Below are 51,691 nucleotides of genomic sequence, written 5' to 3'. Positions count from 1 at the left end.
GTTGAGTTCTCAAGGAACGGACGCTTCCTTCGGTGCCGTTTCACCGGCGCCCTCCGGGCTTCCCTTCGTGTTTCCGACTCTATCAGACGCTTTCGTGTCCGATTCCCAGTCAGCGGGTTTCGCCCTGTTCGCTTTCGCGCTTTCCGGCGATTCCGACTCTATCAGAACCTTTCGGGCCTGACCCCCAGTCAGCGGGGTTCGCCATCCGGGCCGTTGAGCCCTTCCGACGAGTGAAACTTTAGCGGAACTTCGGCTTCCGATCCAATCGGCTGCTTTCCGTTCCCATTCCGAAAACGCACACGAAAACAAAACGACAGCACGTCGCTCGTTCGAGTGGATGTTGTGATCGGAGTGGCTGCCTCGGGACCGACTCGCGTCGGCGTTCACCGGCGGGCAACTCGGAGAACACTACGCACGCGACCCGGCTTCGTCAACCCCATGCCAGGGAGGCCACCCGGGAGTACCCTGAGCCGCATGACGAAGCATGCGCACACCCAGCAGTGGTGGGCCGCCTGAAGGCGGCCGACCCTTGCAGCGCATGCACCCAACGGCCGCCGCTCCGGCGGCCGTTCGCGTATCTCGACCTTGACGCCCGGCCGGTGACAGCGGCGGTCACGACAAGAAGAGGACTTCGAGATGACGCGCATCTTCAGCGGAGTGACACCGTCCGGGCACCTCACCCTGGGGAACTACCTCGGGGCCATCCAGCGGTGGGTCGCGGTCGACCAGCACCGGAGCCCGCACCCGGAGGACGCTCTCTTCAGCGTCGTGGACCTGCACGCACTCACCACCGAGCACGAACCGGCACGGGTTCGACGGCTCACACGGCAGACGGCGACACTCCTGCTGGCGGCCGGGCTCGATCCAAAGGTGTGCACCGTATTCGTGCAGAGCCACGTGGACGAGCACACGCGCTTGTCCTACGTATTGGAGTGCACAGCCACCGACGGAGAACTGCGCCGGATGATCCAGTACAAGGAGAAATCCGCGAAGCAGCAAACAGTGCGCGTCTCGCTGCTCACCTATCCGGTGCTGATGGCGGCGGACATCCTGGCGTACCGGACCGACGAGGTGCCGGTCGGTGACGACCAGTCGCAGCACGTCGAGCTGACCCGCGATCTGGCCGTCCGCTTCAACCAGCGGTACGGGCACACGTTCACCGTGCCCCGTGCGGTGGTGCCGCCGGTGGCGGCGCGGGTGATGGATCTGCAGGATCCGGATTCCAAGATGAGCAAGTCCGCGACGGCGACGACCGGGACCGTCTCGCTGCTCGACGAGCCGGACGTGATCCGCCGGAAGGTCATGCGGGCGGTGACGGACAGCGGGTCCGACGTGGAGTACGACCGGGTGGAGCGGCCGGGGCTCGCGAATCTGCTGGAGATCCTGGCCGCCTGCACCGGAGGGGAGCCGGAGGCGCTGGCCGCGGAGTACGACTCGTACGGCGCGGTGAAGAAGGACGTGGCCGAGGCGGTGGTCGAGCTGCTGCGGCCGTTGCAGGAGCGTCACGCCGCGCTCTGCGCCGACCCCGGGTACCTCGAAGGGGTGCTGCGGGACGGCGCGGAGCGGGCGCGGGCCCTCGCGCGGCCGACGGTGGACGCCGCCTACCGGGCGATCGGGCTGCTGTGAGGCGAGGGGGCGGGCCCCGGCCCGCCCCCTCAGCCGCTGCCGCTGCCGCTGCCGCTGCCGACGACCCGTAGCTGATGCGAACGCCCCTCAGCCCCTAGCGGCGACCCTCAGCCGTTGCCGGACGCCAGCTCGCGGCTGCGGTCGCGGGCCGCTTCGAGGGCGGCGATCAGCGCTGCCCGCACCCCGTGGTTCTCCAGCTCGCGGATGGCGCTGATGGTGGTGCCGGCCGGTGAGGTCACCGCCTCGCGGAGCTTCACCGGGTGCTCGCCGCTGTCGCGCAGCATCACGGCGGCGCCGATCGCCGACTGGACGATCAGGTCGTGCGCCTGGGCGCGGGGCAGGCCGAGCAGGATGCCGGCGTCGGTCATGGCCTCGACCAGGTAGTAGAAGTACGCGGGCCCCGAGCCGGAGAGCGCGGTCGCGGCGTCCTGGTGCTTCTCGGGGACGCGCAGCGTCTTGCCGACCGGCTTGAAGATGTCCTCGGTGCGGATGAGGTGCGCCTCGGTGGCGTGGCTGCCCGCGGAGATCACGGACATGCCCTCGTCGACGAGCACCGGTGTGTTCGGCATGACGCGGACGACCGCGAGCCCTTCCGTGAGCCGCTCCTCGAAGAACGCGGTCGGGATGCCGGCGGCCGCGCTGATGACGAGGCGGTCGGCGTCGACGTGCGGCGCCAGCTCGTCGAGGAGGGCCCCCATGTCCTGCGGCTTCGCCGCGAGGATGAGGGTGTCGGCGGCCTTCGCCGCCTCCGCGTTGCTGACGGACTCGACGCCGTAGCGGTCGCGCAGTTCCTCCGCGCGCTCCGGGCGCCGCGCGGTGACGAGCAGGTCGGCGGGCGACCAGCCGGCCCGGATCATGCCGGAGAGGAGGGCCTCGCCGATCTTGCCGGTGCCGAGTACGGCGACTTTCTGGGTCATGGCGGCTCACCTCAAGCGATACGGGGGGCTTTCGCCGCCATCCTCGCACCAGGCCGCCCGCCCATGGCTTGCCGTCCGACTGCCGGAACGGGCGTGGCCCAGTGGCGGGCGCGCCCCAGTGGCGGGCGTGCCCGGTGCCAGGAGTGAGTGATCCGGTATCGGGCGGTCGGCGGCTCAGACCGTGCGGCGGCGGAGGGTTGCCGCTCCCAGGGCCAGGGCGAGCAGGGCGCAGGCGGCGACGACGGCCAGGTCGCGGACGAAGTCGCCGGTGACGCCGGTGTGCTGGAGCACCTGGGTCATGCCGTCGACCGCGTACGACATGGGGAGCACGTCGGAGATGGCGGAGAGCACCGGCTGCATGGTGTCGCGCGGGACGAGGAGCCCGCACATCAGCAGCTGCGGCAGGATCACGGCCGGCATGAACTGGACGGCCTGGAACTCGCTGGCCGCGAAGGCGCTGACGAAGAGGCCGAGGGCGATGCCCAGGATCGCGTCGGCGAGCGCGATGACGAGGAGCAGCCAGGGCGAGCCGACGACGTCCAGGCCCAGCCCCCAGACGGCGAGCCCGGTGGCGAGGCAGGCCTGGACGACGGCGACGCCGCCGAAGGCGAGGGCGTAGCCGGCGAGCAGATCGGCCTTGCCGAGCGGCATGGACAGCAGGCGCTCCAGCGTGCCGGAGGTGCGTTCGCGCAGGGTGGCGATCGAGGTGACCAGGAACATCAGGATGAGCGGGAAGATGCCGAGCAATGACGCTCCGACCTGGTCGACCGTGTGCTGCTTGCCGTCGTAGACCCAGCTCAGCACCGCGAGCAGCAGGCAGGGGACGACCAGCATCAGGACGATCGTGCGGGGGTCGTGGCCGAGCTGGCGCAGGACCCGGCGGGCGGTGGCGAGGGTGCGGGAGACGGAGAACGCCCGGGGGGCTCGCACGGACGGCGTCTGCGGGGTCCGGTTCGGGAGGGTGGCGGCGGGCGTCGGGTGGGCGCTCATGTGGTCTGCTCCTGGCGGCTGTCGGGGAGGGGGACGACGTTGGAGGGGTGGTCGGAGCCCGCGTTGGCCGCGTCCACGAGGTGCAGGAACGCCTCCTCGACGGTGGCGGAGCCGGTGGATTGGCGCAGCCCGTCGGGGGTGTCGTCGGCGAGGATCTCGCCCTCGCGCATCAGCAGCAGGCGGTGGCAGCGTTCGGCCTCGTCCATGACGTGCGAGGAGATCAGGACGGTGGCGCCGCGCTCGTCGGCGAGGCGGTGGAACAGGCTCCACAGGTCGCGGCGGAGGACGGGGTCGAGGCCGACGGTGGGTTCGTCGAGGACGAGGAGTTCGGGCTCGCCGAGCAGGGCGACCGCGAGCGAGACGCGGCCGAGTTGTCCGCCGGAGAGGTTGCCGGCGAGCTGGTCGGCGTGCGGGACGAGGTCGACGTCGGTCAGGGCGCGCGCCACGTGTTCGCGGCGGGCGGCGCGGGTCAGGCCGAGGACGGACGCGTAGTAGTCGAGGTTCTGGCGCGCGGTGAGGTCGGTGTAGACGGACGGCGCCTGCGTGACGTAGCCGACGGTGGAGCGGAGCCGGGGGTGGCCGGCGGGGAGGCCGAGGACGTCGAGGGTGCCGGTGACGTGCGCCTGGGTTCCGACGATGGCGCGCATGAGGGTGGATTTGCCGCAGCCGCTGGGGCCCAGCAGACCGGTGACCTGACCGCGCGGGACGGTGAACCCGATGCCGTTCAGGACGGTGCGGGTGCCGCGGACGACGGTGAGGCCGTCGGCGCGTACCGCGGGTTCAAATTTATTCATCATGTGATGAATATGCTCCGCGGAAGGGCGGTCGTCAAGCGTCGGCGCGCTGCGGGCGCGGCCCGGCGCGTCCGGGTCGTCCGGGTCGGTCGGGGTCTGTTCAGGGTCATCCCCTATGGCGTTCACGCGGCGGCGGCAGGACCGTGGCGGTATGAGGCGTTCATCCCGCGACATCGATGTGACCAGGTCCGAGAAGCGGCAGTTGGCCGTGGCCTCGGCGACGCTCGGGCCCTGGCGGCCCGCTGCGGCCGTGGGAGCGCTGGGCGGCGGAGTGTCGCTCGCGCTCCATGCCATCGGGGGTGACTTCGGACTGGGCATGGTCGTCAGCGCCCTGTCCGTGGCCCTGATGCTCTTCTTCCTCGTCGGCGGCGCGGGCGCGGTGCTGGGCACCAGCGCCAAGGCCGACCGCCGCATCCGCCGGTGGGCGCGCGCGCACCCGTGGCAGGTGGCGGTGGTCCCGGCCGCGCTGCTCTTCGTCTCCGACTTCGTGATGCGCCAGATCCTGAGCAGCGAGGGCTTCTTCGGCAGCCTGTGGGACGGCCTGTGGCGCGGCGCGATCGTGGCGGCGGTCGTGGGCTCGGTGGGCGCGGTGGCGGCTTCGCGCCGCGGGTGACCCTCCCGGCGGGTTGGGGGGGTCCCGTCCGCGCGGGACGGGGCTGCCGTCCGCCTGCGGCGGGCGGGAAGCGGGGGCGCTAGCTGTATTGCCTCGCAGGGCTGGCCGGGGGCGGTCTCGTGGACGGCGGCCCAGCCGTCATGGCAGGGCGGAAGCAAAGGCACGGAACTCTCGACCTGGCCAGGCGGGGCGGGGCTAGCCGGGACGGTCGGTCTCGTCCGGAGCCAGACGGGGCCACTCCGCCTGCGGCGGGGCGGGGCCGGCCGGGGCGGTCCGTCTCGTCCGGACCCAGACGGGGGCTGTCCGCCTGCGGCGGAGCTGGGACGAACAGGGCCCGGCGTTCTCGACCTCGCCGGGCGGCGGCGCTACCGCCTGCGGCGGGGCCGGGTCGGAGAGATCCGGAGCTTCGCCCCGGCCGGGCAGCGGCGCTGCCGCCTCCGGCGGGGGCGGGGCCACCCGGGGCGGTCGGTCTTGTCCGGACCCGGCCCGGGGCCTGTCCGCCTGCGGCAGGGCTGGGAGGCCCGGAGCTCTTGACCTGGGCGGGCGGTGGGCTTGGGGGTTCGGCCGAACCCGGACGGGGGCCGGGCCCGTAGGGCTCGGGGTGGCGGCAGGGGGTCGCTCTTAGCCGCGCTTGCGCTTCTTCGTGGCTGCTCGGGCGGCCGGGTTGCCGGTGCGGGTGGTGCGGCGGCGGGTGTGGAGGGTGCGGGCGCGCTCGTACTCGGTGCGGTGGAGCTTCTCGCCCGGCGCCTCGATGAGGGCACGGACCGCGTAGGCGAGCAGGGTGCCGATGAAGCCGATCAGCAGGATTCCCTGCGTCGAGCTCGCCGCCGCGTCGGAGCGCGGCTCGGGGCGGCGGACGAAGCCCTCCCACGTCCTGCGGAAGGCCAGCGCGCTACAGACGGCGAACGCGACGACGACGAGCAGTCCGACGAAGCTGCCGACCTTCGCGATGCTCAGGCCCTGGAAGCCGAAGCGGAGCACGAACGCGCCCGCCGCGGCCGCCGCCAGCGCGCCGACCGCGACGCCGGCGCGGCGCAGGGCGTAGCCGCCGTCGTGGTTCACCCAGGTCGTGCCGAAGAAGCGCAGGGGCTCGGGCTGGGGGCCGTCTGAGGTCTGGGGGTCGTCGTCCACGGTTCGATTATCGCCGCACAGCGCCGCGGTCGAAGACCGTGACGGGGCCGCGGCGGGTGATTCGAGAATTCCGTCCACCGGAGCGCGGCACGCGCACCCGGCACAGCGCAGCCGCCGGAGACCGCTGCACGCGCCCCGGGCCACGCCCATCGCCACTCCCGGCGACCGCCGCACCCGCACCCGCACGGGCCCCGGCACGCCGCTGCCCCGTCCGGTCGACGAGTCGACCGGACGGGGCAGCGGGCAGCAGGCAACAAGCAGTGGCGTCAGCGGTCGAGCTTGCTGACGTCGCGGACCGCGCCGGTGTCCGCGCTCGTCACCATTGCCGCGTAGGCGCGCAGCGCCGGGGAGACCTTGCGCACGCGGTCCTTGGGGGCGTAGACGCCGCCCAGGGCCTCGCGGCGGGCCGCGAGTTCCGCGTCGGGGACCAGGAGGTTGACGCCCCGGTTCGGGATGTCGATGCGGATCAGGTCGCCGTCCTCGACGAGGGCGATCGTGCCGCCGGACGCCGCCTCCGGCGAGCAGTGGCCGATCGACAGCCCCGAGGTGCCACCGGAGAAGCGGCCGTCGGTGATGAGCGCGCAGGCCTTGCCCAGACCGCGGCCCTTGAGGAACGAGGTCGGGTAGAGCATCTCCTGCATGCCGGGGCCGCCCTTGGGGCCCTCGTAGCGGATGACGACGACGTCGCCCTCCTTGACGCGCTTGGTGAGGATCGCGTCGACCGCCGCCTCCTGGGACTCCACCACGACGGCGGGGCCCTCGAAGGTCCAGATCGACTCGTCGACCCCCGCGGTCTTCACGACGCAGCCGTCAGCGGCGAGGTTGCCGTACAGGATCGCCAGGCCGCCCTCGGTGGAGTAGGCGTGCGCGACGTCGCGGATGCAGCCGCCCGCGGCGTCCGTGTCGAGGGTGTCCCAGCGCTCGGACTGCGAGAAGGCGGAAGCGGAGCGGACGCAGCCGGGGGCGGCGTGGAAGAGCTCGACGGCCTCGGGCGACGGGGAGCCGCCGCGGATGTCCCAGCTCTTCAGCCAGTCGGCGAGCGAGGGCGAGTGCACGGTGTGCACGTCCTCGTTGAGCAGGCCGCCGCGGTACAGCTCGCCGAGGATGGCGGGGATGCCGCCGGCCCGGTGCACGTCCTCCATGTAGTAGTCGCCGTTGGGGGCGACCTTCGACAGGCAGGGCAGCCGGCGCGAGAGCGCGTCGATGTCCGCCATGGAGAAGTCGACCTCGGCCTCCTGGGCGGCGGCCATCAGGTGCAGGATCGTGTTGGTCGAGCCGCCCATGGCGATGTCGAGCGCCACGGCGTTCTCGAAGGCCGCCCGGGTCGCGATGTTGCGCGGCAGGACGGTCTCGTCGTTCTGCTCGTAGTAGCGCTTGGTGATGTCGACGATCGTCCGGCCGGCGTTCTCGTACAGCGCCTTGCGGGCGGTGTGGGTGGCCAGCACGGAGCCGTTGCCGGGCAGGGCCAGGCCGATCGCCTCGGCGAGGCAGTTCATCGAGTTGGCGGTGAACATGCCGGAACACGAGCCGCAGGTCGGGCAGGCGTTCTCCTCGATGCGGAGGATGTCCTCGTCCGAGACGTTCTCGTTGACCGCGTCGGAGATCGCGTTGACCAGGTCGAGCTTGCGGACGGTGCCGTCGACCAGGGTGGCCTTGCCGGCCTCCATCGGGCCGCCGGAGACGAAGACGACCGGGATGTTGAGGCGCAGCGCGGCCATCAGCATGCCCGGCGTGATCTTGTCGCAGTTGGAGATGCAGATCAGCGCGTCCGCGCAGTGCGCCTCGACCATGTACTCGACGGAGTCGGCGATCAGGTCGCGGGAGGGCAGCGAGTAGAGCATGCCGCCGTGGCCCATCGCGATGCCGTCGTCGACCGCGATGGTGTTGAACTCGCGCGGGACGGCGCCCGCCGCCAGGATCGCCTCGGAGACGATCCGGCCGACCGGCTGGAGGTGGGTGTGGCCCGGTACGAACTCGGTGAAGCTGTTGGCGACAGCGATGATCGGCTTGCCGATGTCGGCGCTGGCCACGCCGGAGGCGCGCATCAGGGCGCGGGCCCCCGCCATGTTCCTGCCGTGGGTGACCGTTCGTGACCTCAGATCGGGCACGGTAGCTCCACTCCCTCAAGTTCGTCCTCGGATCCTTCCGACAGTACGCCGAGGTTCCACGCCCTGGACAGTCTGTCCGGAATGCGGGACGAATGGCTCATATCCCGGTCACGGAGCAGGCCCCAGACCCGCACTACGCCCCGGCCCGGCGCTACGCCTCGGTCAGGTACCGCTGCAGCGTGGGCGCGACCAGCGCGACGATGTCCTCGACGTCGGCCGAGGCCAGCGGCTCCACCTTGATCACGTAGCGCAGGATCGCGATGCCGACCATCTGGGACGCGGCCAGCTCGGCCCGCAGCTTCGGGTTCGGCACCCGCAGGTCCTCCGCGATCCGCTCCAGCAGTCGCCGCAGCAGGAACTTGCGCAGCACGGCCGCCGCCGTCTCGTGCGTCAGCGCGGACCGGACCACGGCCAGCAGCGGGCCGCGCGACGCCGGGTTCTCCCAGACGCCGAGGAAGTAGCGGGCGAGCCGTTCGCCGATGCCGTCGGGGCCGGGGCCCACCACGTCGGGGATGTGCAGCGCTGGCTCGAAGGTCAGCTCGATCGCCGACGCGAAGACCTGCTCCTTGGTGCCGAAGTAGTGGTGCACCAGTGCCGCGTCCACCCCCGCCGCCTTCGCGACCGAACGGACCGACGTCTTGTCGTAGCCGTGCGCGGAGAACTCGGCCCGTGCCGCGGACAGGATGCGCTCCCGCGAGTCGGACGTCCCGGCCCGGGTCCCGCTGGGACGCCCCCGGCGGCGCGGCCCGCCCGCCGCCGCGTCCGGCGCTTCCGCCGTCACGCGCCGGGGACCCTGGCCGCCGTGGCCAGGTGGAGCCGGGTGAAGGCCAGCGCCTCGGCGAGGTCGGCCTCGCGTTCCGCGGCGGACATCGCCCGCCGGGTGTTGACCTCGACGACGACATGGCCGCTGAAGCCGCTCAGCGCGAGGCGCTCCAGGAGCTCGGCGCAGGGCTGCCCGCCCCGGCCGGGCACCAGGTGCTCGTCCTTGGCCGAGCCGTTGCCGTCGGCGAGGTGGACGTGCGCGAGCCGGTCGCCCATCCGGTCGACCATCTCCAGGGCCGCGCTGCGGGACGTGGAGGCGTGCGACAGGTCCACCGTGAAGTGCCGGTAGTCGTCCTTGGTGACGTCCCAGTCGGGCGCGTACGCGAGCATCTCGCGGTCGCGGTACCGCCACGGGTACATGTTCTCGACGGCGAAGCGGACGTCCGTCTCGTCCGCCATCCGCCAGATGCCCCGCACGAAGTCGCGCGCGTAGTTGCGCTGCCACCGGAACGGCGGATGGACGACGACGGTCGACGCGCCCAGCGTCTCGGCCGCCGCGCGCGCCCGCTGCAGCTTGATCCACGGGTCCGTGGACCACACCCGCTGGGTGATCAGCAGGCACGGCGCGTGCACCGCGAGGATCGGGACCCGGTGGTAGTCGGAGAGCCGGCGCAGCGCCTCTATGTCCTGGCTGACCGGGTCGGTCCACACCATGACCTCGACGCCGTCGTAACCGAGCCGCGACGCGATCTCGAACGCGGTCGCCGTCGACTCCGGATAGACCGAGGCCGTGGACAGCGCGACCTTGGCGTCCGGCACGCGCACCACGCCTCCGGGCGCGGAAACGACCCCGGGCACGGGAACGCCCCCGGGCGCGGGCACGCCTCCGGGCGCGGGGATCCCGAACGCCGGTCGGTCCGCGTGCGCCTCATGGTCCGCTGGTTCAGCCACGGGAGACAGCGTACGGCGACCGGTCAGCCGAACGTCACTCTCATCTGCGCCGACGTGACACGGTCAACATGGAGCCGCGTTCGTTCCCCATCAGGTCGAGTTTGCGCAGAATCACACCTTCGCGAAGGGCCCAGGGACATATCTCCAGCTCCGCCACGCCGAAGAGGTCCATCGCCGCCTCCGCCACGAGGGCGCCCGCCAGCAGCTGTCCGGCGCGGCCCTCGGAGACGCCCGGCAGCTGCGTACGGTCGGCCCTGCTCATCGCCGACAGCCGGGGCACCCACTCCTCCAGCGACTTCCGGGTCAGCGACCGCTGGGTGTACACGCCCTCCGCGCTGCGGGCGGCGCCCGCGATCCGGGCCAGCTGCTTGAACGTCTTCGACGTGCCCACCGTGTGGTCCGGGCGGCCGAGCCGGGAGAACTCCGCGACCGTACGGGCGATCTCGGCCCGCACGTGCTTGCGCAGCGCGCGCACGTCCTCGGTGGCGGGCGGATCGCCCGGCAACCAGCCGCTGGTCAGCCGGCCCGCGCCGAGCGGCAGCGAGACCGCCGCGTCCGGGTCCTCGTCCATGCCGTAGCCGACCTCGAGGGAGCCGCCGCCGATGTCCAGGACCAGCAGCCGGCCCGCCGACCAGCCGAACCAGCGGCGCACCGCAAGGAACGTCAGCCGGGCCTCGTCCTCGCCGGACAGCACCGTGAGCGTCACCCCGGTCTCGGCGGCGACCCGCGCCAGCACCGCCTCGCCGTTGGCCGCCTCGCGGACCGCCGACGTGGCGAACGCCAGCACGTCCTCCGCGCCCTTGTCCTCGGCGACCCGCAGCGCCTGCGCGATCGTCGCGACGAGCCGGTCGACGCCCTCCGAGCTGATCGCCCCCTGCTCGTCGAGCAGCTCCGCCAGCCGCAGCTCGGCCTTGTGGGAGTAGGCCGGCAGCGGGCGCGCGCCCGGGTGCGCGTCCATCACCAGCAGGTGAACGGTGTTGGAACCCACGTCGAGCACTCCGAGTCGCATGGGACAGACGCTAGCGCCCATTCGCGCCGCACATGGTGCGGGGGCCGCAGCGGACCGTGTCCGGGCCCGCGGCGATCTACCCTGGCGGCGTGGCGAAGAACGTGGCAAAGAAGCTCAAGCAGTCGAAAACGCCCTCGCGGCGCCCCGCATCCGTCCCCGTACCGGACTCCGTGCCGGACGAGGTCGGTCCCGACTTCGCCCGCGCCTGGGTCGAGTTCCCCGACCCGGCCGACGACGAGCAGCTGTTCCGCTGCGACCTCACCTGGCTCACCTCCCGCTGGACGTGCATCTTCGGCCAGGGCTGCCAGGGCATCGTCGCCGGCCGCGCGGCCGACGGCTGCTGCTCGCTGGGCGCGCACTTCTCCGACGAGGAGGACGAGCAGCGCGTCGCCGGCCACGCCGCCCGGCTCACACCGGAGACCTGGCAGTTCCACGCCCTGGGCACCAAGAAGGCCGGTGCCTGGGCCATGGTCAACGAGGACGGCGAACGGCAGACCCGCGTCGTCGACGGTGCCTGCATCTTCAGCAACCGGGCCGGTTTCGCCGGAGGGCAGGGCTGCGCCCTGCACGCGCTGGCGCTGCGGGAGGGCAAGGAGCCGCTGGAGACGAAGCCGGACGTGTGCTGGCAGCTGCCGATCCGCCGCACGTACGACTGGGTGGACCGGCCCGACGAGACGCGCGTCCTGGTCGTGTCGATCGCGGAGTACGACCGGCGGGGGTGGGGTCCGGGAGGGCACGACCTGCACTGGTGGTGCACGAGCGCGACGTCCGCGCACGGGGCGGGCGATCCGGTCTACGTGTCGTACCGGCCGGAACTGACGGAGCTCATGGGGCCGGCGGGGTACGGGCGGCTGGTGGAGCTGTGCGAGGCACGGCTGGCCTCGCTGCTGCCGATGGCACCGCACCCGGCGGATCCGGTGTCCCCGGCCTAGGGAGGGGCGGAGGGCGCGGGGTGGGCGGGGGCCGGGCCCCCGGCACCCCGCGCGCTCAGCTCGTCGCCGGGGCCGACGACGTCGACTCGCTCGGGGTCGGGGTCGGTGACGGCGTCGTGGGGGCCGGCGTCGGGGTCGGCGACGGCGTGGTGCGGGTGGGCGTCGGGGTCGGCGTGTGGGTGGGGCGGCTCGGCGTGCCCTGGACGGTGACCGCCGCTCCCGCGGGGCTCAGGGTGATGTTGGCGGTCCAGGGGTTCGGCGGCTCGGCCGCGTGGATGACCGTCACGGTGATCGAGACCGACTCCCCCGGGTTCAGGTCGCCCGCCGTGGCGCTGAGGTGGAGCCAGTGCGCCGGGGTGGACGCCGTCCAGTGGACGGGGCCGTCGCCGCTCGCCACGAGGGTGATGACGGTGGTGCCGCCGCGGGACGCGGCCGTGACGGTGAGCCGGCCGGTGCCGGGTGCCACGGAGGGCGTCGGGCCGGCGGAGCCGGACGAGGGGGACGGGCCGACGCTGACGGTCGTCCTCGGCGACGGGCCGGCCGCGGGCCGCCGGCCGTCGTCGGTGCCGGTGCTGCCGGCCTTCTCGTACGGGTGGCCGTCGATGCCGTCCGCGCCGTCCACGTCCCGTTCGCTGGCGGAGACGCCGCCCGGCTGGTCGGCGCCGATCGGCGCCCCGCGGTAGGCGGCCCACAGGGCGAGCACCGGGGCCGCGACGACGGCGGCGACGACCGTGGTGGTGACGGCGCGGTGCCGCAGCTGGGCGAGGCGGGCGGCGCGGTCGCGGTGGTCGAGGGGGAAGCCGCGCCGGTCGAAGCGCGGGGTGCCCTCGCGGCTGCGGCCGGCGCCCTCGCGCAGGGAGTGCATCAGGGCGGCGTACGCGGCGGACCGCGGCGCTTCGAGCATGGTGAGCACGGCGGTCGTCGCCGTGGGGGCGGCGGCGCCCGGCCAGGACGCGCCGACGACGGCGCGCTCGGCGGTGAGCCGGCACTGCGGGCACTCGTCCACGTGCCGGACGAGTTCGCGGCGCAGGGCCGTCCCGAGCAGCACCTGGGTGTCGCCCGCGAGCCGCGCGACGACGGCACACGTGCCGACCTCGACGACGGCGAGCGCGGCGCGGGTGCGTTCGACCTCGCAGGCGGCGCGGGCGAGGAGGGAGCGCGCCGCGTCCGGCTCGATGCCGAGGACGTGGCCGACCTCGTGCGGCGGGAGCTGGTGGCGGACGGCGAGTTCGAGCGCCTCGCGCTGCTCGGGGGTGGTGCCGGCGGCCTCCGGCCAGGCGAGGGCGGACAGCTGGCCGCGGCGCTCGTCCGCGACCGCCTCCGACATGCGGGGCAGCTCGGGCCGGCCCTCCGCGAGGCGGCGCCGGCAGGACCAGCGGGCGAGGGCGTAGAGCCAGGGACGGCGCAGCCCGGCGTCGCGGAGCCGGCCGCGCTGGCGCTCGGCGAGGGCCAGCACGTCGCCGAGCGCGGCCGCGGCGGCGTCGTGCTCGCAGAGGACGGAGAGGCAGTAGGTGAACAGCCCGTCGAGATAGGGCTCGTAGTGGGCCGGGGGCTGCATCGGCAGTGTGCCGTTCGGGCGTCGGTCCTTGCGGTCACGCTGTTCCGGACGCGCTTCGGGGCGCGTCCGCGAGGCCGCCCGGTGCTTGCGGTGGGTGCCGGTGCGAGTGCCGGCACCGGCGTCCTGGGGATGGATCTCCTGCCTGCTCATCACCTGGCGACGGTAGGGCGGCGGGGGCACCGGTCTCAGGCGTCCTGCGGGCCGTTAACCCGTATGGGTGGTGATGCCGCTCAAAAGGGGACACCCCGTTAGCTCGGACGAGTGCGGTGGGGAACGGCGGTACGGGTGCCGGCGGCGTCACGCCGACGCATCGGGACGCGTTGTCGGACCCTGCCGCTACGGTGAACCCCATGCCTCCCCGCAAGACCGCCACGAAGGACCGCCCGTCCTACCGCTGCACCGAGTGCGGCTGGACCACTGTGAAGTGGCTCGGCCGCTGCGGGGAGTGCCAGGCCTGGGGCACCGTCGAGGAGTTCGGCGGCGCGCCCGCCGTCCGGACCACGGCGGCCGGCCGGGTGACGACGGCGGCCAAGCCGATCGGCCAGGTGGACGTCAGCCAGGCGACGGCCCGCTCGACGGGTGTGCCCGAGCTGGACCGGGTGCTCGGCGGCGGGCTGGTGCCCGGCGCGGTCGTGCTGGTCGCGGGCGAGCCGGGCGTCGGCAAGTCGACGCTGCTGCTGGACGTGGCGGCGAAGGCGGCCAGCGCGCAGGGCCCGACGCTCTACATCACCGCCGAGGAGTCGGCGTCCCAGGTCCGGCTGCGCGCCGACCGGATCGGCGCGCTCTCCGACCACCTGTACCTGGCGGCGGAGACGGACCTGTCGGCGGTCCTGGGCCATCTGGACGACATCAAGCCTGCGCTGCTGATCCTGGACTCGGTGCAGACGGTGGCGTCCCCGGAGATCGACGGCGCGCCCGGCGGCATGGCGCAGGTCCGCGAGGTCGCGGGGGCGCTGATCCGGGCCTCCAAGGAGCGCGGCATGTCGACGCTCCTGGTCGGCCACGTCACCAAGGACGGCGCCATCGCGGGCCCCCGGCTGCTGGAGCACCTGGTCGACGTGGTGCTGAGCTTCGAGGGCGACCGACACGCCCGGCTGCGACTGATCCGCGGCGTCAAGAACCGGTACGGGGCGACGGACGAGGTCGGCTGCTTCGAGCTGCACGACGAGGGCATCACCGGTCTGGCCGATCCGTCCGGGCTCTTCCTGACCCGCCGCGACGAACCGGTCCCGGGCACGTGCCTGACGGTCACGCTGGAGGGCAAGCGGCCGCTGGTGGTCGAGGTCCAGGGGCTCACCGTGGACACCCAGATCCCGTCCCCGCGCCGCACGACCTCGGGTCTGGAGACCTCCCGGGTCTCGATGATGCTCGCCGTCCTCGAACAGCGCGGCCGGATCCAGGCGATCGGAAAGCGCGACATCTACACGGCGACGGTGGGCGGTGTGAAGCTCACCGAGCCCGCCGCGGACCTGGCCGTGGCCCTCGCGCTGGCCAGTGCGGCGATCGACACACCGCTGCCGAAGAACCTGGTCGCGATCGGCGAGGTCGGCCTCGCGGGCGAGGTCAGACGGGTCACCGGGGTGCAGCGCAGGCTGTCGGAGGCCGCCCGGCTGGGGTTCACCCACGCCCTGGTTCCGCCGGATCCCGGGAAAATCCCGGCGGGCATGAAAGTGGTCGAGGTGGCCGACATCTCGGACGCTCTGCGGGCGCTTCCGAGGCGGGGTTCCAAGGGCTAGAGAGGGTCCGAACAGCGGTCGCTGGCCCATTGCGGAGAGAACGTCAGTAAACTTTGCCCTGGTCTCGCCCTTTGGGCATCCGTAGCGACCGGAGGATTGCAGTGGCAGCCAACGACCGGGCAGCAGCTCCCGGCAAGTCCGGCGGGAGTTCCGCTGCTGATGCCCTGATGCGCGCTTCGCTCAGTGCGGTAGCTCCCGGCACCGGCCTGCGGGACGGACTCGAACGCATTCTGCGGGGCAACACGGGCGGGTTGCTCGTCCTCGGCATGGACAAGACCGTCGAGTCGCTCTGTACCGGCGGCTTCGTCCTCGACGTGGAATTCACCGCGACCCGGCTGCGCGAACTGTGCAAGCTCGACGGCGCGCTGATCCTCGACAAGGACCTGACGAAGATCCTGCGGGCCGGCGTGCAGCTGGTCCCCGACTCCAACATCCCGACCGAGGAGACCGGCACCCGGCACCGCACCGCGGACCGGGTCAGCAAGCAGGTCAACTTCCCGGTCGTCTCCGTCAGCCAGTCGATGCGGCTGATCGCCCTGTACGTCGACGGGCAGCGCCGGGTCCTGGAGGACTCCGCCGCGATCCTGTCGCGGGCCAACCAGGCGCTGGCGACCCTGGAGCGCTACAAGCTGCGCCTGGACGAGGTGGCGGGCACGCTCTCCGCACTGGAGATCGAGGACCTGGTCACGGTCCGGGACGTCAGCGCGGTCTCGCAGCGGCTGGAGATGGTCCGCCGGATCGCCACCGAGATCGCCGAGTACGTGGTCGAGCTGGGCACCGACGGCCGGCTGCTCTCCCTGCAGCTGGACGAGCTGATCGCGGGCGTCGAGCCGGAGCGCGAGCTCGTCGTCAAGGACTACGTGCCCGAGCCGACCGCGAAGCGGAACCGGACGGTGCCCGAGGCGCTCGTCGAGCTGGACGCGCTGCCCCACGCGGAGCTGCTCGAACTCACCACCGTGGCCCGCGCCCTGGGCTACACCGGCTCCCCCGAGACGCTGGACTCCGCGGTCTCGCCGCGCGGCTACCGGCTGCTGGCGAAGGTGCCGCGGCTGCCGAACACGGTCATCGACCGGCTCGTCGAGCACTTCGGCGGCCTGCAGAAGCTGCTGGCCGCGAGCGTGGACGACCTGCAGACGGTGGACGGGGTCGGCGAGGCGCGGGCGCGGTCGGTGCGTGAGGGCCTGTCCAGGCTGGCGGAGTCGTCGATCCTGGAGCGTTACGTCTAGTACGACGCCTGTGGAGCACGCGAGGGGGGTCGGGGCAGCTGCCCCGACCCCCCTCCGCACACTCCACGAGCGTTCTAGTCGGCCTTGAGGACGAAGGACGCCTGCTTCGGCGCGAAGCCCGGGAGCCTCGCCTCGACGAGGTACGTCGTCCCGACCGCCGCCGGCTGGTTCTTGGGAGTGGCGCAGGCCGGGGAGCTGGTCTGGCGGTTCCACTCGACGGCGTAGGTCGTCGCGCTGCGCGCCGGGACCTGCAGCAGGTAGGAGCCGCGGGCCGCCGGGCAGTCGTCCGTGGACCACACGTGCTTGTTGCCGGTGGTGTCGGTGATGGTGATGACGGCCGCCGTCGAGCCGAAGTCGAGCTTGCAGGCCGTCGCGCCGGAGTTGGCCGCGGTCAGCTCGAACTTCGGCTTCTCGCCGGGCGCGTAGGAGTTCCGCGTGCTGCGCAGCGTCAACTGCACGTCCGAGACGGCGCAGTCGGCCAGGGTCGAGCCGGCCGGGAGCTGGTTGCCGGAGCCGCCGGCTGCCGCTCCGCCGTTCGGGGAGCCGGAGGACGAGCCGGATGTCGCACCGTTCGAACCGCCGCCGGACGCACCGGTGTCGGTGCCGCCGGTGGACGACCCGGAGGAGCCGCCGGACGAGGTGCCGTCCGAGGAGCCGCCACCGCTGGTGTCGCGCCCGCCCGGGCGTCCGGGGAGGTGCGAACCGCTGGGGGTGGGGCCGGGCGTGATGGAGGTGGCCGGGGTGCGTCCGTCAGGTCCCTTCGCGCCGGAGCCGCCGCCGGAGCCGCCCGAGGTGAAGGCCCACACCGCCAGCACGACGATCAGGGCGACCATGCAGAGCACAACAGCCCGCCGTCGCCAGTAGATGGACGACGGAAGAGGTCCGATCGGATTGCGCACAGAGCCCACACGCGAACTCTAGGGGAGATCGACCGCGCACTGACGCAACACCCGCCGCACCGGGCGTGGTCTTTCCCGATCATCACGTTTTCCCGCCGGGTCGGTCACTGACAGTGGCATGTGCGAGGATCGATGACGCTATGAGCACTGACACCCACGCCACCGCGTACGACGATCTGCACGCTCCGGTCATCGACTGGTTCGACGAGCACGCCAGGGACCTCCCGTGGCGCCGCCCGGAGGCCGGGGCGTGGGGTGTGATGGTCAGCGAGTTCATGCTGCAGCAGACCCCCGTCAGCCGCGTCCTGCCGGTGTACGAGCAGTGGCTGGCGCGCTGGCCGCGCCCGGCGGACCTGGCGACGGAGCCGGCGGGCGAGGCCGTCCGCGCCTGGGGGCGGCTCGGCTACCCGCGCCGCGCGCTGCGGCTGCACGCCGCGGCGACCGCGATAGCGCTCGGCCATGGCGGTGAAGTCCCGCGCGACCACGCCAAGTTGCTCGCGCTGCCCGGGGTCGGCGAGTACACCGCGGCGGCCATCGCCTCGTTCGCGTACGGGCAGCGGCACGCGGTGCTGGACACCAACGTCCGCCGGGTCTTCGCGCGGGCCGTCACCGGCATCCAGTACCCGCCGACGGCGACCACCGCCGCCGAGCGCCGTACCGCCCTGACACTGCTGCCCGACGACCGGGCGACGGCCGCCCGCTGGGCGGCGGCGACGATGGAGCTGGGCGCGCTGGTCTGCACCGCGCGCACCCCCGACTGCGTCCGCTGCCCGATCGCGGCGAGCTGCGCCTGGCGGCTGGCCGGCTCCCCCGCCCATACCGGCCCGCCGCGCCGCGGCCAGACGTACGCGGGCACCGACCGCCAGGTGCGCGGGAAGCTGCTCGCCGTGCTGCGGGACGCGGTCGGACCCGTGCCGCAGTCCGCGCTGGACGCGGTGTGGCACGAGCCGGTGCAGCGGGCCCGTGCGCTGGACGGGCTGGTGGAGGACGGTCTCGTCGAGCCGCTCGCCGACGGCGTCTACCGGCTGCCCGGCTGAACACGGGGCCCGTCTCCCCAGGCTGCCCGGCTGAACCCGGGGTCCGCGCCCACCGGCTGCGCCTGGCCGAACCCGGTCCCGGTCCCGTCCGGTGCCCGTTTAAACCTCCTTCGGGACGTTGGTCCTGAGGCTGTTACATAACCGACGGCTTCCTGTGAGCCCCCTGTGCGCCCACGGTGGCAAAAGCCCAACATCCCCTCCGTAGCGTCGTTCTCGTCGGAACGGTTGGCACATCAGCGCAACAGTCGACAGGGCGGGACAGCACGGGACGGAGGGCTACCCATGGCGGCGAACGGCACGGTTCTGGAGTTCGAGGAGTACGTGAGGACGCGGCAGGACGCACTGCTGCGCAGCGCACGGCGGCTCGTGCCCGATCCGATCGACGCCCAGGACCTCGTCCAGACCGCGCTGGTGCGCACCTACCCCCGCTGGGACGGCATCGCGGACAAGGCGCTCGCGGACGCCTACATGCGCCGCGTCATGATCAACACGCGCACCGAGTGGTGGCGCAACCGCAAGCTCGACGAGATCCCCACGCAGGAGCTGCCGGACGCCAGCGTCGACGACGGCGCCGACCAGCGCGCCGACCGCGAGATGCTCCGCGACGCGCTGCAGGTCCTCGCGCCCAAGCAGCGCCAGGTCGTGATGTTGCGCCACTACGGCCAGCTGTCCACGGAGGAGACCGCCCGCGCCCTGGGCATGTCGACCGGTACGGTGAAGAGCACTCTGCACCGTGCGCTCGCCCGGTTGCGCCATGAGCTGGAGCACGGCCGCTACGGCTACTCACGGATGGAGGGCGTGTGCGCCGCCTAGCAGCGCTGATCGCGGTGGCAGTGGCCATGTGCCTGCTGACCACGCTCGCAGGCTGCAGGACCGGCACCGGGGCACGCCGTGAGGGCCCCGCACCCCTCCAGACCCTGAAGGCGGAGCCCAGCCCCGCGCCGTCCATCGCCGGCGACCCGGCGGCACTGGCGAAGCTGGTGAAGAAGGACACCCGGAACGTCAGCGCGGAGGTGCGCGAGGACCTCGCGCCCTGCGCGGGCGACGAGTACCCGGTGGACACCTCGTCCGGTGATCTCACCAGCGGCGAGGGACCCGATCTGATCGTGAATGTCGCCACCTGCGGCGACGGCATGGGGATTGCGAGCTATGTGTACCGGATGATCGACGGGCAGTACCAGAACGTCTTCGCCGACGAGCAGCCGCCGGTCTTCGGCAGCGCCGAGAACGGGAGACTGGAGATCATCCGCCAGGTGTACAAGGGCGACGACCAGGTCTGCTGCCCCACCGGGCAGGAGGCCCTGACGTACGTCTGGAAGGACAACCGGTTCGTGCAGGTGGAGCGGACGTACACCGATTACGGGGACGCGCTCCCCACTCCTATGCCGGAAAAGAAGAGGAATGGCTGAGACACACGTCCTGTTCGTCGAGGACGACGACGTCATCCGCGAGGCGACCACGCTCGCGCTGGAGCGTGACGGCTTCAAGGTGACGGCGGTCGCCGACGGGCTGGCCGGGCTGGAGGCGTTCCGCGCCCAGCAGCCCGATCTCGCGCTGCTCGACGTGATGGTGCCGGGTCTCGACGGCGTCAGCCTGTGCCGGCGGATCCGCGACGAGTCGACCGTGCCGGTGATCATGCTGTCCGCGCGCGCCGACTCCATCGACATCGTGCTCGGCCTGGAGGCCGGCGCCGACGACTACGTGACGAAGCCCTTCGACGGGGCGGTGCTGGTCGCCCGGATCCGGGCGGTCCTGCGCCGTTTCGGCCACGCCTCCTCCGGTGACGAGCCGGCGGAGGCCGCCCTGCTGTCCTTCGGCGACATCGAGATCGACCCGGAGGGCCTGGAGGTCACCCGCGGCGGCGAACGCCTCGCCCTGACCCCCACCGAGATGCGGCTGCTGCTGGAGTTCTCCTCCGCGCCCGGCGCGGTGCTCTCCCGCGACCGGCTGCTGGAGCGGGTCTGGGACTATGAGTGGGGTGGCGACACCCGGGTCGTGGACGTCCACGTCCAGCGGCTGCGCGTCAAGATCGGCCAGGACCGGATCGAGACGGTGCGCGGCTTCGGTTACAAGCTCAGGGCCTGACACACCATGCCGTTGTTCCCCCGCTCCAGTCTGCGCTGGAAGCTCAGCGCCGCCATCGCCTGCGTCTCGGTGCTCGTCGCCGTGGCGCTGAGCCTCGTGGTGCACAACGCCGCCCGCGTCAGCATGATCGACAACTCCCGTGACGTGCAGGACGAGCGGGTGCAGTCCGCGCTGCGGATCTACGAGGTCACCGGCAAGAAGGTCTTCTCCGCCCAGCTCGACGACCCGGCCCTGCCGAAGCCGCTCAAGGAGTTCGCGGCCAGGGGCGAGCGGGCGACATACGTCCAGGACAGCGGCGGCGCGCCGATCGTGTGGGCCGAGACGCCCACCAACGACGGCCGCATCCTGTCGCTGCGCACCACGTTCAAGGACCGCTACTCGGTCCTCGTCGACCTCGACCAGGCCCTGATCGTCGGCTCGCTCGCGGTGGTCGTGGGCGGCACCGCGCTCGGCGTGCTGATCGGTGGCCGGATGTCCCGGCGGCTGCGCAAGGCGGCCGTGGCCGCCCGCAAGGTCGCCGACGGCAACCCCGAGGTGCGGGTGCGCGACGCGATCGGCCGCCGGGTGCGCGACGAGACCGACGAGCTGGCGTCCGCCGTCGACGCGATGGCCGACGCGCTGCAGGACCGGCTGGAGGCGGAGCGGCGGGTCACCGCCGACATCGCGCACGAGCTGCGCACCCCGGTGACCGGGCTGGTCACCGCGGCGGAGCTGCTGCCGCCCGGCCGCCCGGCCGAGCTGGTGCGCAACCGCGCCCAGGCGCTGCGCACCCTGGTCGAGGACGTGCTGGAGGTGGCGCGGCTGGACGGGGCGGCCGAGCAGGCCGACCTCCAGGAGGTCGCGCTCGGCGACTTCGTCCGCCGGCGGGTGCTGGCGATCGATCCGGACGCCGAGGTGACCGTGATCGAGGACGCGGTGGTGCACACCGATCCGCGCCGGCTGGAGCGTATCCTCGGCAACCTGCTGGCCAACGCCGCCCGGCACGGCAAGCCGCTGACCGAGGTGAGCATCAACGGGCCGTTCCTGCGGATCCGCGACCACGGTCCCGGCTTCCCCGACGACCTGCTGCGCGAGGGCCCCAGCCGCTTCCGTACCGGCAGCTCCGACCGGGCGGGCGGCGACCACGGCCTTGGCCTCACCATCGCCGCGGGCCAGGCCCGCGTGCTGCGCGCCCGGCTCACGTTCCGCAACGCCCCGGCCTCCGACGGCGGCGGCGCGGTCGCGCAGCTGCTGCTGCCGCGCTGAGGCGCGTGCTCCGTGCACGACGGCGGCCCCCGGCGGGGTTCTCACCGCGCCGGGGGCCGTCGTCGTACGTTCAGGATGTGCGTTCGGGGTGTGCGTTCAGCGGCCGCGTCAGATCGCGTCGACCGGGTGCAGCGCCGCGTCCGCGGGAGCGGCGTCCTTGTCGGCGTCGCCGGGGGCCTGCGGAGCGCCGCGCAGCGGGATCTCCTTGACGAACCAGGCCGCCACGAAGCCGACGATGCTGATCACCGCGCCCCACAGGAAGACGGTGTGGGTGCCGCTGGAGACCGCGTGCAGGTAGGCGTCGCGGATCTGCGCCGGCAGGTGGGCGATGCTCTTCGGGTCCAGCTGGGCCGAGCCCTCCATCGCCTTGCTGCCGGCGGCGCCGCCCAGCTCGGTCATGGTGTCCTGCACGTGGTGCGTGAAGAGCGCGCCGAAGAGCGAGACACCGAACGAGCCGCCGATGGTGCGGAAGAGCGTCGCGGACGAGCTGCCGACGCCCAGGTCCTTCATCTCGACGCTGTTCTGCGCGACGAGCATGGTGATCTGCATCAGGAAGCCCATGCCCGCGCCGAGCACGGCCATGAAGACGCCGGACCAGAAGCGGGTCGTGCCGGTGTCCATCGTGGACAGCAGGTACAGCCCGACGGTGATCAGGCCGCCGCCGAGGATCGGGAAGATCTTGTAGCGGCCGGTCTGGGTGGTGACCCGGCCGGCGATCAGCGAGACGACCATCATCGACAGCAGCATCGGCAGGAGCAGCAGGCCGGAGTTGGTGGCCGAGGCGCCCTGGACGGTCTGCTGGTAGAGCGGCAGGAACGTCATCGCGCCGAACATCACGAAACCGACGAGGAAGCCGATCAGGGAGATCAGCGAGAAGTTGCGGTTGCGGAAGATGTGCAGCGGCATGACGGGCTCTTTGGCCTTCGTCTCGGCCCAGATGAAGGCCGCGATCGCGACGACGCCGAGGACGAGGAGACCGATGATCTGCGGGGAGGCCCAGTCGTACTGGGTGCCGCCCCAGGTGGTGAGGAGCACCAGCGCGGTGATGCCGACGGTGAGCAGTCCGGCGCCGAGGTAGTCGATCCGGGCCTGGACGCGCTTCTTCGGCAGGTGCAGGACGATGTAGATCATCCCGAGCGCCACCGCGCCGAGCGGCAGGTTGATGTAGAAGCTCCAGCGCCAGCCCCAGTTGTCGGTGATGGTGCCGCCGACGAGCGGGCCGCCGATCATCGCCAGCGCCATGACGCCGGCCATCATGCCCTGGTACTTGCCGCGTTCCCGCGGCGGTATGAGGTCACCGATGATCGCCATCACACCAACGATCAGGCCGCCGGCGCCGAGGCCCTGGACCGCGCGGAAGGCGATCAGCTGGTCCATCGTCTGGGAGAGGCCGGAGAGCGCCGAACCGGCGAGGAAGAGCACGATCGACGTCATGAAGATGCCCTTGCGACCGTACATGTCGCCGAGCTTTCCCCAGATGGGCGTCGAGGCGGCGGTCGCGAGCGTGTAGGCGGTGACCACCCAGGAGAGGTGGTTGAGGCCGCCCAGCTCCCCCACGATCGTCGGCATCGCGGTACCGATGATCATGTTGTCGAGCATCGCGAGCAACATCGCGATCATGAGCCCGAGCAGAACCACACGCACACTGCGCTGAGGAGCCGCTTCGGGTGGCGTTTCTGCGGTCTGGGACATGACCGGTGCCTCCCCTGGAAGGGCGGCCCGCTCGCGCTTTTGGTACTTACTTGCCGCCCGGCTAGTTTATTACGATACTGAAGGTAAGCCGTCACTAGCCGGTCGTCAAGTAAGTAGATTAGGTTTGACGAAAGCCATACCGGAGCCATGGCCGGCTACCGGTCACACGGGCGTTCAACGCAGGAGAGCGGTAGTCATGGGCACTTCGCAGGCACGTCGCGGGGACACCCGCCACCGCATCCAAGACGTCGCGCTCGAGCTCTTCGCGGAGCAGGGGTACGAGAAGACGTCGCTGCGGGAGATCGCCGAGCACCTCGACGTGACGAAAGCCGCGCTCTATTACCACTTCAAGACCAAGGAAGACATCCTCACCAGCATCGTCGAGGACATCGGCCGGCCGGTGGACGAGCTGATCACCTGGGCCGAGGCGCAGCCGCGCACGCTGGAGAACAAGCAGGAGATGCTGCGCCGCTACAGCGCCGCCCTGTGGGGCGCGTCGGCGCTCTTCCGGTTCATCCAGGAGAACCAGGCCACGGTGCGGGAGCTGAGCATCGGCGAGCAGTTCAAGAGCAAGATGCTCGCCCTGAACGGCCTGCTCAAGGAGCCCGGGTTCTCGATGGCGAGCCAGGTGCGCTGCATCACGGCGCTCTTCGCGATGCACGCCGGGATGTTCGCCGTGCAGAACATCGAGGGCGACCCCGAGGAAAAGCGCGAAGCTATCCTCGAAGTCGCCCTCGATCTCATCGCCCAGGCCCATCAGGACCTGGACTGACCCGTATGTCTGCGCGGGTCACCTGCCGAAGCAGGTCACATGCTGGCCGCAGGTCACATGTTGACGCCGTGCTGGTGCAGGAAGGCCAGCGGCTCCTCGCCCGAACCGTAGACCGGGCTGGTGCGGGCCTCGAAGTGCAGGTGCGGGCCGGTCGAGTTCCCCGTGCTGCCGGACTTGCCGATCTCCTGGCTGGTGCTGACGGTCTGGCCGACCGAGACCTCGAGCTTCGACAGGTGGCCGTACTGGGTGTACGTGCCGTTCCCGTGCTTGATCACGATGTTGTTGCCGTAGGCGCCGCCCCAGCCGGCCTCGACCACGGTGCCGCCGTGCACGGCCTTGACCTTGGTGCCGGTCGGCACCACGAAGTCCTGGCCGGAGTGCTTGTGCGCCCAGTGGGAGCCGGCCTGCGCGAACGACGCGCCGATCGTGTAGCCGTCCACGGGCTTCACCCAGCCGTTCAGGCGCGTCTTGCGGTCGGCGGCGGACTTCACGGCCGCACGCTTCTTGGCGTCGGCCTTCGCCTTCGCGGCCTTCGCGCTCGCCGCCGCGGCCTTCTTCTGACCGTCGGCCTGCGTCTTCATCGCGCCCGCGATGCTGCCCGCCGACCCGGTCCCGAACAGACCGGCGTCCTGCGAGTCGGCGGCCATGGCCGCCGTAGAGCCCAGCGCGAGTGCCACGCACACTCCGCCCGCCACCACGGCCGCACGACCACGAAGGGCGGACTTCGGGGCGTGGTTCTTCGTCGAGTTCTTCAGCATGCAGGGTTACCTCACTGAATGGGGGGTAGGACACCGAAGCGACCGTGGGCCGCTCTGGCCATTCAGTGGTAACCCGCCGCGCTGCGCCGACACAAGGCGCCCGGCTACTATCCGCGGCAGTAGCAAAGGTGAGGACGAAAAGCCTCTTGCCAACGCGGCGCCGAGTATCCGATAGCATCCCAGCACCCGCCCCCACCAGGCAAAACGGTACGGGAAAGCCTCCAGGCCGCCGGCCCCAGGATTCGACGCCGAGCCGCCTTCCACAGCAGCCAATCATCGACTATTCCGGCTAGTAATCGCGAAATGGCCCGTGTGCCATGTCACCGGCCCATAAGATCCACTTTCTTTCCTTCGGGACCTCTCACCATTCCCCCGGGCCTAAAGTCCTGTGACCCCCGCCACTCAATTCCCCGAAAAGCAGGGCGGAGCCCGCGCCCGCTGCCCTACCGTGGCCCCATCGAGAGGGCGGGGGCACACACGGTGGCAGCGGACGAGTACCTGAACGACATCGAGCTGGCGGACGCGGTGGAGGCGGTGCGCGAGGGCCTGGCGACCGCTGCCGCGCGCGGCAGCGGCAAGAACGTCCGGTTCGAGGTCGGCGACATCCACATGGAGTTCTCGGTGGAGATCCGCCGCGACGTGACGGGCAAGGCCGGCGTCAAGGCCTGGGTCGTGGACGCCGGCGCGGAGACCACACGCTCCCGCGGCCGCACCCACACCGTCTCCTTCACCCTCAAGCCGAAGAACGCGGCCACCGGCGGCCACCTGGACGTCCACATGGACGACGAGGGCTCCAGCAGCCACTTCACCGACGCCGGCACCTGACGGCGATGCCCATCGGTCCCCGCCGCGAACGCATCGCGGCGGTCTTCTCCGGCGGGCGGCAGGGCAGCGGCTACCTGCTGACCGCCCGCCTCGTCCTGACCGCGGACCACGTGGTCGCGGATCCGGACGACATCCGCGTCATCACGCCGGGCGGGCGGGGGGAGGTGCGGTGCAGGCGCGTGTGGTCCGGGCGCGTGGAGATCCAGGGCGAGCCGTTCGGCACGGACGTCGCCCTGCTGTCCGCGGCCACGGACATCGCCCCCCTCCCGGACGCCGAGTCGGAGCACTATTGGGGCGCTGTCACGACGCTCACGCCGATCCGCGGCTGCGAGGCGTTCGGCTTCCCCCTGGTCCAGCGGGACGCGGCCGGCCGGCTGGAGAGCGAACAGCTCACCGGGACGCTGAAGCCCGGCACCGGCTTCCTCGGCGGCGACGGCACGCTGACCCTGGACGACACACCGCCCGCGGCCCGTCCGGACGGCGCCTCCCCCTGGGCGGGCATGTCCGGGGCGCCGGTCTTCCGGGACGACACGCTGCTGGGCGTCGTCTCCGGAGATCCGAAGGGCTGGCAGCACAGCCGGCTGACCGTGGTCATGGTGGCGCCGCTGCTCTCGGGGCAGGAGTTCACCGACACCCTGCGCGCGGACGAGCTCTTCGCCGTGACGTCCGGCCCGGTGCTGATCAGCGAGGACGACGCGTTCGAGACCCGGTACGCGGCCTTCCTCGCCGAGCGCCACAGCCGGCTCACCATCTTCGGCATCGACCTCAGCAGCCGTTCCCGCGCCAGTTGGCCGCTCGACGCCGCCTACGTCAGCCTGGAGACGACCAGCCCCGACCGGCTCGCGCAGGAGGAGGGAATCCCGGTCCCCACCGGCCCCCGCCCCGCCGACCAGGCACTCGCGGGGCACGATCGCGTGCTGCTGCGCGGCGTCGCCGGATCCGGCAAGACGACGCTCGTGCAGTGGCTCACCGTCCGGGCCCTCCGCGACGACGGGCCGGCCCGCGTCCCCTTCGTGCTCCCGCTGCGCACCCTCATCCGCCGCGACGCGCTCCCGCTCCCCGCCGACTTCCTCGCCGCCGTCCGCGCCCCGATCTCCCCGCCGCCGGGCTGGGTGGAGCGCGTGCTCACCGCCGGTCGCGGCCTGCTGCTCGTCGACGGCATCGACGAGGTCGGCGAACGCGACCGCGAGCGGGTACGCGACTGGCTGGGCGACCTGCTGATCGCCTTCCCCGGCAACCAGTGGCTGGTCACCACCCGGCCGTCCGCCGTCGAGGAGTCCTGGCTCGCGCGGGAGGGCTTCGCCGACTTCACGCTGGCGCCGATGAACCGCGCCGATGTGGGTTCCTTCGTCCAGCGCTGGCACAACGCCGCCCGGGCGACGGAGACGGACACCGAGGAACTGACGCGCCTGGACGCCTACCGGGCCTCCCTCCAGCAGGCGCTGCGCACCAAACAGGACCTCGCCCGCCTCGCCACCAACCCCCTGATGTGCAGCCTGATCTGCGCCCTGCACCGCGACCGGCACGGCTACCTCCCGCAGGGCCGCAAGGAGTTGTACGACGCCGCGCTCTCCATGCTGCTGGCCCGCCGGGACCGTGAACGCGACCTGCCCGTCCAGCTCACCGAGGAGCCGCAGATCCAGCTCCTCCAGAAGCTCGCGTACTGGATGATCCGCAACGGCCAGGCGGAAATGGACCAGTCCGACGCCATCGGCCTCATCGACGCGGCCCTCCCGTCCATGCCCGCCGTCGGCGCCGCACTGGGCGACGCCCGGCAGGTCTTCCGCTACCTGCTGGAACGCAGCGGTCTGCTGCGCGAGCCGGCGGAGGGGGCCGTCGACTTCGTCCACCGGACGTTCCAGGACTACCTGGGCGCGAAAGCGGCCGTCGAGGAGCGGGACTTCGACCTGATGGTGCGCAACGCGCACCACGACCAGTGGTCCGACGTCATCCGCATGGCCACCGCCCACGCCCGCCCCACCGAACGCGCCCGCCTGCTCCGCAAACTGACCGCCCGCGGCGACCGCACCCCGACCTACCGCGCCCGCCTCCACCTCCTCGCCATGGCCTGCCTGGAACACGCCCCAGAACTGGACCCGGCGGTCCGCACGGACGTGAACGCCCGCGCGAGCGCCTTCATCCCCCCGCGCACGGACGGGGAGGCGGACGCGCTGGCGGGCATCGGCCCGGTCGTCCTGGAACTGCTTCCGGGCCCGGAGGGCTTGGAGGACGACGAGGCGGAAGCCGTCGTCCGGACGGCGATGACCATCGGCACCGAGGCCGCCATTCCGCTGCTGGCCCGGTTCCGCGACCATCGGAACCCTCGTGTCCACGACCGCCTGGCATGGCGGTGGACCAGGTTCGACGACTCGGAACGCTATGCGGCCGAGATTCTCTCGCACCTGCCCAGAGACAAGACCCTGTACCACGCCGAATCGCCGGCAGAGCTGGCCATGCTCGGCCGATTGGGCAGGGTCGAGCGGCTTTTCACGACAGGCCCCATGACGGCGAAGGATCTCACCACCGCGCTTGATCCCGACAGCGTGCGGGACCTCACCCTGTGCCAGAACCCCCTGGTGAGCGACCTTGGATTTCTCTCCGCCTTGCCGCGGCTGAGAGGTCTGCAGATCAATGACTGCCAGAACATACGTGAACTGTCCTCGCTGGGGCGGTTGGCGCTGAGGCAGGTGTTCCTCGTCTATCTGCCACACGTCGATCTGGCCGACCTGGCATCGAGCACAGCGATCGAATTGCTGTCCGTCGGACGTGGCGTGCCGTGGGGCGGCGTCCGCACGATCCCCCGCACGCTCCCGTTGCAGTGGCTCTACGTGGCTGACCCGGCCCCGCGGCTGACGGGCATCGGGGACTTCCCCGCGCTGCGGCATCTGGGGCTCTCGGGCGGGGGATTCCTGCCGTCGCCAGAGGACTGGGACTGCATGTCCGTCCATCCCGGGCTCAACTCGATGTCCGTCTCCTTCGGCGAGCACGAAGCACTGCCGCGCCGCCTGAAGATGCCTGGCATCGAGACGCTGGGAGTCAGCGGTCCATCGGGCGTGGAGCGGCTGCAGGAGGTCGTGCGCTGTTTTCCCCTGCTGCGCGAACTGGTCGTCTACGGAGACCCGGCCGGTCACAGCGCCATCGACCTGGCACCGCTCGCTGAACTCCCCCACCTCATGAGCGTGTACGTCTTCAACGCCGCCGCCGTCCTTCATGCCGACGCGATCCCCACAGCCGAGGTCACCCCCCGCCCCCGCCCCCGTGACTGGCCCCCCGCCGCCCCAGCGTGAACCACACGCCGGTACCCGGCCGGGCCGCCGTGACCCCGCACCCGTCGGCGAGCGCGGTCACGAGGAACAACCCGCGCCCGCCGAGGTCCCCCACCGCGGCCCGCCGCGGCACCGGCCGCCCCGGAGCGCCGCCGCCGTCGTACACGGCAACCCGCACCTGCTCCCGCTCCACGGCAAGCCGCACATGCACCTCGCCACCAACATGCAGATGCACGTTGGTCACCAACTCCGACGTACAGATCGCCGCGGTATCCGCGAGCCACCCCAGCCCCTCCGCCCCCAGCGCGGACCGAACGAAGTCCCGACAGACCTTGGGGGCGGTCGCCGTACCGGGAGTGAACAGGGTGTACGTGTGCGGCAGTTGCTCGTCATCGGGCGGCTTGTGATCCACGGGGGGCTCCCTTGCGCTGGCTGAGTCGAATCCGCAGTGGCATGCCGGTCGCCACGGCCGTGACGCTTCGGTGCGCTTCCGCGTGGGACGCGGGTATGGCGACGACCTGCCACCAACTCCGCTCTGTGAGCGCTACGCGACTCAAGGTAGCGGATAGGGGATGACATGTTCAACCTTCTGGCCGGATCAGGTGGACCCCCTCTCCCGGCGAAGGCAGACTGTGAGCCAGAACCTGAGGAGAGACCGCGTGGCACTGCGAACCACCATTACCGAACGACAGCGTCGACTCGGCGTTGAGCTTCGGAAATTGCGGGAGCAAGCGGAATTGACCCTGAACGAGGCAGGGGCGTTCATCGACATGGGGCGGGTGCACCTCACCCACGTCGAGGGCGGCCGAACCGCGATCGCTCCCGATCGAATCCGCTCGCTCTGTCGCGGCTACGGGTGCACTAGTTCAACTCTCGTCGCCGCCTTGGTCGGCATGGCCGAGAACACCGGCAAGGGCTGGTGGAGCGCCTACAAGGGCAAGCTCCCGCTCCCTTCCCTTGATTTGGCCGAGCTTGAATCGCAAGCGCTCGGATTGCACTCGTACGAATCGCTGTTCATCCCCGGCATGTTCCAGCTACCCGACTACACGCGTGCCGTCTTCGAGGCCAGCGACGCGGTGACCACACCTGCTGGTGTCGAGACAGCCGTCAGTTTCCGGATGGAGCGCCAGGCGATCCTCACCGGCGATGCCGCACCCGAGGTTCACGCAGTGATTCACGAGGCCGCCCTGCACATGCGGTTCGGCGGATCGGAGGTCATGCGCCGACAACTGCTGCAGCTCGTGGAGCTCGCCAAGCTTCCGAACGTGACCATCCAGGTGGTGCCATTCACAGCGACCGGTGTCTCGGGGTTGAACACCCCGTTCTGCTCGCTCACCTCGCACGGTGGCGCTCTCGAAACGGTGCTGCTGGATCATCCGGCCGAGTCGCTCTTCGTGCACGCACCGGAGTCGGTTGCCAAGTACCGGCGGCTATTCGACCGGCTGTGCAACGAAGCGCTCGCCCCGATCGACGCCGACGTTGCGCCGGCGAGCCACGACACCCGGGACTCGCTGGGTCTCATCCAGTACGTCCTCTACACCCTCTAGGAGCGATCATGCCCCAGCTCGGCTGGCAGAAATCCTCGTTCAGCACGGACCAGGCCAACTGCCTGGAACTCGCCATATCCCCCGCCGACGGAACGATCCGCCTCCGCGAAAGCGACGCCCCCGGCGTCATCCTCACCACCACCCGCACCCGCCTCGCGGACCTGCTCGCCCGCATCAAGGCCGACGCAGTCAGCCTCGTGCCCTGACTTGCACGGTTCGACGGAACTGCGGCGCATTCGCGCTCAGCGCGCGACGCCCTGCGTCGTGCAGGACTGGCACAGCGGACTGCTGAGCGAATCGCACGCACTTGGGCCGGGAATTTGTGCAGCAGCCTGCCGCACAAATGCAGCAGGCCAGGAAGGCGTCAGGCCCGGATCGGGCCGGAGCCAATAGTCCAACAGTCTGTTGGACTATTGCGGGGGTGCACCACGACCCGACCCGGGCCGTCAGAACGCATACGGCTCCGGCTCCGCGGCCCGCGGACGCCGAAGGGGCGGGCCCGGAACCTTGGAAGGTTCCGGGCCCGCCCCTCAACGCATCAGCCGAGCGGCAGGCGCTTACGCGTCCTTGGAGAGGTTCGGGGCGGAGCCGCCCGAACCCGCTGCCTCGATCGGCGGGGTGTCCGCGACCGTGACCTTGTCCTCGCCGCGGAAGGTGAACTTCTTCTCGTCACCCTCGCCCTCGGTGTCGACGACCACGATGTGGCCGGGGCGCAGCTCTCCGAAGAGGATCTTCTCGGAGAGGATGTCCTCGACCTCCCGCTGGATCGTCCGGCGCAGCGGCCGGGCGCCCAGGACGGGGTCGTAGCCCTTCTTGCCGAGCAGCTTCTTGGCCTCGACGCTGAGCTCCAGGCCCATGTCGCGGTCCTTGAGGCGCTCGTCCACCTTGGCGACCATGAGGTCGACGATCTGCATGATGTCTTCCTCCGTCAGCTGGTGGAAGACCACGACGTCGTCGACACGGTTGAGGAACTCGGGACGGAAGTGCTGCTTGAGCTCCTCGCCGACCTTCGCCTTCATCCGCTCGTACCCGGTCTTGGCGTCACCCGTGGCCGCGAAGCCCAGGTTGAAGCCCTTGGAGATGTCCCGGGTGCCGAGGTTGGTCGTCATGATGATGACCGTGTTCTTGAAGTCCACGACCCGGCCCTGGGAGTCGGTCAGGCGACCGTCCTCCAGGATCTGCAACAGGGAGTTGAAGATGTCGGGGTGGGCCTTCTCGACCTCGTCGAAGAGGACGACGGAGAACGGCTTGCGGCGCACCTTCTCGGTGAGCTGGCCGCCCTCCTCGTAGCCGACGTAGCCGGGAGGCGAGCCGAAGAGACGCGAGACGGTGTGCTTCTCGCTGAACTCCGACATGTCGAGCTGGATGAGCGCGTCCTCGTCGCCGAAGAGGAACTCGGCGAGCGTCTTGGACAGCTCGGTCTTACCGACGCCGGACGGGCCGGCGAAGATGAACGAGCCACCGGGACGCTTCGGGTCCTTGAGGCCGGCGCGGGTGCGTCGGATCGCCTGGGAGAGCGCCTTGATGGCGTCCTTCTGGCCGATGACGCGCTTGTGGAGCTCGTCCTCCATGCGCAGCAGGCGCGAGGACTCCTCCTCGGTGAGCTTGAAGACCGGGATGCCGGTGGCCGTGGCCAGGACCTCCGCGATCAGCTCCTCGTCCACCTCGGCGACGACGTCCATGTCGCCGGCCTTCCACTCCTTCTCGCGCTTGCCCTTGGCGGCGAGGAGCTGCTTCTCCTTGTCGCGGAGCGAGGCGGCCTTCTCGAAGTCCTGCGAGTCGATCGCGGACTCCTTCTCACGGCGCACGTCGGCGATCTTCTCGTCGAACTCGCGGAGGTCCGGCGGTGCGGTCATCCGGCGAATGCGCATCCGGGAGCCGGCCTCGTCGATCAGGTCGATCGCCTTGTCCGGGAGGAAGCGGTCCGAGATGTAGCGGTCGGCCAGGGTGGCGGCGGCGACCAGGGCGGCGTCGGTGATCGACACACGGTGGTGTGCCTCGTACCGGTCGCGCAGACCCTTGAGGATCTCGATGGTGTGGGGCAGCGACGGCTCGGCCACCTGGATGGGCTGGAAGCGGCGCTCGAGGGCCGCGTCCTTCTCCAGGTGCTTGCGGTACTCGTCGAGCGTCGTGGCACCGATGGTCTGCAGCTCACCACGGGCGAGCATCGGCTTCAGGATCGAAGCCGCGTCGATCGCGCCCTCGGCGGCACCCGCACCCACGAGGGTGTGGAGCTCGTCGATGAACAGGATGATGTCGCCGCGGGTGCGGATCTCCTTGAGGACCTTCTTCAGGCGCTCCTCGAAGTCACCGCGGTACCGGGAGCCGGCGACGAGGGCGCCGAGGTCCAGGGTGTAGAGCTGCTTGTCCTTGAGCGTCTCGGGAACCTCGCCCTTGACGATCGCCTGGGCGAGGCCCTCGACGACGGCGGTCTTGCCGACGCCGGGCTCGCCGATGAGGACGGGGTTGTTCTTGGTGCGGCGGGACAGCACCTGCATGACCCGCTCGATCTCCTTCTCGCGCCCGATGACCGGGTCGAGCTTGGTCTCACGAGCGGCCTGCGTCAGGTTGCGGCCGAACTGGTCCAGGACCAGCGAGGTCGAGGGCGTGCCCTCGGCCGGGCCGCCGGCGCCCGCCGACTCCTTGCCGCCGCCGGAGTAGCCGGACAGCAGCTGGATGACCTGCTGCCGGACCCGGTTCAGGTCGGCGCCGAGCTTCACGAGGACCTGGGCGGCGACGCCCTCGCCCTCGCGGATGAGGCCGAGCAGGATGTGCTCGGTCCCGATGTAGTTGTGTCCGAGCTGAAGGGCCTCGCGGAGCGACAGCTCCAGGACCTTCTTGGCACGGGGGGTGAAGGGGATGTGCCCGGACGGGGCCTGCTGGCCCTGACCGATGATCTCCTCCACCTGCTGGCGGACCGCCTCGAGCGAAATCCCGAGGCTCTCCAGGGCCTTAGCGGCGACACCCTCACCCTCGTGGATCAGGCCCAGGAGGATGTGCTCGGTGCCGATGTAGTTGTGGTTGAGCATCCGGGCTTCTTCCTGAGCCAGGACGACAACCCGCCGCGCGCGGTCGGTGAACCTCTCGAACATCGTTAATCGCTCCTCAGAGCGGTCGGGCAGTTAGGGGGCGGTCCCCTCCCTGTCCTTCCGCATGCTAGTCCCGACAGCGGGGCAGCTCACTTCAACCGTAGACACCCACCTGGGCCCTTTAGTCCCACGCAGCCGACAACAGCTCCAACCTGATGGTGCGAGACGATGTTCCCGCAGGCCAGGTGAATAGACCTTTATCGAGTACGCCGATGGCGAACGCGCGCCCATCCGCCGCGGCCGTCGCCCCGTCCCACTAGGTCTTTCTTACCCGCTGGCACCGACATTCCATGCGGCGCGCGCACATCGGGGTGCGCTACGGGCGAACAACCTCGCCCCCCTTGACCCCCCGGCACTCCCCCCTGGCGGGTACGGAACGTGTCCGCACCACCACATCTCGTAACCCTTGCGCTCCGGGGGAGTTGCATACGGCATGGGCTGGTACGAGCACGAGCTGGGTTGGCCGATCGCCGGTACGACGCCTCCGCACCTGGTCACCGGTGTGCGCTTCGACGCGCTGCGGGTCCCCGACAAGGTGGGCTTCGCCGCCCTGACGCGCTTCCCGCGGCCCGGCGAGCTGGGTCCCGTCGCGCTGGACGGGCGGCACGTCCTGCTGCTGGTGGCGGCGGGGACGGCGGAAGAACTGCCGGGGCTGCTGGAATGGCTGGAATGGAGCGGAATCCCGCTCGATCTGACCGCCCTGGGCACGGGCGATCTGATGCGGGCGCCGGCCCATCCCGAGTGGGGACGCCGGGAGGCCGCCTACGACCGGACCGCTCCGGTCTGGCTGCGGCCCCCCCAACCGGGCTGCGAGGTGGAACCCACGTTGCCCGCGATGTGTTTCACGGGACGTGCCGGTGCCGGTACCGATGGCGCGGCAGAGCCCATCGGCCTGGTGGCGCTGGTCTCCGCTCTCGCGACGGCCTGCCACCGGCTCCGGCTGGTGGAGAATCAGCCGTGTTCCTTCTCGTACGCCTCGCGAATGGACGCGGGAACGCGGCCGCGGTCGTTGACCTCGTAGCCCTTGTCCTTGGCCCAGGCGCGGATCTTCGCGGTGTCCTGGCTCGCCGAACCGCCGCGCGCGACCTTGGGACCGCGGCCGCGGCCGACCCGTCCACCGGTCCTGCGACCGCTGTCCAGGTACGGGGTGAGCAGCCCGCGGAGCTTGTCCGCATTGGCAGTGGTGAGGTCGATCTCGTACGTCACTCCATCGAGTGCGAACGTGACGGTCTCATCCGCCTCGCCGCCGTCGAGGTCGTCAACAAGAAGGACCTGAACCTTCTGTGCCACCGGCTTCCCTTTCATCGAAAACGGATTAACGGTAAAAGCAAAGCGCCTTTTAGGGAAAAACACAAACCCCTTGCGCGATGCGGTACAGGACCTCGGTGCGCGTACCGGACATACCGGGTCCCTCAGAGTTGCAGCAGCATGCGGCTGTTGCCCAAGGTGTTCGGTTTCACCCGCTCCAGGTCGAGGAACTCGGCCACTCCCTCGTCATTGGAACGCAGCAGCTCGCCGAAGACATCACCGTCGACCGGTGTCTCACCGATCTCGACGAAGCCGTGCTTCGCGAAGAAGTCGACTTCGAAGGTGAGACAGAAAATCCTGCGGACTCCGAGCCAGCGGGCGGTCTGCAAGAGCTTGGCCAGTACCTGATGCCCTACGCCCTTCCCCCGCTGACCGGGATGAACCGCCAGCGTGCGGACCTCCGCGAGGTCCTCCCACATCACGTGAAGTGCGCCGCAGGCCACGACGGCGGCGTCCTCGTCGCGTTCGGCCACCCAGAACTCCTGGATGTCCTCATAAAGAGTCACCGTGGGCTTGTCCAGCAGGATCCGGTCGCGGACATATGAGTCCAGCAGACCGCGGACAGCCGGCACATCACTGGTCCTGGCCCGGCGGATGGTGACGTCATTTGATACGAGGGGCATGGCCGGACGCTATCGCTCGTCCGGCTCGGGAGCCGCAGAGGGGTCCACTGAGCGGACCACGCGCATTGCGTCCCGGAGTGCTTCCCGCTGTTCCGGCGACATCATGCCGAAGAAGTGCACGAGGGCGGCGGCGGGGTTGTCGCTCGCCGCCCATGCTTCGTTCATCAGTGCGGCCGAGTAAGCGGCTCTCGTGGATACCGCTTCATAGCGATAGGCGCGGCCTTCCGCCTCGCGGCGGAGCCAGCCCTTCTGATGCAGGTTGTCCATTACGGTCATGACCGTCGTGTACGCGATGGAACGGTCCTGCTGCAGGTCTTCGAGCACTTCGCGAACGGTGACCGGGCGATTCCACTGCCACACCCTGGTCATCACTGCGTCTTCGAGGTCTCCCAATGGTCGGGGCACTCTCGAATACTAGTGACATTTGCCTGAAATGCCGCTTATTTAGCGAGCCTCGTCGGTTCCGGTCTGCCGGACCCCCTCGGCCTTGGCGAACGCGGCGTCGACCGCCGCGTCCTCCTTGGCCTTGTTGGCCCCGCCCTGGTTCTTGATGATCGTCACGACGAGGCCGATGAAGAAGACCGCCATGACGAACGGCGGCACGAGCGCGGATACGTAGTCCATACCGCCCAGCGTAGTCAGGCCGTCCGCGGTTCCCCCTCCGGGGGCGCGGCCCGGTGTCCGGGCGGGAACACCTCGGCGGGCGTGGGCACCCGGCGGCCGGGGTCGGGGGCCGAGGGGCCCCTGGACGGCGCGGGGGCCGGAGCGGGCACCTGGGAGGGCCGCGCGGGCTTGTCCGACGGCTTCCCGGTCGTCGCGTTCCCGGGCGTGTTCCCGGGCGTGTCCGCCCCGCTGGGGCCGGAACTGACCAGAACGACCGGCGCGGGCGATTCCCTGCGGCCGCCGGGCAGCGCGAGCAGGTGTCCGCGGTCCGCGATCGTGGAGCGTCGGCGCGACGTGGGCATGTGGGCCTCCAGGCGGGCTCGTAGATCATTTTCGGCCAGGTCCTCGCAGCGCCGCAGCAGCACGGTGCGGCGCCGGTGCTCGACCGCACCGCAGGGGTGGGCGCGCAGCCGCCGCAGGGCGGCGAGGTCGTCGGGGCCCGGCCGGTAGCCGGTGTCGAGGGCGTCCCGCAGCCGCGAGAGGTAGCCGGCGGCGCCGCCCGGGAGGGACTCCCGGTAGCGGGCCAGTTCGGCGAGGAGGAACGCCCGGAGCCGCCCGCCCTCGCTGACGGCCTCGTCCAGGGCGTCGGCGAGCCGGAGGTACTCCTGGAGGTCGTCGGGGACGGGTGTCGTGGTGGCGGGTCGGAGGGCCGCTGCGAGGGCGCGCCGGAACACACGCAGTTCGTCCGCGCTGAACGCCATGCCGCCCCTGGAGCCGTGTGGCGTGGGCATGGGACGACTTTAAGTGCTAAACGGACAAAATTCCCGTAACGACATGTCTTGTTTCCGGCCCCCCACAGACGGCGGGATCCGCCCCTGCGAACGCACAGGGGCGGATCCCGTCGGCTGCCGGCGCGCCGGCCGGCCGGTTTTTCAGTTCGTCGAGACGTTCCGCTCGTAGACCAGCCGCAGCCCGATCAGCGTCAGCCACGGCTCGTGCACGTCGATGATCGACGCCTCGCCGAGGACGAGCGGCGCGAGGCCACCGGTGGCGATCACCGTGACGTCGTCCGGGTCGTCGGCCAGTTCGCGGGCCATCCGCTCCGCGACCCCGTCGACCTGCCCGGCGAAGCCGTACAGGATGCCGGACTGCATCGCCTCGATGGTGTTCTTGCCGATGACGCTGCGCGGGCGGGCCAGCTCGATCTTGCGCAGCTGCGCGCCGCGCACCCCGAGGGCGTCCACCGAGATCTCGATGCCGGGCGCGATGGCGCCGCCCATGTACTCACCGCGCTTGGAGACCGCGTCGAAGGTCGTCGCCGTACCGAAGTCCACGACGATGCACGGCCCGTTGTACAGGTGCATGGCCGCGAGCGAGTTGACGATCCGGTCGGAACCGACCTCCTTGGGGTGGTCGACCAGGATCGGCACCCCCGTCTTGATGCCCGGCTCGACCAGGACCGACGGGACGTCGCCGTAGTAGCGCCGGGTCACCTCGCGCAGCTCGTGCAGGACGGCGGGCACCGTCGAGCAGATCGCGATGCCGTCGATGCCGTCACCCAGCTCCATGCCGAGCAGCGGGTGCATGCCCATCAGGCCCTGCAGCAGGACCGCCCACTCGTCGGCGGTGCGCCGCGAGTCGGTGGAGATCCGCCAGTGCTCGACGATCTCCTCCGCGTCGAAGAGGCCCAGGACGGTGTGCGTGTTGCCTACGTCGATGGTGAGGAGCATGCGGGTCTCAGACCCCCGCGCGCAGGTCGAGCCCGATGTCCAGGATCGGCGACGAGTGCGTGAGGGCGCCCACCGCCAGGTAGTCGACACCGGTCTCGGCGTAGGCGCGGGCGGTGTCGAGGGAGAGCCTGCCCGAGGACTCCAGGACGGCGCGGCCGGCGACGTACGCGACGGCCTCGGCGGTCTGCTCCGGGGTGAAGTTGTCGAGCAGGATCAGGTCGGCGCCCGCCTCCAGGACCTCGCGCACCTGGTCCATCGTGTCGACCTCGACCTCGATGGCCAGGTCCGGGAACTCGTCGCGGACCAGCTTGAAGGCCTGCGCGACGCCGCCGGCCGCGACCACGTGGTTGTCCTTGACCAGCGCCGCGTCCGACAGCGACATCCGGTGGTTGACGCCGCCGCCGCAGCGCACCGCGTACTTCTCCAGGGCGCGCAGCCCCGGCGTGGTCTTGCGGGTGTCGCGGACCTCGGCCTTGGTGCCCTCCAGCACGTCCGACCAGGCGCGGGTCGCCGTCGCGATGCCGGAGAGCCGGCACAGCAGGTTGAGCGCGCTGCGCTCGCCCGTCAGCAGGTCGCGGGCGCGGGTGCGGACCGTCAGCAGCACCTGGCCCGGCTCGACGCGGTCGCCGTCCTCGACGTGCCGCTCGACCTCGAACTCGTCGGTGCAGACGACGGACAGGACCGCCTCGGCGATCCGCAGGCCCGCGACGGTGCCGGACTCGCGGGCCGTGAAGTCGCCGGTCGCGAAGGCGTCCTCGGGGACGGTCGCGACGGTGGTGACGTCCACGCCCTGGTCGAGGTCCTCCTCGATCGCCATGTGCGCGATGTCCTCGACCTGGACGGGGTCCAGGCCCGCGTCGACCAGCAGCTGCGCCAGGTCGGCGTCGAGGCCGCACTCCAGCGGATCGAGCTCGTACGCCTCCTCGCCACCGCCGCAGCCGCACGCGTCGCCGCAGCCGCCCGCCTCCTCACCGGACGGGCCGGTGGGCAGGCCGAACTGCGGCAGCGGGAGAAGGACGGGCTGGGGGCGGTCCGGGGTACTCACGAGGGCTCCTTGTGGGCTGCGAGGGTCGTCCCCCGCGGGGTTTCTGCGGTCGCCGGCAGGTCGCCCCGCGGTGCCGCGTCACTGCGCACCGGCGGGAAGTCCGCCGTGTCGGTGGTGTGCACGGCCAGGGTGCCGCCGGGCGTCAGGCGGACGATCAGGTGCCGGCGCCACTGGGCATCGTCCCGGTCCGGCCGGTCCTCGCGCCAGTGGCAGCCACGAGTCTCCTCCCGGCGGCGGGCCGCCGCGACCAGGACCCGGGCGACCAGGCTCAAATTCGACGCCTCCCACGTCTCGACGCAGGGCTCGGCGGTCTTGCCGTCGCGCTCCAGGTCCTCGACGGAGGCGGCGTGGATGCCCTCCAGGGCGGTGGCCGCGCCCGCCAGGCTGGCGGCGCTGCGCAGCACGCCGGCACCCGCCGTCATGATCCGCTGGATCTCGGAGCGGGTCTCGGAGGCCAGCAGCGGGGTGCGGGCCGGTGCGGGGACGACGGGGGCGCCCGGCGCGGTCGGGTCGGCGATGATGTCGGCCGCGATGCGCTCGGCGAAGACCAGGCCCTCCAGCAGCGAGTTGGAGGCGAGCCGGTTGGCGCCGTGCACGCCCGTGCAGGCCACCTCACCGCACGCGTACAGGCCCGGCACGGTCGTCCGGCCCAGCAGGTCCGTCCGGACGCCGCCGCTCGCGTAGTGGGCCGCCGGGGAGACCGGGATCGGCTCGGTGACGGGGTCGATGCCGTGCGAACGGCAGGCGGCGAGGATCGTCGGGAAGCGCTCGGCCCACATCGTCGCGCCGAAGTGCCGGGCGTCCAGGAACATGTGTTCGGCGCCGGTCTCCTGCATGCGCCGGGTGATGCCCTTGGCGACGATGTCGCGCGGCGCCAGCTCGGCCAGCTCGTGCTGCCCGAGCATGAAGCGGACGCCCTCGGCGTCGACCAGGTACGCGCCCTCGCCGCGGACCGCCTCGGAGACCAGCGGCTGCTGGCCCTCGGCGTCCGGGCCCAGCCACAGCACGGTCGGGTGGAACTGCACGAACTCCAGGTCGCTGACCTCGGCGCCGGCCCGCAGCGCGAGCGCCACGCCGTCGCCGGTCGACACGGCCGGGTTGGTCGTCGCGGAGAAGACCTGGCCCATGCCGCCGGTGGCGAGGACCACGGCCTTGGCGTGCACGGCGCCGACGCCGTCGCGCTGGCCCTCACCCATGACGTGCAGCGTCACGCCCGCCGTGCGGCCCGCCTCATCGGTGAGCAGGTCCAGGACGAGCGCGTTCTCCACGGTCTCGATACCGGCGTCGCGGACCGCGTCCACCAGCGCGCGGGAGATCTCCGCGCCGGTCGCGTCGCCGCCGGCATGCGCGATCCGGCGGCGGTGGTGGCCGCCCTCACGGGTCAGCAGGATCTCGCCGGTCTCCTCCGACGTGTCGAACCGCGCGCCGGTGGAGATCAGCCGGCGCACCGCGTCCGGGCCCTCGGTGACCAGCGCCCGCACGGCCGGCTCGTCGCACAGCCCGGCGCCCGCGACCAGCGTGTCGTCCAGGTGCTGCTCCGGGGTGTCGCCCTCGCCGAGGGCCGCGGCGATGCCGCCCTGCGCCCAGCGCGTGGAGCCGTTGTCCATCTGCGCCTTCGTCACGACGACGACCTTCGCGCCGGCGGCGGCGCAGCGCAGCGCGGTCGTCAGGCCGGCGACGCCGGACCCGACGACGATCACATCGGCGGCGATCGCCCAGCCGGGGGCGGGGGCGGCCAGCCGTATGCCGGTTCCGTTCATCGGGCGGCTCCGAATTCCAGGGGGATGTTGTCGATCAGACGGGTCGTGCCGACCTTCGCGGCGACGGCGAGGATCGCCGGTCCGGTGTGGCCGGGCGGTGCCTCGGTGAAGTCCACCGGGTCGACGAGGGCCAGGTAGTCGACGGCCGGGCCGTCGTCCCCCGCCTGCTCCAGTACCTTGCGCGCCGCCGCTCGCACGGCGTCGGGGCCCGCCTGGACCGCGTCCCGGCCCGCGAACAGGGCGCGGGACAGGGCGAGCGCCGCGGGGCGGTCGGCGGCGGAGAGGTAGCGGTTGCGGCTGGACAGCGCCAGCCCGTCGCCCTCGCGGACGGTGGGGACGCCGACGATCTCCGCCGGGAAGTTGAGGTCGGTGGCCATCCGGCGGATCAGCGCGAGCTGCTGGGCGTCCTTCTGCCCGAAGAACGCGACGTCCGGGGCGGTGAGGTGGAGCAGCTTCGCGACGACGGTGAGCATCCCGTCGAAGTGGCCGGGGCGCGACGCGCCCTCGTAGCGCTCCCCCATCGGGCCCGCCGTGATCCGCACCTGGGGTGCGCCGCCGGGGTAGACCTCGTCGGCGGCGGGCGCGAACACGTGGTCCGATCCGGCCTCGGCCGCGATCCGCACGTCGGCGTCCAGGGTGCGCGGGTAGCGGTCGAGGTCCTCGCCGGGGCCGAACTGCAGCGGGTTGACGAAGACGGTGACGACCACCTCGCCGTCCGCCCCCACGTGCTCGCGCGCGGTGCGCACGAGCGTGGCGTGCCCCTCGTGCAGGGCGCCCATCGTCATCACGACGGCGCGCTTGCGGCCGTCGCGGGCGGCCGCGCGCAGCTCGGCGGCCGTCCTCAGCAGGTGCGTGGTCATCGGGGTCCCCCGTCCGCGAGGACCTCCAGCAGCGCCTCGGCGAGTTCCGGCTTGAGCATTCCGTTGGCGATCGCGCGGTCCGCGGTGGCCCGCGCCATCGCCAGGTACGAGGCGACGGCCTGCGGGGAGTGCTTGCGCAGCTCCGCCAGGTGGGCGGTGACGGTGCCCGCGTCGCCGCGCGCGACCGGGCCGGTCAGGGCGCCGTCACCGGAGCGCAGGGCGTTGTCGAGGGCCGCGCCGAGCAGCGGGCCGAGCATCCGGCCGGGCTCCGTAACGCCCGCCGCGCTCAGCAGCTCCATGGACTGGGCGACCAGGGTGACGAGGTGGTTCGCGCCGATCGCGAGGCCCGCGTGGTAGAGCGGGCGGGCCTCCTCGTCGATCCACTCGGGCTCGCCGCCCATCTCGATGACGAGCGCCTCGGCGGCCATCCGCAGCTGCCCGGGGGCGGTGACGCCGAAGGAGCAGCCGGCCAGCCGCTGCACGTCCACGGCGGTGCCGGTGAAGGTCATCGCGGGGTGCAGCGCGAGCGGCAGGGCGCCGGCCCGCAGCGCCGGGTCGAGCACGCCGGTGCCGTAGCGGCCGGACGTGTGCACGATCAGCTGGCCCGGCCGTACGGCGCCGGTCTCGGCGAGTCCGGCGACCAGGCCGGGCAGCGCGTCGTCGGGGACCGTCAGCAGGACGAGGTCCGCGCGGGCGAGCACTTCCTCCGGCTCGACCAGCGGTACGTCGGGCAGCAGGGCGGCCGCGCGGCGGCGGGAGAGTTCCGAGACTCCCGAGGCGGCGACCGGGCGGTGGCCCGCGAGCTTGAGGGCGGCGGCGAGCGCCGGTCCGACCCGGCCCGCGCCGACGACGCCGACGGTGAGGCGGGCGGGACGCGCCTCCGCCTCGGAGGGCATGGGGCCCGGGGTGTGCGATGCGTTCACGCTGCGCTGGCCTTCCCTTCCAGTCCTGAGCGGTACCGGAGTTCTCGTCAATGCTACGCGAATGCGTCCCCGCGTCCCCGGGGGTCCGCCGTACGGACGCCCGGGGCGCCGCGCGATCCCGTTCGGCCCGCCGGGGTATCCCCTCGGCAGATGGCACCCCCGTGGGGCAGGATCGGTGCCATGGACACTCCGATCGAGGACGAGAAGGCAGCGCGCCAGGCGGCTGTACGGGCGTGTGACCGGGTGCTGTCCAGCGGCAAGCGGCCGCTGATGCGCGAACGGCTGGAGCGCCTGGTCGCCGAGGGCGCGGCGGCGTACGACCTGGACGTCCCGCCGGACGTGTACGGCGACGGGGTCGTCGCCGCTCTGGAGGAGCGGGTGGCGGCGCTGCTGGGTCTGGAGGCCGGGGCGTTCTTCCCGACCGGGACGATGGCGCAGCAGGTGGCCCTGCGGTGCTGGGCGGGCCGGACGGGCAACCCGGCGGTCGCCCTGCACCCGCTGGCCCATCCGGAGGTGCACGAGCGCGATGCCCTCTCGGTGGTGAGCGGGCTGCGCACCGTCCATCCGACGACCGCGCCCCGGCTGCCGAGCGCGCAGGAGATCCGCGAGCTCGACGAGCCGTTCGGCACGCTGATGCTGGAGCTGCCGCTGCGCGACGCGGGCTTCCAGCTGCCCACGTGGGAGGAGCTGACCGCGACGGTGGCGGCGGCGCGCGACCGGGACGCCGTCGTGCACTTCGACGGGGCCCGGCTGTGGGAGTGCACGCCGCACTTCGGCCGTTCCCTCGCCGAGATCGCGGACCTCGCGGACAGCGTCTACGTGTCGTTCTACAAGTCGCTCGACGGCATCTCGGGCGCGGTGCTCGCCGGCCCGGCCGACCTGATCGCCGAGGCGAAGGCCTGGCGGCACCGGTACGGCGGGCTGCCGTTCGCCCAGTTCCCGACGGTGCTGGCCGCGCTGGCCGGGCTGGAGAACGAGCTGCCGCGGCTGCCCTCGTACGTGGCGCACGCCAAGGACGTCGTGGAGGGGCTGCGGGACGGGCTGGAGGGCGCGGTGCCGTTCTTCCGCATCAACCCGCCGGTGCCCTTCACCCACCAGTTCCAGGTGTGGTTGCCGTACTCGGCGCCGGTGCTGAACGAGGCCGGGCTGCGGCAGGCGCTGGAGACGAAGTCCGCCGTGTTCGGCACCTGGTTCGACAGCGAGGTGCCGGGGATGTCGGTGACCGAGGTGACGGTGGCCGCGTCGGCGCTGGAGTGGACGGTGGACGACGTCGCGGAGGCGGTGCGCGCGTTCCTGGAGCGGCTGCCGCAGGACGACTGACGCAGGCGGTGCGGGCGTTCCCGGCAGCGGGCCCCGGGGGCGGTCAGCGGCCGCCGTTGGTGCCGGCTCGCACCAGGCCCGTCTCGTAGGCCAGCACGACCGCCTGGACGCGGTCGCGCAGGTCGAGCTTGGTGAGGATCCGGCCGACGTGCGTCTTCACCGTCGCCTCGGACAGCACCAGCTTCCGTGCGATCTCGCCGTTCGACAGCCCCTGGGCCACCAGCAGCAGCACCTCGCGCTCCCGCTCGGTCAGCCGGTTGACCGCCGTGTTGTCCGGCGCGCCCGAGCTGGGCAGCATCGGCGTGAAGCGGTCCAGCAGGCGGCGCGTGGTGCTCGGGGCGACGACCGCGTCCCCGCTGTGCACGGAGCGGATCGCGGCCAGCAGCTCGTCCGGCGGCACGTCCTTGAGCATGAAGCCGCTGGCCCCCGCCTTGAGCGCCGAGAAGGCGTACTCGTCCAGGTCGAAGGTGGTGAGGATCAGCACTCGCGGGCCGCCGTCGTCCGGCTTGCGGTCCGGGCCGCCGCAGATCTGGCGGGTCGCCTCGACACCGTCAAGGCGCGGCATGCGGACGTCCATCAGCACCACGTCCACCTTCGTGGAGCGCAGCACCTCGACCGCCTCCGCGCCGTCGCCCGCCTCCGCGACGACCTCCATGTCGGGCTGGGCCTGCAGCACCATGCGGAAACCGGTGCGCAGCAGCACCTGGTCGTCGACGAGCATCACGCGGATCGCCATCGTGTTCTGGTCCTCTTCTGCTGGGGAAATCGTGGTCCGGAGGTCCGCCGGGGGGTCAGCGTCCCGTCTTGAGGGGCAGCACGGCGCTGATCCGGAAGCCGCCGCCGGGTCGTGGTCCGGCCTCCAGGGTGCCGCCGATCATGCCGATGCGCTCGCGCATCCCGATCAGGCCCTGCCCGAGCCCGTCCCGCCCGCCGTCGTCGTACAGCTCGTGCTGGGAGCCCCGCCCGTCGTCCTCGATGAGCAGGTCCAGTTCGGCGTCCGCGAAGACCAGCTGGACGGTGGCGGTCGCGTCGATGCCGCCGTGCTTGCGGGTGTTCGTCAGCGCCTCCTGGACGATGCGGTAGGCGGTCAGCTCGACGCCGCTGGAGAGCGGGCGGGCGTCCCCCTTCACCTCGAAGCGCACCGGCAGCCCCGCCCCGCGCACCTGCTCGACCAGCTCGGCCAGCTGGTCGACGCCGGGCTGCGGCACGTACTCGCCGCCGCTGTCGTCACCCGCCCGCAGCAGGCCGAGCAGCCGGCGCATCTCGGCGAGCGCCTGGCGGCCGGTGCTGGAGATCGTCGACAGCGCCTGCTTGGCCTGCTCGGGCGACGCGTCCAGCACGTAGGCGGCGCCGTCCGCCTGCACCACCATCACCGACACGTTGTGCGCCACCACGTCGTGTAGCTCGCGGGCGATACGGGCCCGCTCGGCGGCGACCGCGGCCTTGGACTGCGCCTCGCGCTCCCGCTGGAGGCGGGCGGCACGCTCCTCCAGCTGGAGGTAGTAGGCCCGGCGGGTGCGGAGGCTGTCGCCGATGACCCAGGCGAGCGCGAAGGGCACGGACACGAAGATCACCTGGGCGATGCCGACCCAGACGCTGGTGTACGGATTGTCCTCCGGCCAGCGCAGGGACGAGATCGGCGAGGCGCTCAGCCCGCCGACCAGCGCGAGCCGCGAGGACCAGCGGCTGCCGTTGGCGGCGGCGGTGTAGACGGCGACCAGCATCGCGAAGTCACCGGGATTGACCCGGACGTCCAGCAGGAGCTGGGCGATGCCGAGGGCGATGACCAGCAGCAGCGTCTTCTCCGGCGACCGGCGGCGCAGGGCGATGACGACGCTGAGGCCGATGCAGATCGGGATCGCCGCCAGGTGGAAGTACGGCCCGTGCCGGCTGTCCTCCAGCACCCACAGCGCGCTGAACCCGAGCAGGACGAGAGCCCAGAAGCTGTCGACCCCTGTCGGGTGTCTGCGGAGGAAGGAGTAGAGGCGCTGCACATTACCCAGCGTATGCAGGGGAATGGCGGTGCGGGGTCAACCGGCAGATCGATCTCGCGTACTCCGCAAGGTGGAGGGAACCCCCTTCAACCCGGCATTGGTCCCGTTGCGGCCCGGCTTTGGTCCCGTTCCGCCCGCATATCGCCCCTCAGCGGGGTCAGGGGGATGACGGAGGACACGATCCGAACACAGGGGGAACACCCGCTCCCACCCCTGCACTTCGGCCCGAGCTCGCCGCAGCCCGAGCTCCTCAGGCCGGGGTGCGCCTCAGGCCGGGGTGCGCCTCAGGCCGGGGTGCGCCTCAGCCCGCGCGGCGGTGGTTGCGCGTGCGCGAGCGCTTCTCGATGTACATGCGCTGGTCGGCGGAGTGCAGGATCTCGTCGGCGGTCATGCCGCATCCGGCCCAGCCGATGCCGAAGCTGGCGCCGACCCGCACCGCCCGCCCGTCGACCCGGATGGGCGGGATGATCGCGTTGCGCAGCCGCACCGAGAGGTCCTGCGCGTCGGCCGGGCCCAGGCCGTCGGCGAGGACGACGAACTCGTCGCCGCCGAGCCGGGCCACGGTGTCGCCGTCGCGGACCACGCTGGCCAGCCGGCGGGCCACCTCGATCAGTACGGCATCCCCCGTGTGGTGGCCGAACCGGTCGTTGATCGACTTGAAGCCGTCCAGGTCGCAGAAGAGCACGGCCAGGCCCTTGCTGCCGGAGTCGTCGTTCTCGTCCGGCGCGATGGTGTGGGTGTGCAGGTCGTAGCCGCCGACCGCCCCCATGGGGCTGGCCATGTCGTCGGGGCCGAAGCCGTAGCTGAACGCGAACTCGTCGGGTGCGGCGTCGGACACCGCGTCGTCGGGGCGTTGACACAGGCGGCTGGAGAGCCGGGCGCGCAGCTCCGCGCTGTTCGGCAGGCCGGTCAGCGAGTCGTGGCTGGCGCGGTGCGCGAGCTGCATCTCGCGGCCCTTGCGCTCCTCGATGTCCTCGACGTGGGTCAGCAGGAAGCGCGGCCCGTCCGCGGTGTCCGCGACGACGGAGTTGCGCAGCGAGACCCACACGTAGCTGCCGTCGCGGCGGGCGAGGCGCAGCTCGGCCCGGCCGCCCTCGGCGGAGGTCCGCAGCAGCAGCCCGACGTCCTCGGGGTGGACGAGGTCGGAGAAGGAGTAGCGGCGCATCACGGAGGCGGGGCGGCCCAGCAGCCGGCACAGGGCGTCGTTGGCGCGCAGCAGCTTGCCGTGCTGGTCGCCGCCCATCTCGGCGATGGCCATCCCGCTCGGCGCGTACTCGAACGCCTGCCGGAAGCTCTCCTCGCTGGCGCGCAGCGCCTGCTGGTCGCGCTCCAGCCGGACCAGTGCCCGCTGCATGTTGGCCCGCAGCCGGGCGTTGCTGATGGCGATGGCGGCCTGGAAGGCGTACATCTGCAGCGCCTCGCACCCCCACGGGCCGGGGTGCCGGCCGTTGGTGGGCTTGTCGACGGAGATGACGCCGATCAGCTCGCCGCCGATGTTCGCGGAGGCGTACATGGGGGCGTAGAGCCGGTCGTTGGGGTGCCACTCGTCGGGGAAGCGGGGCGGCGGGCCGTCGGTGTGCCACTGCGGGACGTCGTCGTCGACCAGGACCCAGCCCTCGGTGTGCGGTATGAACCGCAGCATCCCCCAGCGCTCGCCCATGTTCAGCCGGCGCTCCCACGAGGCGCGGGATCCGACGCGGCCGGAGAGCAGTGACTCGGCGGCGACACTCCCCGCGAAGGCGGCGACGACCAGGTCGCCGTCCGGGCGCACCAGGTTCACGGCGCAGAGTTCATAGCCCAGCCCATTGACCACCCCGTCGGCCACGGCCTGCAGAGTGTCGGCGAGACTTCGTGCCGTATTGAGGTCTGCGACGACCTGGTGCAGCTGACGCAGGGTCGCGAGACGGACATACGGCTCCGACTCGGTGTCCATGCCTCTCTCCGAGCCCTCGACAGCAACTCCTGGTATTTCTTGTCGTCCGATTGCCACGGCAACTGAATCACAGGGAGCAGTTCGCCCGGTACACAGGGTCAACAATTCCTGCCCCTTGTGACTCAAGTCACAGGAGTTTGTCCCGGCTTGACCACGGAGCGTATGGCTTTGGGCCGAGGCTCCGGCCCGTACCGGCCCGACTCCCGTGCGTGAGGGACCGCCGGGGATCCGGCTCCCGTTCCGGCGGCCTAGGTCCTGCCGCCCGGGTCCTGGTCCTGAAGCCCGATGCGGCGGGCAAGGGCGGCGACGTACCGTCCTTGGTGTGCTGCAGACATCCGCTGTCCCCCATCCTGGGATCATGGCCCACCCCGACGACTTCCGTGCCGCGATGGCCCGCCTCGCGGCAGGCGTCGTTCTCGTCACCGCCCACGACCCGGAGGACGGTCCCAGGGGCGAGGACGTCGGCATGACGGCCACCGCGTTCCTGTCCGTCTCGCTCGAACCGCCGATGGTACTGGTGAGCGTCCGCGCGGACTCGCGAATGGACGATCTGCTGGAGCGGCAGCCGCTGTGGGCGGCCTCCGTGCTCAGCGAGAGCCAGCGGCACATCGCGGGGCGCTTCGCGATGCGCGGGCGGATCAGCGACCGGCTGCTCTTCGAGGACGTGTCCTACTACCGCGGCCCGAAATCCGGCGCCCCCATACTCGGCGGCGCCCTCTCGGTGCTGGAGTGCGCGACGGAGCAGCGGGTCACGGCCGGGGACCACACCCTCGTCATCGGGCGGGTGCTCGCCGCGAAGACGCCGAGCGCCGACGGCTCGCCGCTCGTCTACTTCAAGGGGCGCTACCGGCAGCTCGACTAGCCGGGCCCCGCGGCGGGGGCGCCGGCTGTCCGGGCCATCGGCCCGGATCAGTCCCAGGAGCGCTGGTCGCGACCGCGCTTGGTCTCGCCGCGCTGCTTCTTGTGCCGCAGCCGCCGCTCGTTGATCCCGCGCGGGATCTTCGTCGGCCGGCGCGGCTTGGGCGGCGGGGCGGTGGCCGTGGCCAGCACCGATGCCAGCCGGGCGAGCGCCGTCTCCCGGTTGCGCCACTGCGAGCGGTGCTCGGAGGCCTTGACCGTCAGGACGCCCGAGACGAGCTTGCCCGCGAGCCGCTCCAGCGCCCGGTCCTTCCAGACCTCGGGCAGGCACTCCGTGGAGGCGAGGTCGAAGCGCAGCTCGACCTGGCTGTCGCTGGTGTTCACATGCTGGCCGCCCGGCCCCGACGACCTGGAGAAACGCCACAGGAGCTCGGCCTCCGGAACGGAGACGGAGCCGCGAATGACAAGGGGACCGGACATGCGTCCTATGATCCCGCGTTCCAGCGGCTTCCGACACAGGGTTTTCCACGGCGTTCCGGCCGCCGGCGCCGATCCGGAATCCGCCGAAGGGAACCAGACCGTCCTCTGACGGCGTTGTGACGGGTGACGGTAGCTTCGTCGGCAACAACCCATCTCCATGGAGGGGACTCCCAATGGCTGTAAGCCTGTCCAAGGGCGGCAACGTCTCGCTGACCAAAGAGGCGCCGGGCCTGACGGCTGTCACGGTCGGCCTCGGCTGGGACGTCCGTACCACTACCGGTACCGACTTCGACCTCGACGCGAGTGCCATCGCCGTGAACGCCACCGGCAAGGTCTACTCGGACGGCCACTTCGTCTTCTTCAACAACAAGGCGACGCCGGATCAGTCCATCGTCCACACGGGCGACAACAAGACCGGTGAGGGCGAGGGCGACGACGAGCAGATCAAGGTCAACCTGGCGGCGCTCCCGGCCGACATCGACAAGATCGTCTTCCCGGTCTCGATCTACGACGCCGAGACCCGCAGCCAGAACTTCGGCCAGGTCCGCAACGCGTACATCCGCATCGTCAACCAGGCCGGCGAGGCGGAGATCGCCCGCTACGACCTGAGCGAGGACTCGGCCACCGAGACCGCGATGGTCTTCGGCGAGCTGTACCGCAACGGCGCGGAGTGGAAGTTCCGCGCCGTGGGCCAGGGCTACGCCTCCGGTCTCGTGGGCATCGCCACGGACTTCGGCGTCAACCTCTGACACGCCTCCCGACGGCCCCCGGATCCTTCGCGATCCGGGGGCCGTCGGCGCGTCCGCACCGGCCGGACGGTGTCCGTAGGGGCCTGCCGGCCGCCTGCGGGGTCACTTCCCGAGGGCTGCCACCCCGGCCCGCGCGAACTGCTCGTCCAGGTCGCCGCTGGGCGCGCCGGCGACACCGATGGCCGCGATCGGCGCGGACCCGGCGGTGACGGGGGCGGCGCCCGCCAGGAAGAGCGTGCCGGGGATGTCCTTGAGGTTCGGGGCCTGGGCGAGCCGCTTGGCCAGCTCCGAGGTGGGGGCGTTCCAGGAGACCGCGGTGTACGCCTTGCGCTCGGCCGACTCGTAGGACTGCGGGCCGGCGCCGTCGCCGCGCAGGGTGACGATGGTGTTCCCGTCCCGGTCGACAACCGCGACGGTGACGTGCTGGCCCGCCTTCTCAGCGGCGTCCAGGGCGGCCTGCGCGCCCTTCGCGGCCGCGTCGATCGTCAGGTGCGTCGTCCGTACGGTCTGCGCCGGCCGGACGTCGGCGGTCTGCGCGGCGGGCGCCGGGGCGGCGGACGCCGAGACGCTGCCGAAGACGCCTGCGCCGAGCGCGGCGGTGGCGAGGGACCCGGCCAGAACACGAGCGGAAATCTTCACGGTCACTCCTCATCGGTGGAACAGGACCCGTTCGGGCCCGCCCTTCGATCCTGGTCCCGCCCGGTGCCGACCGGGGTCGACGGTCCAGCCCCTCCCCGCGGGCATGATGGAGGACGGGGTTGTCGACCGATCGGATGATGCGCGGGCGGCGATGCCGGGCGATAAAGGGAGACGGGGACACCGGAACCCGGCCGGGGGGCCGCAGCTGACGAGGAGAATCACGTGCGCACCACCCCGCGGCAGGCGGCGGCCGAGGCCGCCGACCCCGACGCGGGGCGGCTCACCCTCGTCATGCACCTCGCGTTCGTCCTCCTGCTGGGCGCCTCGCTGACGCGCTTCGTGGTGCACCACCCGGGCGCCGCCAGGGTGCCGTGGGTGATCGGCCTGAGCGTCGCGCTCGCCGCCCTGTACGCGCTCGGCCCGGCCGCCCGCGCCGCCGACGGGTGGACCGTGCGCCGGCACCGGCTGTGGCTGGCGGCCGTGGTCGTCGCCTGGGTGGTGGTCGTGCTGCTCGCGCCGAGCTTCGCCTGGTGCGCGATCCCGCTGTTCTACACCGGGCTGCGGACCCTGCCGGAACGGGCCGCGATCACCCTCGTGGCGGCGCTCACCGTCCTCGTCGTCATCTCCCAGCTCCGGCTGGCCGACGGCTTCGACCCCAACCTCCTGCTGCTGCCGATCGCCGTCGCGGGCCTGGCCACCGCCGTCTTCCTGCACATGCAGCGGCAGGCCGTCCGCCAGCACGCGCTCATCGACGACCTCGTGCGCACCCGGCGCGAACTCGCGGCCACCGAGCGCCGCGCGGGCGCGCTGGCCGAGCGGCAGCGCCTGGCGATGGAGATCCACGACAGCCTGGCGCAGGGCCTGTCCAGCCAGCAGATGCTGCTGCAGGCCGCCGCCCGCACCTGGGACACCGACCCGGCCACCGCCAGGACGCACGTCACCACCGCCACCTCGATCGTCGCCCGCAACCTCGCCGAGGCGCGTGCCTTCGTGCACGACCTCGCGCCCGCCGACCTCGCCGACGGCGGCACCCTGCACGACGCGCTGCGGGCGCTGGCCGACCGCGAGTCGGCGGAGAGCGGCCTGCCGGTCCGCTTCCACCTGGACGGGAGCCCCGGCGGGCTGCCGCCCGCGGCCCGGGCCGCCCTCATGCGGATCGCGCAGGGCGCCCTGGCCAACGTCCGCGAGCACGCCGGCGCCTCGGCCGCCGTGATCACCCTGTCGTACCTGGGCGACCAGGCCGTCCTCGACATCGCGGACGACGGCCGGGGCTTCGACCAGGCAGCCGGGACGGACCG

Annotated in this window: 49 protein-coding genes (1 of these 49 cut by a window edge); 20 read left to right on the top strand and 29 right to left on the bottom strand. The window is 71.7% G+C overall.

From position 1 onward, the window contains the following. Positions 1-636 precede the first annotated feature (636 nt). A complete protein-coding gene (trpS, locus tag ABZ721_RS17555; RefSeq protein ID WP_358789495.1) occupies positions 637-1,626 on the top strand; it encodes a tryptophan--tRNA ligase in 990 nt (329 codons plus the stop codon). Positions 1,627-1,733: 107 nt separating this feature from the next. Here the strand turns inward: trpS and proC are convergent, their stop codons facing one another. The 3 genes from proC to ABZ721_RS17540 form a co-directional block, all read right to left on the bottom strand. Beyond that, positions 1,734-2,543, bottom strand: coding sequence for a pyrroline-5-carboxylate reductase (gene proC / locus ABZ721_RS17550; protein WP_358789494.1), 810 nt, complete (start codon positions 2,541-2,543; stop codon positions 1,734-1,736). Positions 2,544-2,717: 174 nt separating this feature from the next. Next, on the bottom strand, positions 2,718-3,533 hold the full coding sequence (locus ABZ721_RS17545; RefSeq protein ID WP_358789493.1) for an ABC transporter permease: 816 nt from the start codon (positions 3,531-3,533) through the stop codon (positions 2,718-2,720). Beyond that, positions 3,530-4,327, bottom strand: coding sequence for an ABC transporter ATP-binding protein (locus ABZ721_RS17540; protein WP_358789511.1), 798 nt, complete (start codon positions 4,325-4,327; stop codon positions 3,530-3,532). Before ABZ721_RS17540 ends, ABZ721_RS17545 begins: the two co-directional genes overlap by 4 nt. A 151-nt stretch (positions 4,328-4,478) precedes the next feature. Between ABZ721_RS17540 and ABZ721_RS17535 the strand changes: the two genes are divergently transcribed. Continuing rightward, positions 4,479-4,940: a hypothetical protein gene (locus ABZ721_RS17535; protein ID WP_358789492.1), complete on the top strand. Its 462-nt coding sequence runs from the start codon at positions 4,479-4,481 to the stop codon at positions 4,938-4,940. Between the two features lie 621 nt (positions 4,941-5,561). Here ABZ721_RS17535 and ABZ721_RS17530 read toward each other — a convergent pair. The 5 genes from ABZ721_RS17530 to ABZ721_RS17510 form a co-directional block, all read right to left on the bottom strand. After that, positions 5,562-6,071, bottom strand: a complete 510-nt coding sequence (locus ABZ721_RS17530) for a hypothetical protein (RefSeq protein ID WP_358789491.1) — start codon at positions 6,069-6,071, stop codon at positions 5,562-5,564. 266 nt (positions 6,072-6,337) lie between these two features. Further along, positions 6,338-8,179, bottom strand: coding sequence for a dihydroxy-acid dehydratase (gene ilvD / locus ABZ721_RS17525; RefSeq protein WP_358789490.1), 1,842 nt, complete (start codon positions 8,177-8,179; stop codon positions 6,338-6,340). Positions 8,180-8,330: 151 nt separating this feature from the next. Next, positions 8,331-8,960, bottom strand: coding sequence for a TetR family transcriptional regulator (locus ABZ721_RS17520; RefSeq protein ID WP_358789489.1), 630 nt, complete (start codon positions 8,958-8,960; stop codon positions 8,331-8,333). Next, positions 8,957-9,769 carry a sugar phosphate isomerase/epimerase gene (locus ABZ721_RS17515; RefSeq protein WP_358789510.1) on the bottom strand — a complete coding sequence of 271 codons (813 nt, stop codon included), beginning with the start codon at positions 9,767-9,769 and terminating at the stop codon, positions 8,957-8,959. Before ABZ721_RS17515 ends, ABZ721_RS17520 begins: the two co-directional genes overlap by 4 nt. 163 nt (positions 9,770-9,932) lie before the next feature. Then, positions 9,933-10,901, bottom strand: a complete 969-nt coding sequence (locus tag ABZ721_RS17510; RefSeq protein ID WP_358789488.1) for a Ppx/GppA phosphatase family protein — start codon at positions 10,899-10,901, stop codon at positions 9,933-9,935. Between the two features lie 170 nt (positions 10,902-11,071). Here ABZ721_RS17510 and ABZ721_RS17505 point away from each other — a divergent pair, with 170 nt between their 5' ends. After that, the gene (locus ABZ721_RS17505; protein ID WP_358789509.1) at positions 11,072-11,833 is read left to right on the top strand and encodes a hypothetical protein; all 762 of its coding nucleotides are present in this window, start codon (positions 11,072-11,074) and stop codon (positions 11,831-11,833) included. A 55-nt stretch (positions 11,834-11,888) separates the two neighbouring features. Here the strand turns inward: ABZ721_RS17505 and ABZ721_RS17500 are convergent, their stop codons facing one another. Further along, positions 11,889-13,541: a hypothetical protein gene (locus ABZ721_RS17500; protein WP_358789508.1), complete on the bottom strand. Its 1,653-nt coding sequence runs from the start codon at positions 13,539-13,541 to the stop codon at positions 11,889-11,891. Between the two features lie 200 nt (positions 13,542-13,741). Between ABZ721_RS17500 and radA the strand changes: the two genes are divergently transcribed. Together radA and disA are read left to right on the top strand one after the other, a co-directional pair. Continuing rightward, positions 13,742-15,127 (top strand): DNA repair protein RadA, encoded by a 1,386-nt coding sequence (radA, locus tag ABZ721_RS17495; protein ID WP_358789487.1) that lies wholly within the window; start codon positions 13,742-13,744, stop codon positions 15,125-15,127. A 101-nt stretch (positions 15,128-15,228) separates the two neighbouring features. Beyond that, positions 15,229-16,353, top strand: coding sequence for a DNA integrity scanning diadenylate cyclase DisA (disA, locus tag ABZ721_RS17490; protein ID WP_269271917.1), 1,125 nt, complete (start codon positions 15,229-15,231; stop codon positions 16,351-16,353). A gap of 74 nt (positions 16,354-16,427) precedes the next feature. On the opposite strand, the gene ABZ721_RS17485 is transcribed toward disA, so the two are convergent. Beyond that, a complete protein-coding gene (locus ABZ721_RS17485; RefSeq protein WP_358789486.1) occupies positions 16,428-17,186 on the bottom strand; it encodes a hypothetical protein in 759 nt (252 codons plus the stop codon). A 206-nt stretch (positions 17,187-17,392) separates the two neighbouring features. On the opposite strand from ABZ721_RS17485, the gene ABZ721_RS17480 reads away from it, so the two are divergent. The 5 genes from ABZ721_RS17480 to ABZ721_RS17460 all read left to right on the top strand — a co-directional run bounded on the left by ABZ721_RS17480 (position 17,393) and on the right by ABZ721_RS17460 (position 21,619). Further along, positions 17,393-18,289 (top strand): A/G-specific adenine glycosylase, encoded by an 897-nt coding sequence (locus ABZ721_RS17480; protein WP_358789485.1) that lies wholly within the window; start codon positions 17,393-17,395, stop codon positions 18,287-18,289. 282 nt (positions 18,290-18,571) lie between these two features. Then, on the top strand, positions 18,572-19,102 hold the full coding sequence (locus ABZ721_RS17475) for a SigE family RNA polymerase sigma factor (protein ID WP_358789484.1): 531 nt from the start codon (positions 18,572-18,574) through the stop codon (positions 19,100-19,102). After that, the gene (locus ABZ721_RS17470; RefSeq protein ID WP_358789483.1) at positions 19,090-19,698 is read left to right on the top strand and encodes a hypothetical protein; all 609 of its coding nucleotides are present in this window, start codon (positions 19,090-19,092) and stop codon (positions 19,696-19,698) included. Before ABZ721_RS17475 ends, ABZ721_RS17470 begins: the two co-directional genes overlap by 13 nt. Continuing rightward, positions 19,691-20,374: a two-component system response regulator CseB gene (cseB, locus tag ABZ721_RS17465; protein WP_358789482.1), complete on the top strand. Its 684-nt coding sequence runs from the start codon at positions 19,691-19,693 to the stop codon at positions 20,372-20,374. Before ABZ721_RS17470 ends, cseB begins: the two co-directional genes overlap by 8 nt. Before the next feature lie 6 nt (positions 20,375-20,380). Further along, complete coding sequence (locus ABZ721_RS17460) at positions 20,381-21,619, top strand: HAMP domain-containing sensor histidine kinase (protein WP_358789481.1); 1,239 nt, start codon at positions 20,381-20,383, stop codon at positions 21,617-21,619. A 108-nt stretch (positions 21,620-21,727) separates the two neighbouring features. Here the strand turns inward: ABZ721_RS17460 and ABZ721_RS17455 are convergent, their stop codons facing one another. Next, the gene (locus ABZ721_RS17455) at positions 21,728-23,311 is read right to left on the bottom strand and encodes an MDR family MFS transporter (protein ID WP_358789480.1); all 1,584 of its coding nucleotides are present in this window, start codon (positions 23,309-23,311) and stop codon (positions 21,728-21,730) included. A gap of 196 nt (positions 23,312-23,507) precedes the next feature. On the opposite strand from ABZ721_RS17455, the gene ABZ721_RS17450 reads away from it, so the two are divergent. Further along, complete coding sequence (locus tag ABZ721_RS17450) at positions 23,508-24,083, top strand: helix-turn-helix domain-containing protein (RefSeq protein ID WP_358789479.1); 576 nt, start codon at positions 23,508-23,510, stop codon at positions 24,081-24,083. A gap of 53 nt (positions 24,084-24,136) precedes the next feature. On the opposite strand, the gene ABZ721_RS17445 is transcribed toward ABZ721_RS17450, so the two are convergent. After that, positions 24,137-24,841: a M23 family metallopeptidase gene (locus tag ABZ721_RS17445; RefSeq protein WP_358789478.1), complete on the bottom strand. Its 705-nt coding sequence runs from the start codon at positions 24,839-24,841 to the stop codon at positions 24,137-24,139. A gap of 480 nt (positions 24,842-25,321) precedes the next feature. On the opposite strand from ABZ721_RS17445, the gene ABZ721_RS17440 reads away from it, so the two are divergent. Next, the gene (locus ABZ721_RS17440; RefSeq protein WP_358789477.1) at positions 25,322-25,666 is read left to right on the top strand and encodes a trypco2 family protein; all 345 of its coding nucleotides are present in this window, start codon (positions 25,322-25,324) and stop codon (positions 25,664-25,666) included. Positions 25,667-25,671: 5 nt separating this feature from the next. Continuing rightward, positions 25,672-28,953 (top strand): NACHT domain-containing protein, encoded by a 3,282-nt coding sequence (locus ABZ721_RS17435; protein WP_358789476.1) that lies wholly within the window; start codon positions 25,672-25,674, stop codon positions 28,951-28,953. Here the strand turns inward: ABZ721_RS17435 and ABZ721_RS17430 are convergent. Beyond that, complete coding sequence (locus ABZ721_RS17430) at positions 28,904-29,344, bottom strand: ATP-binding protein (protein ID WP_358789475.1); 441 nt, start codon at positions 29,342-29,344, stop codon at positions 28,904-28,906. The genes ABZ721_RS17435 and ABZ721_RS17430 overlap by 50 nt on opposite strands. 247 nt (positions 29,345-29,591) lie before the next feature. Here ABZ721_RS17430 and ABZ721_RS17425 point away from each other — a divergent pair, with 247 nt between their 5' ends. Both ABZ721_RS17425 and ABZ721_RS17420 read left to right on the top strand, forming a co-directional pair. Beyond that, on the top strand, positions 29,592-30,479 hold the full coding sequence (locus tag ABZ721_RS17425; protein ID WP_358789474.1) for a helix-turn-helix transcriptional regulator: 888 nt from the start codon (positions 29,592-29,594) through the stop codon (positions 30,477-30,479). Between the two features lie 8 nt (positions 30,480-30,487). Next, positions 30,488-30,685, top strand: a complete 198-nt coding sequence (locus tag ABZ721_RS17420) for a DUF397 domain-containing protein (protein ID WP_358789473.1) — start codon at positions 30,488-30,490, stop codon at positions 30,683-30,685. Positions 30,686-31,036: 351 nt separating this feature from the next. On the opposite strand, the gene ABZ721_RS17415 is transcribed toward ABZ721_RS17420, so the two are convergent. Further along, the gene (locus ABZ721_RS17415) at positions 31,037-33,571 is read right to left on the bottom strand and encodes an ATP-dependent Clp protease ATP-binding subunit (RefSeq protein WP_358789472.1); all 2,535 of its coding nucleotides are present in this window, start codon (positions 33,569-33,571) and stop codon (positions 31,037-31,039) included. A gap of 430 nt (positions 33,572-34,001) precedes the next feature. On the opposite strand from ABZ721_RS17415, the gene ABZ721_RS17410 reads away from it, so the two are divergent. Further along, the gene (locus tag ABZ721_RS17410; protein ID WP_358789471.1) at positions 34,002-34,589 is read left to right on the top strand and encodes an SCO3374 family protein; all 588 of its coding nucleotides are present in this window, start codon (positions 34,002-34,004) and stop codon (positions 34,587-34,589) included. Here ABZ721_RS17410 and ABZ721_RS17405 read toward each other — a convergent pair. The 10 genes from ABZ721_RS17405 to ABZ721_RS17360 form a co-directional block, all read right to left on the bottom strand. Further along, positions 34,520-34,858, bottom strand: coding sequence for an Lsr2 family protein (locus ABZ721_RS17405; RefSeq protein ID WP_358789470.1), 339 nt, complete (start codon positions 34,856-34,858; stop codon positions 34,520-34,522). The two genes, ABZ721_RS17410 and ABZ721_RS17405, sit on opposite strands and share 70 nt — an antisense overlap. 122 nt (positions 34,859-34,980) lie before the next feature. Next, positions 34,981-35,499 carry an amino-acid N-acetyltransferase gene (locus ABZ721_RS17400; protein WP_283469661.1) on the bottom strand — a complete coding sequence of 173 codons (519 nt, stop codon included), beginning with the start codon at positions 35,497-35,499 and terminating at the stop codon, positions 34,981-34,983. A 9-nt stretch (positions 35,500-35,508) separates the two neighbouring features. Continuing rightward, entirely contained in the window at positions 35,509-35,904 is a 396-nt protein-coding gene (locus tag ABZ721_RS17395; protein ID WP_277439460.1) for a BlaI/MecI/CopY family transcriptional regulator, read from the bottom strand. Between the two features lie 39 nt (positions 35,905-35,943). Then, positions 35,944-36,123, bottom strand: coding sequence for a hypothetical protein (locus ABZ721_RS17390; protein WP_358789469.1), 180 nt, complete (start codon positions 36,121-36,123; stop codon positions 35,944-35,946). A gap of 14 nt (positions 36,124-36,137) precedes the next feature. Beyond that, positions 36,138-36,893: a hypothetical protein gene (locus tag ABZ721_RS17385; protein WP_358789468.1), complete on the bottom strand. Its 756-nt coding sequence runs from the start codon at positions 36,891-36,893 to the stop codon at positions 36,138-36,140. Positions 36,894-37,034: 141 nt separating this feature from the next. Next, complete coding sequence (locus ABZ721_RS17380; protein WP_358789467.1) at positions 37,035-37,832, bottom strand: type III pantothenate kinase; 798 nt, start codon at positions 37,830-37,832, stop codon at positions 37,035-37,037. Between the two features lie 7 nt (positions 37,833-37,839). Continuing rightward, positions 37,840-38,877 carry a carboxylating nicotinate-nucleotide diphosphorylase gene (gene nadC / locus ABZ721_RS17375; RefSeq protein ID WP_358789466.1) on the bottom strand — a complete coding sequence of 346 codons (1,038 nt, stop codon included), beginning with the start codon at positions 38,875-38,877 and terminating at the stop codon, positions 37,840-37,842. Next, a complete protein-coding gene (locus ABZ721_RS17370) occupies positions 38,874-40,637 on the bottom strand; it encodes an L-aspartate oxidase (RefSeq protein ID WP_358789465.1) in 1,764 nt (587 codons plus the stop codon). Before ABZ721_RS17370 ends, nadC begins: the two co-directional genes overlap by 4 nt. Further along, positions 40,634-41,497, bottom strand: coding sequence for a pantoate--beta-alanine ligase (gene panC / locus ABZ721_RS17365; protein WP_358789464.1), 864 nt, complete (start codon positions 41,495-41,497; stop codon positions 40,634-40,636). The genes ABZ721_RS17370 and panC overlap by 4 nt, the downstream gene beginning before the upstream one ends. Then, on the bottom strand, positions 41,494-42,420 hold the full coding sequence (locus ABZ721_RS17360) for a DUF2520 domain-containing protein (RefSeq protein WP_358789463.1): 927 nt from the start codon (positions 42,418-42,420) through the stop codon (positions 41,494-41,496). The genes panC and ABZ721_RS17360 overlap by 4 nt, the downstream gene beginning before the upstream one ends. 180 nt (positions 42,421-42,600) lie before the next feature. Between ABZ721_RS17360 and ABZ721_RS17355 the strand changes: the two genes are divergently transcribed. After that, the gene (locus tag ABZ721_RS17355; protein ID WP_358789462.1) at positions 42,601-43,740 is read left to right on the top strand and encodes a beta-eliminating lyase-related protein; all 1,140 of its coding nucleotides are present in this window, start codon (positions 42,601-42,603) and stop codon (positions 43,738-43,740) included. A 43-nt stretch (positions 43,741-43,783) separates the two neighbouring features. On the opposite strand, the gene ABZ721_RS17350 is transcribed toward ABZ721_RS17355, so the two are convergent. The 3 genes from ABZ721_RS17350 to cdgB all read right to left on the bottom strand — a co-directional run bounded on the left by ABZ721_RS17350 (position 43,784) and on the right by cdgB (position 47,667). Next, positions 43,784-44,476 (bottom strand): response regulator transcription factor, encoded by a 693-nt coding sequence (locus ABZ721_RS17350; RefSeq protein ID WP_358789461.1) that lies wholly within the window; start codon positions 44,474-44,476, stop codon positions 43,784-43,786. Between the two features lie 55 nt (positions 44,477-44,531). Next, positions 44,532-45,734, bottom strand: a complete 1,203-nt coding sequence (locus tag ABZ721_RS17345) for a sensor histidine kinase (RefSeq protein WP_358789460.1) — start codon at positions 45,732-45,734, stop codon at positions 44,532-44,534. 301 nt (positions 45,735-46,035) lie between these two features. Further along, the gene (gene cdgB / locus ABZ721_RS17340; RefSeq protein ID WP_358789459.1) at positions 46,036-47,667 is read right to left on the bottom strand and encodes a diguanylate cyclase CdgB; all 1,632 of its coding nucleotides are present in this window, start codon (positions 47,665-47,667) and stop codon (positions 46,036-46,038) included. Positions 47,668-48,025: 358 nt separating this feature from the next. Between cdgB and ABZ721_RS17335 the strand changes: the two genes are divergently transcribed. Continuing rightward, the gene (locus ABZ721_RS17335; RefSeq protein WP_358789458.1) at positions 48,026-48,529 is read left to right on the top strand and encodes a flavin reductase family protein; all 504 of its coding nucleotides are present in this window, start codon (positions 48,026-48,028) and stop codon (positions 48,527-48,529) included. Positions 48,530-48,576: 47 nt separating this feature from the next. Here ABZ721_RS17335 and arfB read toward each other — a convergent pair whose 3' ends face one another. Beyond that, positions 48,577-49,005 carry an alternative ribosome rescue aminoacyl-tRNA hydrolase ArfB gene (arfB, locus tag ABZ721_RS17330; protein WP_358789457.1) on the bottom strand — a complete coding sequence of 143 codons (429 nt, stop codon included), beginning with the start codon at positions 49,003-49,005 and terminating at the stop codon, positions 48,577-48,579. Positions 49,006-49,178: 173 nt separating this feature from the next. Here arfB and ABZ721_RS17325 point away from each other — a divergent pair, with 173 nt between their 5' ends. Then, positions 49,179-49,754 (top strand): TerD family protein, encoded by a 576-nt coding sequence (locus tag ABZ721_RS17325; RefSeq protein WP_277439445.1) that lies wholly within the window; start codon positions 49,179-49,181, stop codon positions 49,752-49,754. Positions 49,755-49,856: 102 nt separating this feature from the next. On the opposite strand, the gene ABZ721_RS17320 is transcribed toward ABZ721_RS17325, so the two are convergent. Continuing rightward, positions 49,857-50,393 (bottom strand): heme-binding protein, encoded by a 537-nt coding sequence (locus tag ABZ721_RS17320; protein ID WP_358789456.1) that lies wholly within the window; start codon positions 50,391-50,393, stop codon positions 49,857-49,859. 291 nt (positions 50,394-50,684) lie between these two features. Between ABZ721_RS17320 and ABZ721_RS17315 the strand changes: the two genes are divergently transcribed. Next, positions 50,685-51,691, top strand: partial view of a sensor histidine kinase gene (locus ABZ721_RS17315; RefSeq protein ID WP_358789507.1) — the 5' portion only. The gene runs 130 nt beyond the window's last position; the window shows 1,007 of its 1,137 coding nt (coding positions 1-1,007); its start codon is at positions 50,685-50,687; its stop codon lies off the right edge, out of view.

Source organism: Streptomyces sp. NPDC006733 (assembly GCF_040636125.1).
In the GTDB taxonomy this organism is placed as follows: Bacteria; Actinomycetota; Actinomycetes; order Streptomycetales; family Streptomycetaceae; genus Actinacidiphila.
The sequence above is the reverse complement of the archived record's forward strand: the minus strand, read 5'-3'. Positions and strand labels throughout refer to the sequence as shown.

Coding starts and splice junctions, on each gene's coding strand:
- trpS (WP_358789495.1), top strand. CDS start 637: ATGACGCGCATCTTCAGCGGAGTGACACCGTCCGGGCACCTCACCCTG.
- proC (WP_358789494.1), bottom strand. CDS start 2,543: ATGACCCAGAAAGTCGCCGTACTCGGCACCGGCAAGATCGGCGAGGCC.
- ABZ721_RS17545 (WP_358789493.1), bottom strand. CDS start 3,533: ATGAGCGCCCACCCGACGCCCGCCGCCACCCTCCCGAACCGGACCCCG.
- ABZ721_RS17540 (WP_358789511.1), bottom strand. CDS start 4,327: ATGAATAAATTTGAACCCGCGGTACGCGCCGACGGCCTCACCGTCGTC.
- ABZ721_RS17535 (WP_358789492.1), top strand. CDS start 4,479: ATGAGGCGTTCATCCCGCGACATCGATGTGACCAGGTCCGAGAAGCGG.
- ABZ721_RS17510 (WP_358789488.1), bottom strand. CDS start 10,901: ATGCGACTCGGAGTGCTCGACGTGGGTTCCAACACCGTTCACCTGCTG.
- ABZ721_RS17500 (WP_358789508.1), bottom strand. CDS start 13,541: ATGAGCAGGCAGGAGATCCATCCCCAGGACGCCGGTGCCGGCACTCGC.
- radA (WP_358789487.1), top strand. CDS start 13,742: ATGCCTCCCCGCAAGACCGCCACGAAGGACCGCCCGTCCTACCGCTGC.
- ABZ721_RS17485 (WP_358789486.1), bottom strand. CDS start 17,186: ATGGTCGCCCTGATCGTCGTGCTGGCGGTGTGGGCCTTCACCTCGGGC.
- ABZ721_RS17480 (WP_358789485.1), top strand. CDS start 17,393: ATGAGCACTGACACCCACGCCACCGCGTACGACGATCTGCACGCTCCG.
- ABZ721_RS17475 (WP_358789484.1), top strand. CDS start 18,572: ATGGCGGCGAACGGCACGGTTCTGGAGTTCGAGGAGTACGTGAGGACG.
- cseB (WP_358789482.1), top strand. CDS start 19,691: ATGGCTGAGACACACGTCCTGTTCGTCGAGGACGACGACGTCATCCGC.
- ABZ721_RS17460 (WP_358789481.1), top strand. CDS start 20,381: ATGCCGTTGTTCCCCCGCTCCAGTCTGCGCTGGAAGCTCAGCGCCGCC.
- ABZ721_RS17455 (WP_358789480.1), bottom strand. CDS start 23,311: ATGTCCCAGACCGCAGAAACGCCACCCGAAGCGGCTCCTCAGCGCAGT.
- ABZ721_RS17450 (WP_358789479.1), top strand. CDS start 23,508: ATGGGCACTTCGCAGGCACGTCGCGGGGACACCCGCCACCGCATCCAA.
- ABZ721_RS17445 (WP_358789478.1), bottom strand. CDS start 24,841: ATGCTGAAGAACTCGACGAAGAACCACGCCCCGAAGTCCGCCCTTCGT.
- ABZ721_RS17435 (WP_358789476.1), top strand. CDS start 25,672: ATGCCCATCGGTCCCCGCCGCGAACGCATCGCGGCGGTCTTCTCCGGC.
- ABZ721_RS17420 (WP_358789473.1), top strand. CDS start 30,488: ATGCCCCAGCTCGGCTGGCAGAAATCCTCGTTCAGCACGGACCAGGCC.
- ABZ721_RS17415 (WP_358789472.1), bottom strand. CDS start 33,571: ATGTTCGAGAGGTTCACCGACCGCGCGCGGCGGGTTGTCGTCCTGGCT.
- ABZ721_RS17410 (WP_358789471.1), top strand. CDS start 34,002: ATGGGCTGGTACGAGCACGAGCTGGGTTGGCCGATCGCCGGTACGACG.
- ABZ721_RS17400 (WP_283469661.1), bottom strand. CDS start 35,499: ATGCCCCTCGTATCAAATGACGTCACCATCCGCCGGGCCAGGACCAGT.
- ABZ721_RS17390 (WP_358789469.1), bottom strand. CDS start 36,123: ATGGACTACGTATCCGCGCTCGTGCCGCCGTTCGTCATGGCGGTCTTC.
- ABZ721_RS17385 (WP_358789468.1), bottom strand. CDS start 36,893: ATGCCCACGCCACACGGCTCCAGGGGCGGCATGGCGTTCAGCGCGGAC.
- ABZ721_RS17380 (WP_358789467.1), bottom strand. CDS start 37,832: ATGCTCCTCACCATCGACGTAGGCAACACGCACACCGTCCTGGGCCTC.
- ABZ721_RS17370 (WP_358789465.1), bottom strand. CDS start 40,637: ATGAACGGAACCGGCATACGGCTGGCCGCCCCCGCCCCCGGCTGGGCG.
- panC (WP_358789464.1), bottom strand. CDS start 41,497: ATGACCACGCACCTGCTGAGGACGGCCGCCGAGCTGCGCGCGGCCGCC.
- ABZ721_RS17355 (WP_358789462.1), top strand. CDS start 42,601: ATGGACACTCCGATCGAGGACGAGAAGGCAGCGCGCCAGGCGGCTGTA.
- ABZ721_RS17350 (WP_358789461.1), bottom strand. CDS start 44,476: ATGGCGATCCGCGTGATGCTCGTCGACGACCAGGTGCTGCTGCGCACC.
- cdgB (WP_358789459.1), bottom strand. CDS start 47,667: ATGGACACCGAGTCGGAGCCGTATGTCCGTCTCGCGACCCTGCGTCAG.
- ABZ721_RS17335 (WP_358789458.1), top strand. CDS start 48,026: ATGGCCCACCCCGACGACTTCCGTGCCGCGATGGCCCGCCTCGCGGCA.
- arfB (WP_358789457.1), bottom strand. CDS start 49,005: ATGTCCGGTCCCCTTGTCATTCGCGGCTCCGTCTCCGTTCCGGAGGCC.
- ABZ721_RS17325 (WP_277439445.1), top strand. CDS start 49,179: ATGGCTGTAAGCCTGTCCAAGGGCGGCAACGTCTCGCTGACCAAAGAG.